Annotated in this window: 58 protein-coding genes and 2 riboswitches (2 of these 60 cut by a window edge); of the genes, 50 read left to right on the forward strand and 8 right to left on the reverse strand. The window is 50.2% G+C overall.

Features of this window, described 5'->3' with window-relative positions; translation table 11 throughout:
* Positions 1–473: the 3' portion of a response regulator transcription factor gene (locus tag DXD12_RS05525; protein ID WP_022359471.1), read on the forward strand. It extends 217 nt beyond the left edge of the window; the window shows 473 of its 690 coding nt (coding positions 218–690); its start codon lies beyond the left edge, outside the window; it ends in the stop codon at positions 471–473.
* Positions 474–668: 195 nt separating this feature from the next.
* Here DXD12_RS05525 and DXD12_RS05530 read toward each other — a convergent pair whose 3' ends face one another.
* Both DXD12_RS05530 and pflB read right to left on the reverse strand, forming a co-directional pair.
* The gene (locus DXD12_RS05530; RefSeq protein WP_118637760.1) at positions 669–1481 is read right to left on the reverse strand and encodes a radical SAM protein; all 813 of its coding nucleotides are present in this window, start codon (positions 1479–1481) and stop codon (positions 669–671) included.
* 2 nt (positions 1482–1483) lie between these two features.
* On the reverse strand, positions 1484–3787 hold the full coding sequence (pflB, locus tag DXD12_RS05535; RefSeq protein WP_347561367.1) for a formate C-acetyltransferase: 2304 nt from the start codon (positions 3785–3787) through the stop codon (positions 1484–1486).
* A gap of 83 nt (positions 3788–3870) precedes the next feature.
* Positions 3871–3950: riboswitch (ZMP/ZTP riboswitch) on the reverse strand.
* Between the two features lie 328 nt (positions 3951–4278).
* On the opposite strand from pflB, the gene DXD12_RS05540 reads away from it, so the two are divergent.
* Positions 4279–5877, forward strand: a complete 1599-nt coding sequence (locus tag DXD12_RS05540; protein ID WP_146143916.1) for a hypothetical protein — start codon at positions 4279–4281, stop codon at positions 5875–5877.
* A gap of 96 nt (positions 5878–5973) precedes the next feature.
* Here DXD12_RS05540 and DXD12_RS05545 read toward each other — a convergent pair whose 3' ends face one another.
* A complete protein-coding gene (locus DXD12_RS05545) occupies positions 5974–6786 on the reverse strand; it encodes an amidohydrolase family protein (protein ID WP_022359467.1) in 813 nt (270 codons plus the stop codon).
* A gap of 411 nt (positions 6787–7197) precedes the next feature.
* Between DXD12_RS05545 and DXD12_RS05550 the strand changes: the two genes are divergently transcribed.
* Positions 7198–8844 carry a DEAD/DEAH box helicase gene (locus tag DXD12_RS05550; protein ID WP_107000818.1) on the forward strand — a complete coding sequence of 549 codons (1647 nt, stop codon included), beginning with the start codon at positions 7198–7200 and terminating at the stop codon, positions 8842–8844.
* Between the two features lie 387 nt (positions 8845–9231).
* On the opposite strand, the gene DXD12_RS05560 is transcribed toward DXD12_RS05550, so the two are convergent.
* Both DXD12_RS05560 and lepB read right to left on the reverse strand, forming a co-directional pair.
* Positions 9232–10551 (reverse strand): aspartate kinase, encoded by a 1320-nt coding sequence (locus tag DXD12_RS05560; RefSeq protein ID WP_107000817.1) that lies wholly within the window; start codon positions 10549–10551, stop codon positions 9232–9234.
* 35 nt (positions 10552–10586) lie between these two features.
* Complete coding sequence (gene lepB, locus DXD12_RS05565; protein ID WP_227589452.1) at positions 10587–11099, reverse strand: signal peptidase I; 513 nt, start codon at positions 11097–11099, stop codon at positions 10587–10589.
* Between the two features lie 549 nt (positions 11100–11648).
* Between lepB and glgB the strand changes: the two genes are divergently transcribed.
* The 13 genes from glgB to DXD12_RS05630 all read left to right on the forward strand — a co-directional run bounded on the left by glgB (position 11649) and on the right by DXD12_RS05630 (position 26495).
* Complete coding sequence (gene glgB / locus DXD12_RS05570) at positions 11649–14171, forward strand: 1,4-alpha-glucan branching protein GlgB (protein ID WP_227589443.1); 2523 nt, start codon at positions 11649–11651, stop codon at positions 14169–14171.
* A gap of 21 nt (positions 14172–14192) precedes the next feature.
* Positions 14193–15083 carry a mechanosensitive ion channel family protein gene (locus DXD12_RS05575; protein ID WP_118469049.1) on the forward strand — a complete coding sequence of 297 codons (891 nt, stop codon included), beginning with the start codon at positions 14193–14195 and terminating at the stop codon, positions 15081–15083.
* A gap of 43 nt (positions 15084–15126) precedes the next feature.
* On the forward strand, positions 15127–15690 hold the full coding sequence (locus DXD12_RS05580) for an HD domain-containing protein (RefSeq protein ID WP_118637762.1): 564 nt from the start codon (positions 15127–15129) through the stop codon (positions 15688–15690).
* A 146-nt stretch (positions 15691–15836) separates the two neighbouring features.
* Positions 15837–16517, forward strand: a complete 681-nt coding sequence (gene cysE / locus DXD12_RS05585; protein ID WP_022359459.1) for a serine O-acetyltransferase — start codon at positions 15837–15839, stop codon at positions 16515–16517.
* A gap of 82 nt (positions 16518–16599) precedes the next feature.
* The gene (locus DXD12_RS05590; RefSeq protein WP_118637764.1) at positions 16600–18171 is read left to right on the forward strand and encodes an SPOCS domain-containing protein; all 1572 of its coding nucleotides are present in this window, start codon (positions 16600–16602) and stop codon (positions 18169–18171) included.
* Positions 18172–18638: 467 nt separating this feature from the next.
* Positions 18639–18911 (forward strand): GIY-YIG nuclease family protein, encoded by a 273-nt coding sequence (locus tag DXD12_RS05595; protein WP_022359457.1) that lies wholly within the window; start codon positions 18639–18641, stop codon positions 18909–18911.
* A 292-nt stretch (positions 18912–19203) separates the two neighbouring features.
* The gene (locus DXD12_RS05600) at positions 19204–20658 is read left to right on the forward strand and encodes a metallophosphoesterase (RefSeq protein WP_118637766.1); all 1455 of its coding nucleotides are present in this window, start codon (positions 19204–19206) and stop codon (positions 20656–20658) included.
* Positions 20659–20682: 24 nt separating this feature from the next.
* Entirely contained in the window at positions 20683–21180 is a 498-nt protein-coding gene (locus DXD12_RS05605) for an 8-oxo-dGTP diphosphatase (protein ID WP_107000811.1), read from the forward strand.
* A 378-nt stretch (positions 21181–21558) separates the two neighbouring features.
* On the forward strand, positions 21559–22575 hold the full coding sequence (locus tag DXD12_RS05610; RefSeq protein ID WP_022359453.1) for a LysR family transcriptional regulator: 1017 nt from the start codon (positions 21559–21561) through the stop codon (positions 22573–22575).
* Positions 22575–23072 (forward strand): pyridoxamine 5'-phosphate oxidase family protein, encoded by a 498-nt coding sequence (locus tag DXD12_RS05615; protein WP_107000809.1) that lies wholly within the window; start codon positions 22575–22577, stop codon positions 23070–23072. The genes DXD12_RS05610 and DXD12_RS05615 overlap by 1 nt, the downstream gene beginning before the upstream one ends.
* Positions 23069–24790, forward strand: a complete 1722-nt coding sequence (locus tag DXD12_RS05620; RefSeq protein WP_107000808.1) for a metallophosphoesterase — start codon at positions 23069–23071, stop codon at positions 24788–24790. Before DXD12_RS05615 ends, DXD12_RS05620 begins: the two co-directional genes overlap by 4 nt.
* Positions 24753–25631 (forward strand): radical SAM protein, encoded by an 879-nt coding sequence (locus DXD12_RS05625; protein WP_117796508.1) that lies wholly within the window; start codon positions 24753–24755, stop codon positions 25629–25631. The genes DXD12_RS05620 and DXD12_RS05625 overlap by 38 nt, the downstream gene beginning before the upstream one ends.
* Before the next feature lie 6 nt (positions 25632–25637).
* Complete coding sequence (locus DXD12_RS05630; protein WP_107000806.1) at positions 25638–26495, forward strand: EamA family transporter; 858 nt, start codon at positions 25638–25640, stop codon at positions 26493–26495.
* On the opposite strand, the gene DXD12_RS05635 is transcribed toward DXD12_RS05630, so the two are convergent.
* Positions 26492–27439, reverse strand: coding sequence for a DNA glycosylase (locus tag DXD12_RS05635; RefSeq protein ID WP_107000805.1), 948 nt, complete (start codon positions 27437–27439; stop codon positions 26492–26494). The two genes, DXD12_RS05630 and DXD12_RS05635, sit on opposite strands and share 4 nt — an antisense overlap.
* A gap of 334 nt (positions 27440–27773) precedes the next feature.
* On the opposite strand from DXD12_RS05635, the gene DXD12_RS05640 reads away from it, so the two are divergent.
* From DXD12_RS05640 to DXD12_RS05670, 7 genes are all read left to right on the forward strand, one after another.
* Positions 27774–28172 carry a zinc ribbon domain-containing protein gene (locus tag DXD12_RS05640; protein ID WP_118637768.1) on the forward strand — a complete coding sequence of 133 codons (399 nt, stop codon included), beginning with the start codon at positions 27774–27776 and terminating at the stop codon, positions 28170–28172.
* 120 nt (positions 28173–28292) lie between these two features.
* Entirely contained in the window at positions 28293–28682 is a 390-nt protein-coding gene (locus DXD12_RS05645) for a thioesterase family protein (protein WP_022360593.1), read from the forward strand.
* A 238-nt stretch (positions 28683–28920) separates the two neighbouring features.
* Complete coding sequence (locus DXD12_RS05650) at positions 28921–29637, forward strand: MBL fold metallo-hydrolase (protein ID WP_107000804.1); 717 nt, start codon at positions 28921–28923, stop codon at positions 29635–29637.
* Entirely contained in the window at positions 29634–30011 is a 378-nt protein-coding gene (locus DXD12_RS05655; protein WP_118637770.1) for a VOC family protein, read from the forward strand. The genes DXD12_RS05650 and DXD12_RS05655 overlap by 4 nt, the downstream gene beginning before the upstream one ends.
* Positions 30012–30100: 89 nt before the next feature.
* Complete coding sequence (locus DXD12_RS05660) at positions 30101–31411, forward strand: dihydroorotase (RefSeq protein ID WP_107000802.1); 1311 nt, start codon at positions 30101–30103, stop codon at positions 31409–31411.
* 14 nt (positions 31412–31425) lie between these two features.
* Positions 31426–32925 carry a 4-alpha-glucanotransferase gene (malQ, locus tag DXD12_RS05665; protein WP_118637772.1) on the forward strand — a complete coding sequence of 500 codons (1500 nt, stop codon included), beginning with the start codon at positions 31426–31428 and terminating at the stop codon, positions 32923–32925.
* Positions 32926–33067: 142 nt separating this feature from the next.
* Positions 33068–34705 carry an ATP-binding cassette domain-containing protein gene (locus DXD12_RS05670; RefSeq protein ID WP_022360588.1) on the forward strand — a complete coding sequence of 546 codons (1638 nt, stop codon included), beginning with the start codon at positions 33068–33070 and terminating at the stop codon, positions 34703–34705.
* Between the two features lie 173 nt (positions 34706–34878).
* On the opposite strand, the gene DXD12_RS05675 is transcribed toward DXD12_RS05670, so the two are convergent.
* Positions 34879–35241, reverse strand: a complete 363-nt coding sequence (locus tag DXD12_RS05675) for a helix-turn-helix transcriptional regulator (protein ID WP_022360587.1) — start codon at positions 35239–35241, stop codon at positions 34879–34881.
* A gap of 288 nt (positions 35242–35529) precedes the next feature.
* On the opposite strand from DXD12_RS05675, the gene DXD12_RS05680 reads away from it, so the two are divergent.
* From DXD12_RS05680 to DXD12_RS05715, 8 genes are all read left to right on the forward strand, one after another.
* Positions 35530–36456, forward strand: a complete 927-nt coding sequence (locus DXD12_RS05680; RefSeq protein WP_107001017.1) for a sugar phosphate nucleotidyltransferase — start codon at positions 35530–35532, stop codon at positions 36454–36456.
* A gap of 36 nt (positions 36457–36492) precedes the next feature.
* Complete coding sequence (locus DXD12_RS05685; protein ID WP_118469113.1) at positions 36493–37683, forward strand: dicarboxylate/amino acid:cation symporter; 1191 nt, start codon at positions 36493–36495, stop codon at positions 37681–37683.
* A 275-nt stretch (positions 37684–37958) separates the two neighbouring features.
* Positions 37959–38729: an exodeoxyribonuclease III gene (locus DXD12_RS05690; RefSeq protein ID WP_118637774.1), complete on the forward strand. Its 771-nt coding sequence runs from the start codon at positions 37959–37961 to the stop codon at positions 38727–38729.
* Positions 38726–40594, forward strand: a complete 1869-nt coding sequence (locus tag DXD12_RS05695; RefSeq protein ID WP_118538448.1) for an ABC-F family ATP-binding cassette domain-containing protein — start codon at positions 38726–38728, stop codon at positions 40592–40594. The genes DXD12_RS05690 and DXD12_RS05695 overlap by 4 nt, the downstream gene beginning before the upstream one ends.
* 189 nt (positions 40595–40783) lie before the next feature.
* The gene (locus DXD12_RS05700) at positions 40784–42805 is read left to right on the forward strand and encodes an alpha amylase C-terminal domain-containing protein (RefSeq protein WP_243105349.1); all 2022 of its coding nucleotides are present in this window, start codon (positions 40784–40786) and stop codon (positions 42803–42805) included.
* A gap of 28 nt (positions 42806–42833) precedes the next feature.
* On the forward strand, positions 42834–44015 hold the full coding sequence (locus DXD12_RS05705) for a S8 family peptidase (RefSeq protein WP_243105350.1): 1182 nt from the start codon (positions 42834–42836) through the stop codon (positions 44013–44015).
* A 271-nt stretch (positions 44016–44286) separates the two neighbouring features.
* Positions 44287–44404: riboswitch (FMN riboswitch) on the forward strand.
* Positions 44405–44584: 180 nt separating this feature from the next.
* Entirely contained in the window at positions 44585–45196 is a 612-nt protein-coding gene (locus tag DXD12_RS05710) for an ECF transporter S component (protein ID WP_117796500.1), read from the forward strand.
* A 183-nt stretch (positions 45197–45379) separates the two neighbouring features.
* Positions 45380–46174 (forward strand): creatininase family protein, encoded by a 795-nt coding sequence (locus DXD12_RS05715; RefSeq protein WP_107000797.1) that lies wholly within the window; start codon positions 45380–45382, stop codon positions 46172–46174.
* Between the two features lie 46 nt (positions 46175–46220).
* Here the strand turns inward: DXD12_RS05715 and DXD12_RS05720 are convergent, their stop codons facing one another.
* A complete protein-coding gene (locus DXD12_RS05720; RefSeq protein WP_118637776.1) occupies positions 46221–47087 on the reverse strand; it encodes a class I SAM-dependent methyltransferase in 867 nt (288 codons plus the stop codon).
* A 556-nt stretch (positions 47088–47643) separates the two neighbouring features.
* Here DXD12_RS05720 and DXD12_RS05725 point away from each other — a divergent pair.
* The 19 genes from DXD12_RS05725 to rplR form a co-directional block, all read left to right on the forward strand.
* Complete coding sequence (locus tag DXD12_RS05725) at positions 47644–49032, forward strand: hypothetical protein (RefSeq protein ID WP_022360577.1); 1389 nt, start codon at positions 47644–47646, stop codon at positions 49030–49032.
* Positions 49033–49455: 423 nt separating this feature from the next.
* Positions 49456–49773: a 30S ribosomal protein S10 gene (rpsJ, locus tag DXD12_RS05730; protein ID WP_022360576.1), complete on the forward strand. Its 318-nt coding sequence runs from the start codon at positions 49456–49458 to the stop codon at positions 49771–49773.
* 105 nt (positions 49774–49878) lie between these two features.
* Complete coding sequence (rplC, locus tag DXD12_RS05735) at positions 49879–50514, forward strand: 50S ribosomal protein L3 (RefSeq protein ID WP_022360575.1); 636 nt, start codon at positions 49879–49881, stop codon at positions 50512–50514.
* 29 nt (positions 50515–50543) lie between these two features.
* On the forward strand, positions 50544–51164 hold the full coding sequence (gene rplD / locus DXD12_RS05740) for a 50S ribosomal protein L4 (protein ID WP_022360574.1): 621 nt from the start codon (positions 50544–50546) through the stop codon (positions 51162–51164).
* Positions 51164–51463, forward strand: coding sequence for a 50S ribosomal protein L23 (gene rplW, locus DXD12_RS05745; RefSeq protein ID WP_022360573.1), 300 nt, complete (start codon positions 51164–51166; stop codon positions 51461–51463). The genes rplD and rplW overlap by 1 nt, the downstream gene beginning before the upstream one ends.
* Positions 51464–51554: 91 nt before the next feature.
* The gene (gene rplB, locus DXD12_RS05750) at positions 51555–52394 is read left to right on the forward strand and encodes a 50S ribosomal protein L2 (RefSeq protein WP_022360572.1); all 840 of its coding nucleotides are present in this window, start codon (positions 51555–51557) and stop codon (positions 52392–52394) included.
* 14 nt (positions 52395–52408) lie between these two features.
* Positions 52409–52690 (forward strand): 30S ribosomal protein S19, encoded by a 282-nt coding sequence (gene rpsS, locus DXD12_RS05755; protein WP_022360571.1) that lies wholly within the window; start codon positions 52409–52411, stop codon positions 52688–52690.
* Positions 52691–52716: 26 nt separating this feature from the next.
* A complete protein-coding gene (rplV, locus tag DXD12_RS05760) occupies positions 52717–53103 on the forward strand; it encodes a 50S ribosomal protein L22 (RefSeq protein WP_022360570.1) in 387 nt (128 codons plus the stop codon).
* A gap of 12 nt (positions 53104–53115) precedes the next feature.
* Positions 53116–53772: a 30S ribosomal protein S3 gene (gene rpsC, locus DXD12_RS05765; RefSeq protein WP_022360569.1), complete on the forward strand. Its 657-nt coding sequence runs from the start codon at positions 53116–53118 to the stop codon at positions 53770–53772.
* A complete protein-coding gene (rplP, locus tag DXD12_RS05770) occupies positions 53772–54209 on the forward strand; it encodes a 50S ribosomal protein L16 (RefSeq protein WP_022360568.1) in 438 nt (145 codons plus the stop codon). Before rpsC ends, rplP begins: the two co-directional genes overlap by 1 nt.
* A complete protein-coding gene (gene rpmC / locus DXD12_RS05775) occupies positions 54199–54399 on the forward strand; it encodes a 50S ribosomal protein L29 (RefSeq protein WP_022360567.1) in 201 nt (66 codons plus the stop codon). Before rplP ends, rpmC begins: the two co-directional genes overlap by 11 nt.
* A gap of 39 nt (positions 54400–54438) precedes the next feature.
* The gene (rpsQ, locus tag DXD12_RS05780; RefSeq protein ID WP_107000794.1) at positions 54439–54693 is read left to right on the forward strand and encodes a 30S ribosomal protein S17; all 255 of its coding nucleotides are present in this window, start codon (positions 54439–54441) and stop codon (positions 54691–54693) included.
* Between the two features lie 27 nt (positions 54694–54720).
* Complete coding sequence (rplN, locus tag DXD12_RS05785) at positions 54721–55089, forward strand: 50S ribosomal protein L14 (RefSeq protein ID WP_022360565.1); 369 nt, start codon at positions 54721–54723, stop codon at positions 55087–55089.
* A 12-nt stretch (positions 55090–55101) separates the two neighbouring features.
* On the forward strand, positions 55102–55407 hold the full coding sequence (gene rplX, locus DXD12_RS05790) for a 50S ribosomal protein L24 (RefSeq protein ID WP_022360564.1): 306 nt from the start codon (positions 55102–55104) through the stop codon (positions 55405–55407).
* Positions 55408–55430: 23 nt separating this feature from the next.
* Entirely contained in the window at positions 55431–55970 is a 540-nt protein-coding gene (rplE, locus tag DXD12_RS05795; protein ID WP_022360563.1) for a 50S ribosomal protein L5, read from the forward strand.
* A gap of 14 nt (positions 55971–55984) precedes the next feature.
* On the forward strand, positions 55985–56170 hold the full coding sequence (locus DXD12_RS05800) for a type Z 30S ribosomal protein S14 (RefSeq protein ID WP_022345134.1): 186 nt from the start codon (positions 55985–55987) through the stop codon (positions 56168–56170).
* Between the two features lie 201 nt (positions 56171–56371).
* The gene (gene rpsH, locus DXD12_RS05805; protein WP_022360562.1) at positions 56372–56773 is read left to right on the forward strand and encodes a 30S ribosomal protein S8; all 402 of its coding nucleotides are present in this window, start codon (positions 56372–56374) and stop codon (positions 56771–56773) included.
* Between the two features lie 99 nt (positions 56774–56872).
* A complete protein-coding gene (gene rplF / locus DXD12_RS05810; protein ID WP_022360561.1) occupies positions 56873–57415 on the forward strand; it encodes a 50S ribosomal protein L6 in 543 nt (180 codons plus the stop codon).
* Positions 57416–57432: 17 nt separating this feature from the next.
* On the forward strand, positions 57433–57671 hold the 5' portion of the coding sequence (rplR, locus tag DXD12_RS05815; RefSeq protein ID WP_022360560.1) for a 50S ribosomal protein L18. Its footprint extends 130 nt past the window's final position; only the first 239 of its 369 coding nucleotides appear in the window; it begins with the start codon at positions 57433–57435; its stop codon lies beyond the right edge, outside the window.

Consider the following 57671-nt stretch of genomic DNA (forward strand, 5'->3'; position numbering starts at 1 on the left):
CACCGATCATCATGGTATCTGCGAAAAAGGACGATATTGACAAGATCCGCGGTCTGGGACTGGGCGCGGACGATTATATCACGAAACCATTCAGTCCGAGCGAGATGGTGGCGCGTGTCAAGGCGCATCTGGCGCGTTATGAGCGCCTGATCGGCAGCGGTATGCCGGAAAATGAGATCATCGAGATCCGGGGACTCAAGATTGATAAGACTGCCCGCCGCGTTTACATCAACGGCGAGGAGAAGAACTTCACGACGAAGGAATTTGACCTGCTGACCTTTTTAGCACAGAACCCGAACCATGTATTTACCAAGGAAGAACTCTTCCGCGAGATCTGGGATATGGAGTCGTTGGGAGATATCGCGACGGTTACCGTGCATATTAAGAAGATCCGTGAGAAGATCGAGTTCAACACGGCGAAACCGCAGTATATTGAGACGATATGGGGCGTTGGATACCGGTTTAAAGTCTGATGACTGGATAAGCCACATAAAAACGACCCTTGGGAAACGCAAACAGGAGCGCTTTCCAAGGGCCGTTTTATATTTCATAGGAAATTGCGTCCTATGAAATATAAAATGCTCCGCGAGGATGCGCACTCGCACGAAGCAGAAACATGTCGCAAGCGACCGCGCGAGACGCCCGAATGTGCCAAGGCACATTCTTTTTCATCCCAACAGGATTTGGTTTGCCCGCTTCAGATCGTTCTCGTCCGGGATACGGATGCCGGACAGGGAATAGGGAATGCCAAGCGTTTCCCATTTATAGATGCCGAGTGTATGGTAGGGGAGAATTTCTACCTTTTCCACATTTGAAAGTGTGTCCAGAAATGCACGGATTCCATGCAGGTTGGCCGGATCATCGGTAATGCCGGGGACTAAAACATGCCGGACCCACATGGGCTTATGAATCTGGTCTAAAAACCGGGCAAAGGAAAGAATGGATTCGTTGGAGTGCCCAGTCAGAAGACGATGTTTTTCCAGATCGATGTGTTTCAGATCCAGAATAACAAGATCGGTGTGCTCTAAAAGCGTGGTCAGGCGGGAAAAGAAAGGTTCGGCGGTGGTAAATGGCTGTCCCGCGGTGTCCAGTGTGGTGTGAATGTGCTGTTCTTTGGCAAGCTGGAAAAATTCACATAAAAAGTCAGCTTGAAGGAGCGGTTCTCCGCCGCTGACGGTGATGCCGCCGCCCCCGCGCCAGTAACTCCGGTAGCGGAGTGCCTGGCGAAGAAGTGCTTCCGGGGTGATTTCCTGCGAACCGATGTGTTTAGATGGGCAAGAAACGCCTTTGGAAAGAGCGGATGTGCCGGAAGTGTGGGTGGAGGCGTCCGGGAGGGGAAGTCCCTTTGGCAGTACCCATGTATCCGGATTGTGGCAGTAGCGGCAGCGCATGAGACAGCCCTGCATGAATACCACGAAGCGGACACCGGGACCGTCTACGGAGCCGAAGGTATCGATGGAATGAATATAACCGGTATGCATCGTTACAGCACCTCGTGGCAGGTACGGGCGATCACGTCGAGCTGCTGTTCTCTGGTCAGATTGATAAATTTAACGGCATATCCGGAAACACGGATGGTGAAGTTGGCATATTCCGGTTTCTCCGGGTGTTCCATCGCGTCTTTCAGTTTTTCGATTCCAAAGACATTTACATTTAAATGATGCGCGCCCTGATCAAAATATCCGTCCAGGACGTGAACCAGGTTGTTTTTCCGTTCTGTCTCGGAGTGACCGAGCGCCCCCGGTGCAATCGTTTCCGTGTTGGAGATGCCGTCGAGCGCATATTCATATGGAAGCTTTGCGACCGAGTTTAAAGAAGCGAGCAGACCGTTCTGCTCTGCGCCGTAGGAAGGAGTTGCGCCCGGGGCAAACGGGGTGAATGCCGGCCGTCCGTCCGGAAGTGCACCGGTTGCCTTGCCATATACAACATTGGAGGTGATCGTGAGGATCGAGGTGGTTGCCTCGGAATTCCGGTAGGTGTGGTATTTTTTTACCTTATGTAAAAAGGTTTTTAACAGCCATACGGCAATCTCGTCGGCGCGGTCATCATCATTTCCGTAGCGTGGGAAATCGCCCTCTGTCTCAAACTTGCGGGCGATGCCGTATTCATCACGGATGACCTTCACTTTTGCATACCGGATCGCGGAGAGAGAATCGACCACGTGGGAGAAACCGGCGATTCCGGTGGCAAAGGTACGCCGGACATCCGTGTCGATCAACGCCATCTCAGCGGACTCATAGTAATATTTATCGTGCATATAGTGAATCAAATTGAGGATATTCACATAAATGCCCGCCAGCCAGTCCAGCATCTGATCGTATTTATGCATGACTTCCTGATAATCGAGGTATTCGGATGTGATCGGCGTATACGCCGGACCAACCTGCATCGGGCGTCCGTCTTTGGTAGTGTATTTCTCGTCTCTTCCTCCGTTGATGGCATAGAGAAGGCATTTGGCAAGATTGGCACGGGCGCCGAACAGCTGCATTTCCTTGCCTGTCTGGGTGGCGGAGACGCAGCAGCAGATGCTGTAGTCGTCCCCCCAGATCGGACGCATGACATCGTTGTTTTCATACTGGATCGAGGATGTGTTGATGGAGATTTTGGCAGCATATTTCTTAAATGCCTCTGGCAGGCGGGAAGAGTAAAGAACGGTCAGGTTTGGTTCCGGGGACGGTCCCATATTTTCCAGCGTATGTAAAAAGCGGAAATCGTTTTTCGTTACCATCGGACGCCCGTCTTGTCCTAGACCGGCAACCTCCAGCGTCGCCCAGACCGGATCGCCGGAGAAAAGTTGGTTGTAGGATGGGATCCGGGCAAATTTTACCATGCGGAATTTCATTGTCATATGGTCGATTAATTCCTGCGCCTCGGCTTCGGTCAGTGTTTGTTCTGTTAAATCCCGGTTGATGTAGATATCAAGGAAGGTGGAAACGCGTCCGACACTCATGGCGGCACCGTTCTGGGTCTTAACGGCAGCGAGGTAACCGAAGTAGAGCCACTGGACGGCTTCTTTGGCATTGGAAGCCGGACGGGAGATATCAAAACCATAGATGGCAGCCATCTCCTGAATGCCCTTTAGAGCGCGGATCTGCTCGGCGATCTCTTCCCGCTGGCGGATGATGTCATCAAACATGGCGCCATTTCCACAGCGTTCCAGATCCTTTTTCTTTTCCTGAATTAGGAAATCAATTCCGTACAGGGCGATCCGGCGGTAGTCGCCTACGATCCGGCCGCGTCCATAGGTATCCGGAAGCCCGGTGACGATATGGCAGTGGCGGGCGGTTTTCATTTCCGGGGTATATGCATCGAAGACGGCCTGGTTGTGGGTTTTATGGTATTCGGTAAAGATTTTATGAAATTTTGGATTGACATGGTAGCCGTAGGTTTCGGCGGCTTCCTCCGCCATCTTGATTCCGCCGAACGGCATAAAAGCCCGCTTGAGTGGTTTGTCGGTCTGAAGTCCGACGATGCGTTCCAGATCTTTAAGCTCCGGATCGATATATCCCGGACCATATGCAGTCAGGCTGGATACGATTTCAGTTTCGCATTCGATCACACCGCCCTTTTTGCGCTCTTCCTTCTGAAGCTTTTGAAGGTGTTCCCAGAGCAGATGAGTGGCACTGGTCGGGGCAGCGAGAAAGCTTTCATCGCCATCATATTGCGTATAGTTGTTCTGGATGAAATCGCGGACGTTCACTTCGTCGGTCCATTTGGAGCCCAGAAAACCTCTCCAGGCCGTTTGGAAGATAGGTGTGTTTTGGAATGTTTGATACATAGCAGACATGTGTTTCCCTCCTGGTTGAAAAATTTCGATCCCAGCAGAGACAGTGAGAGTGAAAAAAAGTAAAAAAATACCCACGGTCTGTGCTGTGACGCCCAGACGGTCGGCAATTTCCAGTCATACTTCATGTGGTTGATCCACTTATCCGTCAGTTGTATGACTGCTATGTTTAAGATATATCAGAACCGAAGAGGAATGTCAAGCTATATTTTGGGGAAGAGGTAGCAGTGAAGAGGTAACAGTTCAAGTCCGTAGCTGTTCACAGTAACAAAAAGAGTGCCGGAAAGAGTGGACATTTGGCAAATGACTTGATAAAATGAGTAAAGTTTTAGGGCAGATGGGAATGAAAAAGGGATAAAAAGTTGCTGGGCACGATGCTTGAACAGTAATGATGAAACCTGAATTTGACAGAAATGACAGAAGTGAGGAAGAAAATGCTGGAAAAATTTTGTGTCGGGCTGGTGCGGATTTTGTTGGGAGGAATTCTTTTTTTCATGACACTGCTCAGCGCGGTTGTGACCTGCCGGGTCTATGGAGGTTCTGAGATTGTACAGTATGGAAGGGACAGTCTGTTTCTGCACCTGTTTTTTGGTGCGGGTGTGATTGGACTGACGGTGTTTTACAGGCGGAGAAAGGAACGAAAGTGCCGGAAGAACCAGTGGCTTCTTTTAGCGGCTGCTGCCTATCTTTTTTGGATTCTCCTTGTCCCGTCCTGGGGCGGTTCTGACTCCCATCAGTGTATGGCGTCCGCGCAAGGACTTCTGCAGGGCGATTTCAGCGCCTGGGAGCCGGTGGCGTATTCATATGGGACAGCGGAAGGACCGCTTGGGTATGCGTACACTTACCCGTCTCAGAACGGGCTGATTCTCTATATGGCAGTGCTGGCATTTTTCTTTGGAGATGCGGCGTATGTAGTTTTCCAGATTTTAAATATCGGATTTTTTATTCTGGGAATCGTGAGCCTGCAGCGGATGACGGTCTGGGGAAACGAAAGGTGCAGCTTGCTTTTGTGGATGGCGTGCTGTCTGCCATTTTCTTTCTATATCCTCTTCGTGTACGGCACGATGCCAGGATTTGGACTTTCGTGTCTGGCGATGGAACGTCTGGTGCGGTATGTGGAAGAGGGGCGGGGAAGAGACTTCTGGATTGGCGCGGCAGCAGTAGCGGCGGCGGTGATCCTCAAGTCGAATTATGAGATTGTGCTGGTGGCGCTGTTTTTGTATCTGGCATCCTCGGGAGTCTTTCGAAGGAAAGCACGCCTGCTGGTGGCAGCGGTGCTTCTGATTACAGTGTATGTGATTGGAAACCGGGGGATTCAAACAGGAATTTCTTCTGTGACCGGACGCACGGTATCGGACGGTGCGCCGATGATTGCCTGGGTGCAGATGGGACTGGAGGAGAGCAAACGTGGACCGGGCTGGTACAATGGCTATCAGGTAAAACTCTTTCAGAAGGCAGATGGGGATGCGGATCTGGCGGCCGCATGGGCGCAGGCAGATTTGCGGAAAACGATTTCAGATATGGCAGAGGAACCGGCGAAAGCCGCTGATTTCTTTGTTCGGAAGATCGAGTCAATCTGGGCGGAACCGACCTTTCAGAGTCTCTGGATCCAGGAGGTGGGAAATACCTCCTGGGCGGAGGGAAGCCCGCCATGGGAGCTTTTCAAGGAAGAAGGGGGTCTGAACCGGCTCTATGTTTTTGCGGCGAATCTGGTGCAGACGTTTGTGTATGCGATGGCATGTGTATGGGTGATTGCCGGGATGAGTGCCAAAGGAAGCCGAAGTAAGCATGTCCTGATGAACCGAACATGGGAAAAGAGGATAGAAGCAGAAAAGGCAGAAAAAACTGTGAAAGCTGTGAAAAAACAGGGAATGGAAACGGTCTGGGAGAGGCAGGAACGTGGAGAAACGGACAGATGGGGGATGCTGCTTCCGGGAATCGTGTTTATTGGGGGATTCCTGTTCCATCTGGTCTGGGAGGCAAAGGGGCAGTATTCGGTGGTGTATTTTATGCTGCTGCTGCCGTATGCGTATCTGGGGATGGAAAGAGTGGCGGATGTATTTTTAGATGTGACAGGTGCCGGGAAAGAATGATGTTTTGAGATAAAAAAGATACTGGGAACAGCCTGAAATAAGCCGTTTTCAGTATCTTTTTTATGGTTTAAAAGAGCTATGATTTCTAAAAATCCATTAAAAATTGCAATGATAAATCCGCTCCGCCGCCTGATAGAACACAGTTTCCCAGTATTTTTCCGGAATCAGCCGTTTCGTAATTTCGATGTAATCTTCATAGTTGGCGAGCGGCCAGTCGGTGCCGAACATGAGCTTATCATAGTCGCGGATGTAGGCAAGCCAGGTTTTCAGGGTGCTGATATACCCGCTCTGCTCTTCCAGAAACTCCGGAATGTCAAATTTGCCCTCTAAAAGCCCAGAGAGGTCGGCGGCGACATTTTCATTTTTCTCGACAACGGCGGCGGCATCCATCAGCCACGGGTTGCCGAAGTGGCACATGACGAACTGGACATCCGGATGGCGGACGGCGGCTTCATCGAGGGTCAGCGGATGGCTGTATTTGATGAATGCTTTGGAACCGGCGGTCTGTCCGGTGTGGATGGCAACCGGCTTTTTATACGCCTTGGCGAGGTCGTAGATCGGTTCGAAGCGCTCGTCGGTAACGTAGATGGAATCATATCCCGGATAGAGTTTGATGCCGACGCAGGTATTCCGTTTTAAGTTTTCTTCGACAAGATCGCATGTCTTCTGAATCTTTTCCGGCGTCAGTTTTCGTGCTTCGACGCCGACGCAATAGCGCAGAAAATCCGGGTATGTGTGATTATCCGGGTGAACGCCGCGGTTTCCCATGACGATGCCGCCGACGATATTATATTTCTGAAAGCATTCCCGCAGATGCTCTTCATTATTGATATGACCGGCTTCGATGGCAATCTCATCGAAATGCGGGTAACCGGGACAAAAGTGCAAATGTGAATCAATGATTTTCATAATGATAACAGGCGCCTGTATCAAAAACCTTTTGGAAAAAGAACGGCGCTGTCCTCCTTTCTGCTGTGATGTATGTCTGGAAGTTTTGAGAAAATCCGGTGCAACAAAACTTCGGGTGTATATAAATAAGAAATGCAGTGACAGTCCGGCAGGTTCATAGAGCATGCAGCAACTGTATGAAATCAACTGTTAGTGTAGTCCCAAATGGGGTGGATGTCAAATTTTTCTCCATCTGTTTGACATCCACACTATGATCTGGTATAGTGATAGCTATGCGTATTGCAAAGGGGCAAACTGCCTCTTTCTTTTTTTGTAAATATTCCGGAAGAATGCAAAAAAGATAACTAATATGATATATGAAATGTATCTCCGGAATGTGCAGACCGTTAATCAGACAATGAAAGGAATAGAATGGAAACAATCAGATTTGAAGATTTAGAGTTAGATGCAAAGATCATGCGTGCGATCACCGATATGGGGTTCGAGGCGGCTTCTCCGATTCAGGGACAGGCGATTCCGCTGGAACTGCAGGGACTGGATATCATCGGACAGGCACAGACCGGTACCGGTAAGACGGCTGCGTTTGGTATTCCGCTGTTACAGAAGATCGATCCGAAGAATAAGAAGCCGCAGGCGATCATTCTCTGCCCGACCCGTGAACTTGCCATCCAGGTATCTGAGGAGATCCGCCGCCTGGCAAAATACATGCACGGTGTCAAGGTTCTGCCGATCTACGGCGGACAGGAGATCGGACGTCAGATCCGTTCCCTCAAGGATGGTGTGCAGGTTATCATCGGTACGCCGGGGCGTGTGATGGATCACATGCGCCGCAAAACCGTCAAGATGGATCAGATCCACACGGTTGTCCTCGACGAGGCGGACGAGATGCTGAACATGGGCTTTTTAGAGGATATGGAAACCATCTTAAGCGCACTGCCGGAGGAGAGACAGACGCTGATGTTCTCAGCGACGATGCCGCAGGCGATTCAGCGGATCGCGACGAACTTCCAGAAAGATCCGCAGATTGTGCGCGTGGTCAAGAAAGAGCTGACCGTTCCGAAGGTAACCCAGTATTATTATGAAGTAAAACCGAAGAATAAGCTGGAGGTTATGTGCCGTCTGCTGGATCTCTATGATCCGAAGCTCTCAGTGGTATTTTGCAACACGAAAAAGCAGGTCGATGAGCTGGTACAGGGCTTACAGGGACGCGGTTATTTTGCAGAAGGACTTCACGGCGATCTGAAACAGGAGCAGCGTGACCGTGTCATGCGTGCATTCCGTACCGGACGGACGGACATTCTGGTGGCAACGGATGTGGCAGCCCGCGGTATCGACGTCGATGATGTTGAGGCGGTATTCAACTATGATGTACCGCAGGATGACGAGTATTATGTACATCGCATCGGACGTACCGGCCGTGCCGGACGCGAGGGCAAGGCGTTTAACCTCGTAGTCGGCAAAGAGGTTTACAAGCTGCGCGAGATCCAGCGCTACTGCAAGACCCGCATCATTCCGCAGGCGATTCCGTCTCTGGACGATGTGACCTCCATCAAGGCAGATAAGATTCTCGACCAGGTGGGCGAGGTGCTGCAGGACAGCGATCTGAGCAAGGTGATCGATATTGTAGAAAAACGTGTGCTGGAAGAGGACTACACGACGCTCGATCTGGCAGCAGCGCTGCTCAAAATGATGATGGGCGAAGAGGGCGAGGAGCTCTTAGAGGAGAACCGCCCGCTGCGTGAGCTGGAGGATCTCGAGGATGAGAGCCGCCGCAGCCGTGGTGGAAGAAACGGCAGAGGAAGCCGTGGCAGAAATGAGGACGTAGCGCGTCTCTTCATCAACATCGGAAAGAACCAGGGCATCCGTCCGGGCGATATCCTCGGTGCGATCGCCGGAGAATCCGGCATGCCGGGACGTATGGTCGGAAGTATTGATATGTTCGATAATTACACATTCGTCGAGGTGCCGAGAGAGCATGCGGACGTTGTACTGCAGGCGATGCGCGGTGCGAAGATCAAGGGCAAGAACGTGCATATGGAGAAGGCGAACCGGAAGTAAAGAGCATATTGAAATTATATTTGGCATATGCTATAATGCCATTAGGCGAAAAGACAAAAGTGTTCAAAGTGGCACAAAAACAAATCCCTCAGGTGCGGGCACACCTGAGGGATTTTATTCCATTTGGGCGAGGTGGCTTAAGCCTCTGGCTGACTACCTAACGATGTCCGTCCAACCACTTGCATATGTAATAGGCGATTACACTTGCCACGACGGACACAAGAAAAGACAGAAATATATTCAAAATGGCACACCCCCTTTCTGCACCTGTCTAGGGGTGGTAGCTGTATTAGTATATCATAAAGATAAAATTATAAAAAGTCATCTTTGAGATGTTTTGTTTGTCTCAAAGATGACTTTTTATCTTAATAACTTTAAAATTTGCTCTTACAGCTCCGCCGTAATAAAAATATCATAAATCGCTTTCACAGCCGCCTCGAAATCTGCGTTCTTCACGCCGATGATGATGTTGAGTTCACTGGAACCCTGGTCGATCATCTTGACGTTGATGCGGGCGTGTGCCAGAGCGGAGAAGATGCGTCCGGCAGTGCCGCGGGTGGACTTCATGCCGCGTCCTACGACGGCGATGAGTGCTAAATCGGACTCAAGCTCGATGGAATCCGGCTGTACCGCGCGGTGGATGTTGGAGATAACGAACTGCTCATGCTGTTCGAATTCGGACTGGTGTACGAAGATGGTCATCGTGTCGATTCCGGACGGCATATGCTCGAAGGAAATACCGCAGTCCTCGAAGACACCCAGAACTTTTCTCCCAAACCCAATTTCGGAGTTCATCATCGCTTTCTCGATGGTAACAGAGCAGAAACCAGTCTTTCCGGCGATACCGGTGATGGTGTATTTCGGCTTCCGGCAGGTATTCTCGACGATGAGTGTACCCGGATCCTCCGGCTTGTTGGTGTTGCGGATGTTGATCGGGATGCCCTCGCGGCGTACCGGGAAGATGGCATCCTCATGAAGGACGCTGGCACCCATGTAAGCCAGTTCACGCAGTTCTTTGTAGGTGATGGTCTCGATCGGAACCGGATTTTCCACGATGCGCGGGTCGGTTACCAGGAAACCGGATACATCGGTCCAGTTCTCGTAGAGGTCTGCGTGAATCGCGCGGGCTACGATGGAGCCAGTGATATCCGAACCACCGCGGGAGAAGGTGTGTATCGTGCCGTCCGGATTGGACCCGTAGAAGCCTGGGATGACGGCGCGCTCAGTGTGCGCGAGGCGTTCGGACAGCTCTTCATTGGTTTTCTCGGACAGGAATGTACCATTCTCGTCAAAGAAGATTACCTCGGCTGCATCGATGAACTCATAGCCCAGGTAATGGGACATGATGATACCGTTTAAATACTCACCGCGGGAAGCTGCGTAATCGCTGCCTTTTTTTGCGATAAAGTTTTCCTCGATGGTCTTGAACTCATAATCGAGGTTTAAATTCAACTCCAGACCGTCGATGATCTGCTCATAGCGCTCTTTGATGGCGGAGAGAAGCTTGCCGTAGCTTGCGCCGGTGGAAGCTGCCTCGTAGCAGGCATAGAGCATATCGGTTACTTTGGTGTCATTTTTGTTGCGTTTGCCCGGAGCAGACGGTACAACGTAGCGTCTGGATTTATCAGCACGGATAATATCTCCGACTTTTTTGAACTGTTTTGCGCTGGCGAGGGAACTTCCGCCAAACTTTACTACTTTCTTCATGATGTTCTTTGTTCCTTCCTAAAGTAAATATTGGGTTAATTCAGTTTCTGGATCTTCGGAAAATACTGGAACAGTACCTTGGCAACCAGTTTGTCGCGCTTGACGTATTTGTGCGTCCAGCGGCGGGCGTCGTTGGAATAGTTCCGGTTGTCGCCCAGCATGAAATAGCAGCCATCCGGCACTTCGTAGTGCTGCGGTTCCTCCGGTTCCATCGGTTCATGCAGATACGGTTCGTCGAGCGGTGTATCGGAACCATTTAAGTATACCTTGCCGTCTACGATGTCGATCGTGTCGCCCGGCATACCAATGATACGTTTGACATAGTACGTTTTGATGCCTTTCGCTTCATCATCCGGATAAATGAAAATGGCGATGTCACCCCGCTGCGGATCTCCGAATTTGTAGCTTAACCGTGAGCCGATGACGCGGTCGCCAGCCATGATGGTCGTTTCCATCGAGCTGGTCGGGACTTCGCTGTTGGCGATGATGAAATGGTTGACGCAGAATGCGATAATAGCGGCGGCAACCAGAACCTGAATCCAGCTTATGACCTCGTCCTTGAGATTGAAGCCTTCCTTGCGGCTCTTGCCCTTCTTGGATTTTGCGGCATTTCCGGTACCTGAAGCGTTGTTGTTCTCTTCGGGCGTATCTTCCAAATCGTGTTCCGAAGAGTTCTGGCCTGGCTGGTTGATGCCGATTTTTCCGGCGCGGAGTTCATCGAGCATCTCATCCAGTTCCTGATCGGAACGCCCGGAGAAATTGCTTCGGGACGAAATATGGTCTCTATCTTGATCTTCCATATATATCTCCTCTCTCTGCTGTTGCTGTCTGTGTGACGTTATCTTATGGCACTTTCAGTTCCAAAGGTGTCTGCTACGGCAGTAACGTTTGTGCAACGCATGAGCAGTAATAGGCTACTGTAAATGGTAACCTTCTGACATAATAGTGTATATGAGATGCCTTGATTTATCAAGTTTTTTCACGAAATTTCGGGAAAATTCATAAATGTTTTGAAGTGTATGATTGTATTATTGGGCGCGGGATGCTAAAATGAAGCTAAAACCAAAAACCACAAAGGAACGCAAGGGGGCGTATGTATGGATAAAACATTATACGATCTGATGGACTGGGCTGGAATTGAAGAAATTGTCTATTCGGAAGCGGCAAACCCGCACCGGATGCTGGGAGCCCATATGACGCCGGAGGGAATGCTGGTACAGGCGTTTATTCCGACGGCGCGCGATATTACGGTCAAACTTTCGGCAACCGGCAAGCAGTACCAGATGGAGATGGCGGACGAGACTGGCTTTTTTGCGGCGCTGATTCCGCGCAAGACTCTGGCGGATTATACCCTCCTTGTGTTTTATGATAATGGTACGTTAAGCGAGATACACGATCCGTATTCCTTTGCACCGCAGTTTACGGAATCGGATTTGAAGAAATTCGAGGCGGGCGTCCACTACAGCATTTATAATAAGATGGGCGCGCATCCGATGACGGTCAAAGGTGTGAGCGGCGTCTATTTTGCAGTCTGGGCGCCGGAAGCGATGCGCGTGAGTGTCGTCGGTGATTTCAACCTGTGGGATGGCAGACGCAGCCAGATGCGGCGGTTGGGAGATTCGGGCGTGTTTGAGATTTTTATCCCGGAGCTAAAAAAGGGCGCTGTTTATAAATATGAAATTAAGTTCAAGAACGGCGACCCGGCGCTGAAGGCGGATCCGTATGCGAACTATGCGGAACTTAGACCGAACACGGCATCCATCGTCTGGGATCTGGACGAATATAAATGGAACGATCAGGACTGGATGAAGAAACGGGCGGCGCTCGACACGAAGACGGCGCCGATGTCGATCTATGAGGTGCATCTCGGTTCCTGGATGCGAAAACCGACCGAGGTGGATAAGAGAGGACGCGAGATTGTCGGATCAGAGTTTTACAATTACCGTGAGATCGCGGTCAAGCTGGCGGAATATGTGAAGGAAATGGGGTATACCCATGTGGAACTTCTGCCGGTCATGGAACATCCGCTGGATGCTTCGTGGGGCTATCAGGTGACGGGATATTACGCACCGACCAGCCGCTTCGGCACACCGGATGATTTCATGTATTTTATGGATTACCTGCACGGACAGGGGATTGGCGTTATCCTTGACTGGGTTCCGGCACATTTCCCACGTGATGCATGGGGCATGGCGCAGTTTGACGGAAGCTGCCTCTATGAGCACAAGGATCCGAGACAGGGGGCGCATCCGCACTGGGGTACGCTGATCTACAACTACGGCAGACCGGGGGTTTCAAACTTCCTGATTGCGAATGCGATGTTCTGGGCGGACCGCTATCACGCGGACGGCATCCGGTTTGATGCGGTGGCGTCGATGCTGTATCTGGATTATGGCAAGAATCCGGGTGAATGGATTGCCAATATGTACGGCGGTCATGAGAATCTGGAGGCGGTCGAGTTCTTAAAGCATCTGAACTCTGTCTTCAGGGGACGCAAGGACGGCGCGATTCTGATTGCCGAGGAATCGACGGCATGGCCGAAGGTTACCGGTGACGTGAAGAACGGCGGTCTTGGCTTTGATTATAAATGGAACATGGGCTGGATGAACGATTTTCTGGGCTATATGGAGCAGGATCCATATTTCCGGTGCCACCACTACAATGAACTGACCTTCAGCATGATTTACGCCTACAGTGAAAATTTCGTCCTCGTTTTCTCACATGACGAGGTGGTTCACGGAAAAGGTTCCCTGGTCAATAAGATGCCGGGACAGACGTTTGAGGACAAGTTTGCGAACCTGCGGGCGGCATACGGTTTTATGATGGGACATCCGGGCAAGAAACTCCTCTTCATGGGACAGGATTTCGCCCAGATGGATGAGTGGAATGAGAATGCATCGATCGAGTGGGAGCTGCTGCAGTATCCGATCCACAGCCAGATGAAGGAGTATGTGAAGGAGTTAAATCACTTTTATACCAGCCATCCGGCACTCTATCAGAAAGATTATCAGACGGAAGGCTTCGAGTGGATCAACTGCATGGATGCAGCGGACAATATCATTGCATTTCTCCGGCGCGGCGCGGATGAGACACTGCTCTTTGTCTGCAACTTTGCCCCGCAGCTGCATGAGAAGCTGACGGTCGGCGTACCGTTTAAGGGAAAATACAAAGAGATTTTCAACAGCGATGCGGAGAAGTTCGGCGGAAGCGGAAAGGTCAATCCGCGTATGAAGTCCTCGAAGGCAGAGGAATGTGATGGAAAGGAAAATTCCATCACGATCCAGCTGGCGCCGCTTGGCATCAGCGTCTTCAACTGCACGCCGACGGAGCCGGAGAAGAAAGAAAAACCGGCGAAGGCGAAAAAGACGACCCACAGCACTAAGAGTGTAAAAGAAAAGGCTGAAACCGATCTCCAGAGCATGATGGCGGATGCAGCGGCGGCATTCAATGGAAAAGCCGGGGGGACAGCTGCTGCGGCAGCAGAACGCCTGGCGGGTATTTCAGATAAGCTGGCAGAGGCGAAGGCGGGGCTTTCCTCCAAGATTATCAGTCTGTCCTCGATTGCGAGACGACAGGCGGGATTGGAAGAAGGTCTGGATAAAAAGGTGGGAAAAGAGTAAGTACAGGAAGGAATGAAATAGATGGCAACAGCGGCAGAGCTGACAGGCGAGGAGATCGCGGCGGTAGCAGAGTCACTATCGGATCCGGCAAATTTGAACGTGGATACGATGGCTGCGATCATGCACCGGATTGGCCCGGGGCTTATGGCATTGGGACAGAAGGTACTGGTGGCGCTCATCATTTTCCTGATTGGACGTAAGGTCATTTCGATGATCGAGAAGATGCTGTCCCGCTCGATGGAGCATGCCGGTATGGATGTGGGTGTGACTCGTTTCCTGCGGGCGCTGACCCAGTTTGTGATGAATGTCTTCCTGCTTTTTATGATTGCAGGGCAGCTTGGCATGGACAGCGCCTCGATTGTGGCGGTTCTTGGCGCGGCAGGTCTTGCGCTGAGTTTGGCGCTCCAGCAGAGTCTTGGAAACTTTGCGGGCGGACTCTTGATTTTAATTATGAAACCGTTCCGGGTGGGGGATTATATCATTTCCCCGTCCGGGGAGGGAAGGGTTTCGATGGTCGGGCTGGTTTACACGACTATCCTGACAACCGATAATAAAGCAATTACCATCCCGAATGGCACCCTTTCAAACTCAACCGTGACCAACGTGACGGCGATGGACAAGCGGATGCTGGAACTCAAGGTCGGTATCGCCTATGAGGCAGATATCCGGACGGCAAAGGCAGTGTTAGAGCGCGTTTACAGGGAACATCCGATGGTGAAGAAGGACGAGGACATCAAGGTATTTGTGGACAGCCTGGGCGACAGCAGCGTGGTGCTTGGTATCCGGGGCTGGGTAGAGACGTCCGATTACTGGCAGACGAGATGGGACATTCTGGAACGGATCAAGCTGTCATTTGACGAGGCGGGCATCGAAATTCCATACAACAAGATGGATGTACATTTGAAACAGTAGCAATCGTTTAAACAGTATAAGCAATATAGACAGAGGAACAACCATGATTGACAGAGCGGCAAAATTCGCAGAACAGGCGCATAAGGGCGCACATCGGAAGGGAACCAGAATTCCGTATATCGTTCATCCGCTGGAGACGGCGCTGATTGCGTCGATGCTGACGAACGATGAGGAGATACTGGCAGCGGCACTTCTGCATGATACGATCGAGGACACGGGTGTGACCTACGAGGATTTGAAACAGGAGTTTGGCACCCGGGTTGCAGATCTGGTCTTGGCGGAGAGCGAGGATAAGTCCAAAACCTGGATTGAGCGCAAGGGGCACACGCTGGAACATTTGAAAACAGCGAGTCCGGCGGAGAAGATCCTGACGATGGCGGACAAGCTGAGCAATATCCGCAGCATGGCGCGTGACTATCTGTTGGTCGGGGAGGAGCTCTGGCAGCGGTTTAATATGAAGGACAGAGAGAAACAGGCGTGGTATTACACGTCGATGATAGACCTTTTAAAGGACTTGAATGAGACACCGGAATATCAGGAATATGTGCGTCTCTGCGGCAAGGTATTTGGCGGGATCGCAGGGTGTTGTAGTTTACAAAAAATATGAACGGCAGCATAAAAACAACATAGGATGACAATGAGAAACTGCAGCAGCCAATCAGAAAGAATGGCTGTCGGAGAAGAGAAGGACGATAGGTTCTGGGATTTTGCGGAAACGGAAAGGTCATTCAGTTCAGTAAAAGGGTAAGAGACATGATTTTAAAAGATATTTGGATGGATGTAAAAGCGGTTCAGGAGCGAGATCCGGCTGCGAGAAATGCATTGGAGGTACTACTTTTATATCAGGGCGTACATGCCCTGATCTGGCACCGGGTGGCGCACTGGTTTTATGAGCACCATATGTTTTTCATTGCGCGCCTGATTTCACAGGTGGCACGTTTCTTTACATTGATTGAGATTCATCCGGGTGCACAGCTCGGACACGGTATTCTGATTGACCACGGCTGCGGCGTTGTCATCGGTGAGACGGCGGTGGTCGGCGACAACTGTACGATTTATCAGGGTGTGACGCTGGGCGGTGTCGGAACACAGAAGGGTAAACGTCATCCGACGCTGGGAAATAATGTGACGGTCGGTTCCGGCGCAAAGATTCTCGGTTCTTTCGAGGTCGGTGATAACTGTTCCGTAGCGGCAAATGCGGTTCTGCTCCGCCCGCTCGAGGAAAATACCACGGCTGTCGGCATTCCGGCGCGTCCGGTCAAGAAGGACGGCGTGGCGCTGCCGAAGAAGCAGAAGATGATCATCGGCGAGGACGATCAGCGTATTTTAGAGCAGATCGACGCGCTCCGGAAAGAGCTTCAGGAACTTAGAGAAGAGTCGGCAAACCTGCGGAAGGAACTGGAGGCAGTGCGGGCAGGACAGGAGAAAGCCTGACACAAAATTATTCATAACGCCCCTTTCGGCTGCATAAATTTCTTTGAGAGAAATGCGTGCGGTTTGGAAAGGGGCGTTTTTTATGATAGAGCTGATCAAAAAAGAGATACATATGAACCGGCAGAGGGGGACGGCGGTGTCGCAGCTGACGCTGGATGATGATTTTATTGTGCCGGATGCGCTGGATGATGCGGTGCAGATACTGCTGTCAGACGGGGAGGTTCAGATAGAGAATTCACGGATTCAGGGAGAAAAGGTGCTGATCCGGGGAAAGCTTGTGTTCCGGGTGCTGTACCGCCGGGAGTCGGGCGGGCTGCAGGCGATGGGCGGGGAGATCCCATTTGAGGAAACGGTCAATGTGCCGGAGCTTTCGGAGCGCGACTATACGCAGATCGCATGGAATATCGAAGATTTGAATATTACCTTGATTCATTCGCGCAAGCTGAGCGCCAAAGCGGTGCTGACGCTCACGGTGCGGGCGGAAAGCCGGGTCGATGCGCAGGCTGCCGCGGACGTCGAGACGGATGATGTGGGGCTGCAAGTCCTGAAGAGAAGCGTTCCGGCAGCGACGCTTGCAGTGCGGCGCAAAGATATCTACCGGGTCCGGGAGGAAGTAAGCGTATCGGCAAATAAGCCGAATATTGAGACGATTCTCTGGCAGGAGATGCGTCTTCGGGATGTTTCGGTGCGCCCGTTGGATGGAAAACTGCACCTGGACGGTGAATTGTCGGTGTTCCTGATTTACAGCGGCGAGGGCGAGCACACGCCGGTTCAGTGGTTGGAGGAGAGTATTCCGTTTTCCGGTGAGGTGGAACTCTCGGAGGCGGTGGAGGAGATGATCCCGGCGGTCGGGGTCCGGATTCTTCATGCAGAGGCGGGCAAAAAGCCGGACAGCGATGGGGAGATGCGCGAAGTGGAAGTGGAGGCGGTGCTGGAGCTGGACATCCGCCTTTATAAAGAAGAATCAGTGGAACTTTTAAGCGATCTCTATTCGACCGGCTGCGAGGTCGTGAGCGAGCAGGGGGAGGTGTGCTTTGACCGGCTTTTGACGCGCAACAGCTGCAAAATGCGGGTGGGGGGAAGCGTTTCTTTTCAGAAACCGGAGCGAATTCTGCAGATTTGCCACAGCAGTGGGATTGTCCGGCTGGATGAGAGCCGCCCGTCAGAAAACGGTCTGGCGATCGAGGGAGTGCTGGAAGTCAGTCTCCTGTATCTGACGGATGATGACGCGGCGCCGGTCGGGGCAATTTCTGAGGTTCTTCCATTTTCCGGCACGGTCGAGGCGGAGGGGATCCGGGAAGACTGCGTCTGGCAGTTGAATCTGGGGCTGGAACAGCTCGGCGCGGTGATGCTGGGCGGCGGTGAGGCGGAGGTCAAGGCGCAGCTCACGGTGGAACTGCTTGTATTCCAGCCGATGCAGGAAGAGGTGGTTACATCCGTGCAGACACAGCCGTTCGATTTAAAGCGCTGGGAGCAGCAGCCAGGGATTGTGGGTTATATTGTGCAGCCGGGGGATTCTCTGTGGAAAATTGCAAAAAAATTCCACACGACGGTGGATCAGGTGCGGGAAATGAATGAAATCGACGGGGAGGAAGCCGGAGCAGGGGCGCGGCTGCTTCTGATCAAAGAGGTAACGGCGGGTAACTGTTCATAGGTAGGAATTTTAGAGAGAAAAAATCGTTTCTGTTCACGGGTGGGCACTTTTGGGACCGAAAGTGCCGTAAGAAAACGTGGTGGCAGCAGGAATTTGCCGTATTGAAATTCGAAGCCACGGCAAATTCCGTTACTGGACACGTATGCGTGTACAGTAACAAAAAATCCAGCCGGAATGGTTGCATTTGGGGGAAAACTTTATATACTATTATTGTAACGGTTCAATATCTTCACAGTTACAAGCAAAAATCCATGCAGATTTGACTTTGACAAAGGATTTTCGCCTTGTAAGCCAGGAAAACGCATCCGGCCGGTGCTTGATGATAGATCCGGGGAAGGAGTTTCCCGAACCGGGCGGTGCCCGTGCATTGCAAGGCGCGGCGCCGTTTACATAGGGCGTCCGGATGCGTTTTCCTGTGTACTGAGAAATTTTTGTCGGGAGTGCGAACCATAAAGGCAGGATGAGGCATGAATTATACATATCTTTTGCGCTGCGCGGACGGAACCTTGTACTGCGGGTGGACGAACCATCTGGCAGCGCGGGTGGCGGCACACAATGCCGGGAAAGGTGCAAAATACACGAAAACCCGCCGTCCGGTAGTGCTGGCATACTATGAAGAATATGCGACGCGCAGCGAGGCGATGCGCCGGGAGGCAGCGATCAAGAAACTGACCAAAAAGGAAAAAGAGGCGATGGCAGCGCTGGGACGGACGGAGCTTCCGGTGGATGACGAGACGTAGATATATCGCGCCGGGGCAGATTATGTACGAAGAATTGGTACAAACAATAGCGGTAAAGGCAAGAAACAGCAGTAGAAATTGGTAACTGTTCAGTAGGTCTGCACATTTACTGTGCTGACCGTACGAAAACATGGGCCAGCAGGCAAAAATCCCATTGCCGTAGGCAATTTTTAATGGATTTTTGCGCGTGACTGTGAAGGTACTGAACAGTTACAGAAATTGAAAGATAGAGAGAAAACAGGAGCGGATAGGTACAGTGAGAAAAAGTAGAAGAAACAAAGGATGTATAGTGATGGCAACAGTCCTTCTGGCAGCGCTGCTTGGCGGCTGTTCGTTTCTATCGAAGGAGGCAGACGCGACGGAGGTTTCCAGCAAGGCGGAAACGGAAAGTCCGGGTGCCACACAGGAGTCGGAGACTGAGACAGCTGAGACAGAGGAGACACAGGAGAGCCATGAGGCTGCCGAAGACGAAGAAAGCGGGGAAGAGGAAACCGAGGACCATTTCGTGGAAAAGAAGATCGTGGTGGCAACGGATATGCACTATTTTGCCGAGAAACTGGCAGGAAACCGCTGTGATTCCTTTGTCGGAATGGCGAGGGGCGGAGACGGGCGCGTGCTGGAGTACGGCTGGGAGGTCATGGACGCCTTTCTCGATGATATGAAGAAGGAAGATCCAGACCTCCTGATTCTGAGCGGAGATCTGACGCTGGACGGAGAGAAAGCGAGCCATGAGGAACTGGCAGAACTTCTGGAAGGACTCAGCGAGGCGGGAATTGAGGTCGCGGTTATACCGGGAAACCACGATATCAATAACCCGGATGCCCGCCGCTATACGGCGGATGGAGTGGAAAAGGTGGAGTCCATCACAGCGGACGAGTTCCGGGATATCTATGCTGATTTTGGCTATGTAGCGGCGGACAGCCGGGATCCGGCATCGCTGAGTTATCTTTATAAGATAGACAGTGCAAACTGGGTGCTGATGCTGGATTCCTGTCAGTATGAACCGAAAAATGAGGTCGGCGGCATGATCCGCCGGGAAACGTATGAGTGGATGGAGCCGATTCTGGAAGAGGCGGAGCGGGAAGGCGCCCGCGTGATATCCGTCAGCCATCATAACCTGCTGGATGAGAGCGGAGTGAGCCGGACCTTTTATGACAACTGTACGATCGAGCACAACGAGGAACTGGTGCGGATGCTGTCGGATCATGGCGTGCGCCTGCACTTGAGCGGACATCTGCATATCCAGCATTATAAGGAAGACGAGGACACGGGCATCTATGAGGTTGTGACGGGTTCCATGGTGATGGCTCCGTGCCATTACGGGATTGTCCGCATCTGGAACGACGGGACCTACCAGTATGATGCGAAACCTGTCGATGTGGACGGCTGGGCGATACGCCACTCGTACCACAACCGAGATCTGGCAGATTTTACGGCTTATTCGGAGTCGATCCTGCGTCGGGCGGCAATCCGCGATGCAATTCGGGATCTGAATCGCCATATCGAGGATCGCCATGCATTTTTTACGGACGAGAAGAAACAGGAAATGGCTTCGTACTACGCGGATCTGTGCGTGAATTATTATGAAGGACGGATGTATCAGATCGAGGAAGCCGCAAAGGAAAATCCGGTGCTGGAAGATTGGAACAAGATCGGCTATGTCAGCGAACTGAGCGATTTTCTGCAGAATATCCTGGAGGACGAGGCGAAGGACTACGGGCATCTGAAGATTCCGAGCGTACATTAAATAAAAATGGAGGTACCAAGAGGCATGGGAGAGACAAAAAAACAGCGTTCGCCGCTGACAACGCTCTGCTACATTGAAAAAGACGATTCATATCTGATGCTGCACCGCATCAAGAAGAAACAGGATGTGAATGAAGGAAAATGGATTGGCGTCGGCGGACATTTTGAGGAGAATGAAAGCCCGGAGAACTGCCTGCTGCGCGAAGTGAAGGAGGAGACAGGGCTGACTCTGACTTCCTGGCGCTTCCGCGGAATCGTGACGTTTATCGCGAAAGGCTGGCCGACGGAATATATGTGCCTGTACACGGCGGATGGATTTGAGGGAACGCTTCGCGAATGTGACGAGGGCGAGCTTGCCTGGGTGGCGAAAAAGGATGTATCGGCTCTGCGGCTCTGGGACGGCGATCGGATCTTTTTGAAGCTTCTGATTGAAAGGGATACGTTTTTTTCATTGAAATTGTCATATGATGGGGACGAGCTGATAGAAACTGAGCTGGACGGGGTAAAAATTACATACAAATAAGCACGCAACTGCGGGTTGGTTGGGGAACGAGGGTTCTGCAGTGCGTGCTCATGAGGAATAATCAATATATGGGAACCGATTTTGGGGAAAATCGGGGTGGTTGGCTATGCCAGAAAGATAAGAAGATGAATTATTTTCTCTTGTTCCTTATCTTTAACTTGATTATATATCATTCATCGTATATAATCAAATATAAATAAGAAGATAATTATTATAAATTTTTTGTTATAGAATCACAAGTGGACAAAAGTGCCGGAAACCCTGTAGATAAAGGGGAAAGAATGGAACAGAATGAGAATGTTCACGGGCGGGAAGTTTCGGGATGAAATATCCCGCAGGATGCAGCGATGAGAAAAAGCAGGGTACATAGGAGGAAACATGTTCGACGGAAAAGAGTATGTATACGCGGTCTACGAGGAAAAGAGTTTTTCGAAGGCGGCGCAGAAACTGTATATTACGCAGCCGGCGTTAAGCACGGCGATCAAGAAGGTGGAGAAAAAGATAGGAACTCCGATTTTTGACCGGAGCACCTCTCCGATCGGACTGACGCCGGGCGGTGAAGTTTATATCGACGCGATCGAAAAGCTGTTTGCGCTGGAACAGAACACGCTCAATCAACTGAATAACTTAAATGGGCTTCTGGCGGGCAAGCTGTCGGTTGGCGGAACGATCTTTTTTACCTCGTTTGTACTTCCGGGCGTGTTGAGCGAGTTTTCCCATCGGTATCCGCAGATCAAGATTGATCTGCAGGAGGGCACGACCACACAGCTGACCGATAAGCTGGTTGCCGAGGAACTGGATCTTCTGATCGATAACTCGGAACTGGATGACAAAAATTATGAAAAGTATTATTATAGCACGGAGAGAATTATTCTGGCTGTTCCGAAGAGTTTTCCGATCAATGAGGAGCTGACCCAGTATCAGCTTACCGCGGAAGATATCCGGGCAGGACGCCACAGTCAGGCGGAGTTCCCGGTACTGCCGCTGCCGCTCTTAAAGAGTACTCCGTTTATCTTCGTCAAAGAGGAAAACAGTATTTACAAGCGCAGCATGAAGATGTGCAGCCGCCAGAATTATTCGCCGAATATTATCATGAAACCGGACCAGGTTGTCTCTGCGTTCAACATGGCAGGACGGGGCGTGGGCGCGACCTTCATCCCGGATGGCCTGATCGTCAATCTTCCATATGAAGTGCCGCTGTGCTTTTACAAGATGAATGAAGAGCTGGCGGTCCGTTACGTTTATTTGTACAAGAAGAGAAATAAATACCTCACGAAGGCGATGGAGGAGTTTATCCGCGTGGCAGTCGGCGACGAGGCGTTCCAGAAGGTACGGGAGCAACGGGAGAAAGAGAATCAGGAGAAGAAAGGTTCGGATAAGAAGGGGGATAAATAATGCGAAGAGGAGAACGTGCGATTGAGTCGAAAGACGGGCAGAAAGCCATTTTGGAACACTGCCGGGTGTGTAGTCTCGCTTTTTCCGGGGATGAATACCCGTATGTGATCCCGTTAAATTATGGTTTTGTGTGGAACGAAGACCAGGAGATGCCGGTGCTGTATTTCCACGGCGCTCCGGTGGGAACGAAGATTGAGCATATGGAGCGCGACAACCGGGTGGCATTCTGTGTGCAGAATGAAAAAGAGATAAAGATTCTGGAACCGGCATGCAGAAGCACGATGATTTATGAGAGTGTCTGCGGGACTGGACGGTTATCCCGTGTGGCTGCTCCTGGGGAGAAAGGAGAGGCACTGACAAGGATCATGCAGCAGTATGACCCGGAGGGCGGACCGTATGAGTTTGCTCCGGAGGTAGCGGCGAGAACCACCGTCCTCTGCCTGCGTGTGGAAACTCTGACAGGTAAGAGCAATGCGCCGAAACCGGAGCAGCCATGAAACAGTTAAGACAGATGTCGATTCTGGTGCGGGGGGCACAGCTTCTGCTGCTGGTCCTCGCACTTTTTCTGGTTGTATGGCTGGTGCCGGATGCAGGGAAAAAGCATGCATCCGGGACGGAAGCTTCGGAAGCTGAGACAGATGGCGGCGATGTGGCGGAGAATGAAAAAAATAGAGCCGCCGGGAATCTGGAGGAGGATGAATCATCCGCCGGGGAAGTGATACAGGATGATGCAGATGAGAACGCTTCGGATGGAGAAACGGCTTTAAAGCGCCGGACTTCCCGGAAACAGCTGTATAAAAGAAAAAAAGAGCCCCAGAAGGCACAGGAAGAGACAGTTTATATGCCGCCGACCATCTGGCTGGCGACGGATCTTCACTATCAGTCCCCGCAGATGACAGATTTCCAGTCGGCGTTTGATACCTATACGATGGGAAATGATGGGACGATCGTGCCGTATCTGGATGAGATTACGGAGGCATTTCTGGAGGAGGTGCGGACGGCGCATCCATCGGCACTGGTTTTGAGCGGAGATCTCTCCCAGAATGGTGAGAAAGCAAACCATGAAGCGCTTGCAGAGAAGCTAGAGCGGGTGCAGGCAGCGGGAATTCCGGTGCTGGTGATTCCGGGCAACCATGATATTAACCACCCGTGGGCGGCAACGTATTTTGATGATCAGGTATCCCCGGCAGAGGGAACAAGTTCGGAAGAGTTTTACCAGATTTACCATAAGTTTGGCTATGATCAGGCGGTGTCCCGGGCTTCGGATTCGCTGAGTTATGTTTACCGCCTGGATGAAAAATATTGGCTGATGATGCTGGACAGCTGCATGTGTGAACCGGTCCATGAGACGGGCGGAAAGCTAAGCGAAGAGACGGTTGCGTGGATGAAAACACAGCTGGAGGAGGCGAAAAAACAGGGTGTGACGGTCATTCCGGTTTCACACCACAATCTGCTGGATGAGAGTACACTCTATCCGGAGGAATGCACGATTGAAAATACGAAAGAAGTGACCGCGCTTCTGGAAGCATATGGAGTTCCGGTGTATTTGAGCGGGCATCTGCATTTGCAGAGAATCAAGAAGCATACGTCAAATCTGAATACACCGGGCGGATATGGAATCCGGGAGATAGTGACTTCTCCGCTTCCGATGGCGCCGTGCCAGTACAGTATCCTAAACTGGCAGACGGATGGCAGTCTGTCCTACCATACAAAAAAGGTAGACATAGCAGGCTGGGCGCAGCGCTACGGGGAAGAAGACGAGAATCTTCTCAATTTTGATGCTTATGCGGATCAGTTTCTGGTAGATGTGATTTCGAAACAGGCGTTTAAGGCGCTGCAGTCGGCATCAAAGGATATCAAAGAAGAGATGGCAAGGCTCTATGCCGATATGAACCGTGATTATTGTTCGGGCACGAAGATTGATGTGGCAAAGATCAGAAAAAGCGAGGCATATCAGTACTGGATCCGTTATAGCGGCAATGATTTCTGGCTGGCAAGGCTGCAGGCGATCCTGCACGATGCCCGGACGGACAACACGGTGCTGGAGCTGAAAGCGGGTGTGGATTTCCCGCTGCCGGGGGAGACGATAGAAAACCCGGAGAATGCAGAAAAAGAGGAAACTGTCGGAGCAGATGCGGGCAGTCCGGCAGAGGAGATACAGAAAAAGGAGGAATCATATGGACTACGAGGGAATTGTATACAGACCGCCGAGTGAGGCGCGCAGCCTGATCATTCAGGTGACGATCGGATGTGCACACAACACCTGCGGCTTTTGCAATATGTATAAAGAAAAGAAGTTCCGGATCCGGAGCCTGGCGGAGATTCTGGCAGATTTGACGGAGGTTTCGCACAATCCGTATGCGCCGTATATCGAGAAGGTATTTTTGGCGGACGGCGATGCGCTGGTTATGAAAACAGAGGATCTTCTGGTAATTCTGGATGCGATCCACCGCCTGTATCCGGGCGTGAAGCGGGTGGCTTCCTACGGAACGGCACAGGATATTTTGCGGAAATCGGAAGAAGAGCTGATCCGCCTGCGCGAGGCGGGACTCGGAATCGTCTATGTGGGCGCGGAATCCGGCGACAATGAGATTTTAAAATATATCAATAAAGGCGTGACGGCGGAACAGACCATTGAGGCAGGGCAGAAGCTGAAACGCTGCGGCATCGCGACCTCAGTGACGCTGATTTCGGGGCTTGGCGGACGCAGCAAGGTGGAAGAACATGCCCTGTCCTGTGCGAAGCTCATCACGGCGATGAACCCGGAGTACGCATCCTTCCTGACGCTGCGCCTGTACGAGGGCACGCCGATGTATGCAGATGTCGTGGAAGGGCGGTTCCAGCGGATAACTCCGGATGAAATTGTGGATGAAATGGAAATTTTCCTGAAAAATGTGGATTCTCCGGGCACTGTATTCCGGACGAACCATGCGTCGAACTACGTGATTCTGGCGGGAACCTTAAACGGGGATATCCCGGCCATGCTTAAAAAACTGGAGGAGGCAAAGAGAACGCATCATTACCGGAAATTCCGGGAGACTGGCGATCTCTTATAAGTAGGTATGATTTATCTGATTTTTGCGATTCTTTTCAGCGCGTCCCTGGCGCTGGCGCTGCGGATCAGTGAGACGTTCAGCGATAACCGATATGGGATTTTGGTTGGAAATTATGTGACCTGCCTGGTGGTGGCATTTATTCTGCTTCCAGATAAAAATATCTTTGCGGCAGGCAGCCGGACGGCGGTTCTCACGGGAATCGTGAATGGATTTTTGTTTACAGGAAATCTGGTTCTGATGCAGAAATGCATCCGTGAAAATGGGGCAGTTCTGTCGTCGGCATTTGCGAAGCTTGGTATCGTGATTCCGGTCACGGCGAGTATCCTGTTTTTAGGTGAGATCCCGACGCTGTTCCAGCTGGTGGGAATTGTGCTGGTTATTGTGGCGATCTGGGTCATCAACAGCGAGGGGGACCGCGGCTGCGGACGCAGACGGAGGATGGGTTCGGCGGGACTTCTGCTCGTTTTATTTGTCGTCAGCGGTATGGCAGACGGGATGTCCAAGGTAACGGAGAGGATCGGCGAGAGACGGTTTGATGCGCTGTTTCTGTTCTATACGTTCCTGACCGCACTGGTTCTGACTGTGGTTCTGGCATTTCTCGAGCAGCAGAGAACCCGCCGCAAGATTGGAAAGATGGACTTTTTGAGTGGTGTGGCAGTCGGATTTCCAAACTATTTTTCAACCTCGCTGCTGCTGGCGAGTGTGTCGAGACTGCCGGCGTTTATCGTGTATCCGAGCTTTAGTGTCGGCACGATCCTGGTGGTCAGCTTTGTGAGCGTGCTGGTGCTCGGGGATCCAATCAGCCGGAGACAGATTGGGGGATGCGGGATTATTTTGGTGGCATTGGCGCTGCTGAATCTTTAGAATTTTCCGTTTCGGATGCTGCGCTCATAATAAAAGATATACTGTTGCATTACCCCTGCGTATCCTTTATAGCTTCCAAAAAAATCCTGGATAATAGTAGTGTACAGGCGGCTTTTTGGAAGGCGGCGGTAGCGGATGGGATGTTTGGGAAGGTATTCTTTGGTCAGGATCTGTTCGATCCAGGTATCGACGGGGAAGGCGTCGATGTGGTGGAGTCCGAAGAGGCAGACGCAGTTGGCGACCTTGGGACCGATGCCATAGAGGCTGGTAAGTGCGGTCATGGCTTCGTCCGGCGGCAGGGCTGCGAGGGATTCTAAGGATACGGTTCCGGCGAGGACATCCTGGATGAGGCGGTGGATGTATTTGGCGCGGTAGCCGAGTTTTAAGGCTAATAGGTCGTCCAGGCTGGCAGATGCCAGTTCTTCGGGCGAGGGAAAAGAATAGTAGGTGCGGATAGAACCGTCGGACAGGGCGGCGGTTCTCTTCGCACCGTATTTTTTTGCCAGGGTCTCGACGGCTTCGCGGATCTTTGGGATGGTTTTCTGCTGGGAGATCAGGAAGGTGATCATCATTTCCCAGAGATCCTGACGGAGAATCCGGATGCCGGAACCGGCGTCTGCCGCCGCCGCGAGGTAGGCATCGTCTGCGCGGATGGAGGCGATGAAAGAGCCGTAATCGGTGCCGAGATCGAAGTATTGTTTCCAAAAAGGAAGCGCTTCGTCCGGGCAGTCGAAGAAGAAACCGTCCGGCGTCTCGGAAATTTCCAGATAGTGCGTCCCGCTGATGAGTGACCAGATCCCCGGTTTTTCCGGAACCGGAAGCATACGGAAACATTGACCGGAGGCGGCGATCTGTGCGAGGTTCAGGTTCAGGCAGGAGATGATGTGGGAGTTGGGAAAATTGTGCTTTTCGATTGCAGGCAGGTTTGTTGTATGTGTGTTCATGGCAGGGCATCCTCTTTTTTTTAAATATTTTTTGCTTATATCAATGGAATATCAAGTTATAAAACCTTGAATCATAAAGTATCAAATCATGTAATTCTTATGAGACGTATCATAGCATAGAAGACCTTTGACTGCAAACGGTTACCTTTTATCAGAAAGAGAATTGCATCAGAATTGCATCAGAGCGTAAAAAAATCTTGCGAAAGACGCGCTACTTAGGTATGATGTATATATGTGCGCACTCGCGCGAAGAGGAATCATGTCGCAAGCAACCGCGCTCGGCGCGAGAATGTGCCAGAGCACATGCTTTGTTCTATGGCAGGAGGGGAGACGGATGTTTTTTATCGGTGGCACCAGTTCCGGCGTGAAGCCGCTGGAGTACCTGAAAACAGTGATCTGCGGGCGCTGCGGCGCTTATGGGCGGTATCAGGTGTACATGACCTATATGTATTTTAGTTTCTTTTTTATCCCGATTTTTAAATGGAACCGGCGCTTTTTCGTAGAAATGTCGTGCTGCGGTGCGGTCTATGAGCTGGATCCGGAGGTAGGAAAGAGGCTGCTTCGGGGCGAGGAGGTCGAGATCACGGAAAGCGATCTGACACTTCGGCAGGATGGAAATGGAAATCCGTGGACGGGAAGTGATGCATCACACCGTCATAAGGTCTGTCCGTCCTGTGGATTTGAGACGGATGAGGATTTTTCGTACTGTCCAAAGTGCGGCAAACCGCTGTAAGGCGGGGAAATACAGACGGATACCGCTAAAAGAGTGATGGCGGCTGTGGAAGCACGGGACGGTTACAAAAATTTGATACAGCGCAGATTTTGGCGCAAAAAAGAAAGAGAGGCAGACAATATGTTAGAAGCTGGTATCAAGGGAAGACAGGAAGTTATGGTTACGGATGAAAATTCCGCAGCAGCAGTGGGAAGCGGTCTGTTACCGGTGTTTGCAACTCCGGCGATGGTTGCACTGATGGAGAAAACCGCGTGGATGAGCGTGGCTCCGTACTTAAACGACGGTGAGGGAACCGTTGGTACAAAGCTGGAAATTGCCCATAATGCAGCGACCCCGGTCGGCATGCAGGTTTGGTGTGAGAGTGAGCTGGTAGAAGTAGACGGCAGACGTCTCGTATTTAAGGTAGAGGCATTTGACGCGAAAGGTTCCATCGGCGGCGGCACACATGAGCGTTTCATCATCAAAAATGAGAAATTCTTAGCAAAAGCACAGAGCAAGAAAGAAAACTAAAGGTTGCGAAGAGAGCACAGCCGGCTGAAAGCGCTGCGAGTATCGTATGCGGGATACTTTTGGCTGGCTGTTGTTTCGTGTAATAGGAAATTCCTTGAAATTTCTTATTACACAAAAAGGCACTAACGTGCCAATGATGCGCACTCGCGCGAAGCAGAAACATGTCGCAAGCGACCGCGCTCGGCGCGAGAATGTGCCAAGGCACATTCTTTTTCATTATAGAAGGGAATTAATTCGTTTGAAAATCACATATATTCATCACAGCTCGTTTTCAGTTGAGCTTGAAAATGCCGTGATTCTGTTTGATTATTTTAAGGGAACTCTCCCGGAGTTCCCGGCAGGGAAGCCCCTCTTTATCTTTGCGAGCCATTTCCATGCCGATCATTATGCTCCGGTAATCTTTCAGCTGGGAGAGAAACGGGAAAATGTTTTTTATATTCTCTCAAAAGAGATTGGGAAAAAGATACCAGAGGAATATCGTAAACGATATAAAGACAGGATACGGCTGGTAAAGGCAGGAGAAAGATTTTGCCTGAATATTTCTGAAGAAAGCCTTATCGTCGAGACGTTCCATTCCACCGACGAAGGCGTCGCCTTCTGGCTCTCCTGCGAAGGAAAGGAGATTTATCACGCCGGTGACTTAAATAACTGGTGGTGGGAAGGCGAAGATATGGCATGGAACCGGAATATGGCGGCTTCTTATAAACAGGAGATGAAAAAGCTTTCCGGGCGCACGGCGGATCTGGCATTTATCCCGGTCGATCCGAGGCAGGAGCAGTGGTTTTATCTGGGCGCTGCCGGTTTTATGGAGCAGGCGGACGCAAAATGGATTTTCCCGATGCATTTCTGGGAAGATTATACGATTATACCAAAATTAATCGAACATCCATCCAGTGAAGGCTGGCGGGATCGGATTGTAGAGATTCACAAGGAAGGAGAGGAGTTTATTCGATGAAATTTACATTTGCACACAACAATTTCAATGTCATCGATCTGGACAAGTCACTGAAATTTTATGAGGAAGCACTGGGACTTAAGGAGGTATGCCGCAAGGAGGCGGCAGACGGAAGCTTTATCCTTGTTTATCTGGGCGACGCCACGACCAGCTACCAGCTGGAGCTGACCTGGCTGCGCGACTGGGAGAAGGACTCCTACAACCTGGGCGACAATGAGTTCCATCTGGCATTTGAGACGGAAGACATGGAGGCGGCACATGCCAAACATAAGGAAATGGGATGCATCTGTTTTGAAAATCCGGCGATGGGTATTTATTTCATTAACGATCCGGATGGATACTGGCTGGAGATCGTGCCGGCGAAGAGGAGTTAAGGGCTGAGTTTGTCTGAAAAAATGTTTTGACGTGATTGTGAAGGTACTGAACAGTTACGTTTTAACATATGAGTTAAAAAGGGGTTAGAATGGTAAAAATAATTAAAAACGGAAGAGTCATCGATCCGGAGAGCAGATTCGACGGAAGGGCAGATTTGTGGATTGAAAATGGAAAAATCCAGAAAATCGTGAAAAAAGATACAAAATCAGAATCAGATGAGGCATCTGACGCACCGTTCATCCCGGCGGATGCCGAGGTGCTGGATGCAGAAGGGCTGATCGTCGCGCCGGGACTGGTGGACGTCCACGTGCATTTCCGCGATCCGGGTCTGACCTACAAGGAGGACATCGAGACGGGCGCGGCGGCTGCGAAGGCGGGCGGCTTTACGACGGTGGTCTGTATGGCAAACACGAAACCGGTTGCCGATACGCCGGAGATTGTCCGGTATATTCTGGAAAAGGGTGCGAAAACGGGAATCCACGTGGAAACCTGCGCGGCAGTCTCGAAGGGATTTCAAGGAAAAGAACTGACCGATATGGAGTCCCTCAAAGAGGCGGGTGCGATCGGATTTACGGATGACGGAATCCCGCTGATGAGCGAAAAATTGGTCAAAGAGGCGATGGAGACGGCGAAACGTCTCAATGTGCCGCTCAGCTTCCATGAGGAGGATCCGGCATTTATTTTCAACAACGGCATCAACCGCGGTCCGGTGTCCGAGCAGCTGGGAATCGGTGGTTCCCCGGCGCTGGCGGAGGATTCGATGGTGGCGCGCGACTGCATGATCGCGCTTCACACGGGCGCAGATGTGGATATCCAGCACATCAGTTCCCGTAATGCGGTGCAGATGGTCGGGCTGGCGAAAAAGCTGGGCGCGCATGTCTGGGCGGAGGTGACACCGCATCATTTTACACTGGACGAGACGGCGGTTCTGGAGTACGGAACACTGGCGAAAATGAATCCGCCGCTGCGGAGTGCTGCGGATCGCGAGGCGTTGATTGAAGCAATCAAGGACGGCACGATTGATATGATTGCGACGGATCATGCACCGCACAGCGCCGAGGAGAAGGAAAAACCGCTGACCGAGGCACCGAGCGGCATCATCGGGCTGGAAACCTCCCTGCCATTGGCGGTTACCAGGCTGGTAAAAGCTGGTCACATTGATTATCTGACTCTGTTTGAGAAAATGTGCCTGAATCCGGCGAAGCTGTACCGGATGAAGGAGGCGGGACGCATCCGCGAGGGCGGCGCGGCGGATCTGGTTCTTTTTGACGACCAGACACCATATACCGTAGAAAAATTCCATTCCAAGGCGTCTAACTCCCCGTTTGTGGGAGTGAAGCTCTATGGAAAGGTTCACTATACCATCTGCAGCGGTGAGACAGTATATCGGGCAGAATAGGAGGAAACGAAGCGATGAAGACAATGTTAAAACGCGGCGCAGGCGTACTGATGCCGATTTTCAGCCTGCCGTCGCCGTATGGAATCGGTACGTTCGGACGGGCGGCGTATGAGTTTATTGATCAGTTAAAACGCGGACGCCAGACGTACTGGCAGGTGCTTCCGATGGGACCGACCTGCTACGGGGACAGCCCGTACCAGTCCTACTCTGCATTTGCGGGAAATCCGTATTTTATTGATCTGGATACGCTGAAAGACGAGAAACTTCTGACCCAGGATGAGATAGACGCCTGCTGGTGGTGCGACAAGCAGGATCAGGTCAAATATGACGCGCTGTATTATTACCGTTTTCCGCTTCTGCGCAAGGCGTATGAGCGGAGCAGCCATAAGGAAAGTGAGGAATATCAGGCATTTCTGGAAGAAAATGAAGAATGGCTGGACGACTATGCGCTCTACATGGCAGTCAAGGGTAAATATGAAGGAAAAGGTTGGATGGACTGGGACGAGGACATCCGGTTCCGCCGTCCGGAGGCGCTTTCGGCATGCCGCGAAGAGCTGGCAGAAGAAATAAATTACTGGAAGTTCTTACAGTTTAAGTTTTTTGAACAGTGGAAAAAATTAAAACAGTATGCAAAAGAAAAAGAACTTCAGATCGTCGGCGATATTCCGATTTACGTGGCGCTCGACAGCGCGGATGTCTGGAGCCACCCGGAGCTGTTCCAGCTCGACGAGGAAAATCTGACGCCGCTCAAGGTATCGGGTGTGCCGCCGGATGCATTTTCAGAGGATGGACAGCTCTGGGGCAACCCGCTTTACGACTGGGAGAAAATGGAACAAACCGATTTCGCTTGGTGGCGAAGCCGGATGAAAGCGTCCGCGAAGCTCTACGATGCGGTGCGGATCGACCATTTCATCGGCGTGGTGCAGTATTATGCAATCCCGTATGGCGCTGTGACTGCGAAAGACGGCGAGTGGGAGAAAGGTCCGGGCAAAAAGCTGACCGACGCACTTGACGAGGCGGCAGGCGAGACGAAGATCATCGCGGAGGATCTGGGTGTCTTCTGTCAGGAGGTCAAGGATCTGCTGGCAGAGACGGGCTATCCGGGCATGAAGATCATTGAGTTTGCGTTCAGTGGCGACCGTTTCAACGAGCATCTGCCGCACTGCTATGACCCGAACTCCGTAGTCTACGGTGGAACGCACGACAATGAGACGCTGGCGGGGTATTTCAAACCGGAAAAACGTCAGTGGTGGGAACTTCAGTACATTGCCGATTACCTCGGTGCAGCACACCAGAGTGAGGTGGTAGACCGCGTGTTCCGCGCGGCATACGGTTCAGTCGCGAGCGTTGCCATTTTCCAGATGCAGGATGTGTTGAAGCTCGATAACTGGGCGCGCATGAATACGCCGGGAACCCTCGGGGAAAACTGGCGCTGGCGTCTGGTTCCGGGGCAGTTTACGGATGAGCGGGCAGATTATTTGTCCTGGCTGGTGGATACGTTCGGAAGATTTTAGTTTTTGTCGGATGGGAATAAAAACCCGTAAAATGCTTGCAAATTCGGGAAAAACCTGTAAAATATACATGGATTGCACCCGCCCGGGGCAAAGATGCACCTGGGGAGTATGAACGATTTGAACAGTATGAAAGGAAATTGCCATGATTAGTACAAGCAATGTAACACTGCGAGTAGGAAAGAAGGCGTTATTTGAGGACGTAAGCATTAAATTTATCGAGGGAAACTGCTACGGACTCATCGGTGCCAACGGTGCCGGAAAGTCTACCTTTTTACGAATCCTGTCCGGACAGCTGGAACCGACCAATGGTGAGGTTATCATCACACCGGGACAGAGACTTTCATTCTTACAGCAGGATCACTTTAAATATGACGCATATCCGGTACTTGATACCGTTATTATGGGAAATGCGAGACTCTACGAGATCATGAAAGAGAAGGAAGCCATCTACATGAAGGAAGACTTCTCCGAGGAGGACGGCGTCAAGGCTGCCGAGCTGGAGGGCGAGTTCGCCACGATGAACGGCTGGGAGGCAGAGTCCGACGCGGCGAACCTTTTAAATGGTCTGGGAATCGAGACGGATCTCCACTACAAACAGATGGCAGATCTGACAGGTGCCCAGAAGGTCAAAGTTCTTCTGGCACAGGCACTGTTCGGAAACCCGGACATCCTGCTTCTCGACGAGCCGACAAACCACTTGGATCTCGATGCGATCGCATGGCTCGAGGAGTTCTTGATCAACTTTGAGAATACGGTTATCGTGGTATCTCATGACCGTTACTTCTTAAATAAAGTCTGCACCCAGATCGCAGATATCGACTATGGCAAGATTCAGCTCTATGCCGGAAACTACGATTTCTGGTACGAGTCCAGCCAGCTGATGATCAAGCAGATGAAGGAAGCCAACAAGAAGAAGGAAGAGAAGATCAAGGAGCTGCAGGAGTTCATCCAGCGATTTTCTGCCAATGCTTCCAAGTCTAAGCAGGCAACCTCCAGAAAACGTGCTCTGGAGAAGATTGAGTTAGATGAGATCAAACCGTCCAGCCGTAAGTACCCGTATATCGACTTCCGTCCGGAACGTGAGATCGGTAATGAGGTATTAAGCGTAGAGAACCTGTCTAAGACTATCGATGGTGTGAAGGTTCTTGATAATATTTCCTTCATTCTCGGACGCGAGGACAAGGTAGCATTTGTAGGACCGAACGAGCAGGCAAAGACCGTTCTCTTCAAGATTCTTTCCGGCGAGATGGAGCCGGATGAGGGATCCTATAAATGGGGTCTGACCACCAGTCAGGCATATTTCCCGAAGGACAATTCGAAAGAGTTCGATAACGACGACACGATCGTAGACTGGCTGACCCAGTACTCTCCGGTTAAGGATGTGACCTATGTCCGCGGATTCTTAGGACGTATGCTGTTTGCCGGTGAGGACGGCGTGAAGAAGGTCCGCGTCCTTTCTGGTGGTGAGAAGGTGCGCTGCATGCTTTCTAAGATGATGATCTCCGGTTCCAATGTCCTGATTCTGGACGAGCCGACCGACCATCTGGATATGGAGTCCATTACCGCTCTGAACAACGGTATGATCAAGTTCCCGGGCGTGCTGTTATTCTCCTCCCGTGACCACCAGATCGTTGAGACGACCGCAAACCGTATCATGGAAATCGTAAACGGCAAGCTGATCGATAAGATTACTACTTACGATGAGTATCTGGCAAACGATGAGATGGCGAGAAAACGTCAGGTATTTACTGTTACGGATAGTGAGGAAGAGGACGACTAAGAGCTGGAATCAAAGTGATTTAGGATAATAAGCGAGAATCCTCGGTTATTCAATTGCCGAGATGAAAGCACAAAAGTCTGAAAGATAAAAGACAGCCCCAGACGCTGCATGTGAGCGATGCCTGGAGCTGTCTTTTGCACATCTATGGTGTCAATGTCCCGTTTTTGGCGTGATCAATCCTTCTTATGGCGTGATTCCAGATAAACCAGGTAATTGATGTATTCGATCAACTGCTTTTTCGTGGAAGTCTGGAATGATGAGATACGCCCATTGACCTCTCCATAGGTGACATTTTTAAGAAATGGTTTCGCCATTTCGGGCGGATTCTTCGGGTAGGAGGTTCGACCGAGAATATAATCGGCGCTGACCTGGTAATAATCCGCCAGTTTTATCAGATGCCGAAGAGGCAGATCCGTCCGGTTTGTTTCATAGCGGGAATAGATTTGCTGAGTTGTACCCAGCAGACTGGAAATTTCCGCCTGCGTTTTTCCTTTGTCCTCCCGTAAATCACGGAGCCGGTCACCAGCAGCAATCATTTAAAGCACCTCCCGCATACATCAAATATTTGTGAAAACAATCTATCATACAAGTATGCGCAGAACTAAAAGATACAATTAACTGGTGTAGAAACAGTAAAAAATACATTTATAAAAATGTAAACAAAAAAAGAATATCCGCTCTATGGAATAAAACGGCAGCCGGGTTTTTGTTTTACTGTTTACAGTCTGCCCGAATTGGTTTAAAATAAAAGGAAATAGGCAATTCTGCTTTGAATGAAAACGGGCAGAATTGTGGATAAGAAACAGAAAGCGAGGACAATTTTCATGAGTCAGAAGCCAGTTCTGGTGATCATGGCGGCTGGTATGGGCAGCCGGTACGGCGGCTTGAAGCAGATTGATCCGGTCGATCGGGAAGGAGATCTGATCATCGATTTTTCGATCTTCGACGCAGTCGAGGCTGGATTCGAAAAGGTCGTATTTATTATCAAGAAATCGATTGAGAAAGAGTTTAAGGAACATATCGGAAACCGCATGGAAAAGCACGTGCAGGTGGAGTATGTGTATCAGGAAAATGACCGCCTTCCGGATGGATTTGAGGTTCCAGAGGGACGCGTCAAACCGTGGGGAACCGGTCATGCGATTCTCTGCTGCAGCGAGGTGATCGACGGACCGTTTGCGGTGATCAACGCGGATGATTACTATGGAAAATCGGCATTCAAGGCGATCTATGATCGTCTGGCATCCTGCGGTGATGATGACAAATATCAGTATGCGATGGTTGCCTATCATCTCTACAACACATTGACGGAAAATGGGCATGTGGCGCGCGGCGTCTGTACGGTGGATGCGGATGGACATCTGGCAGATATCCACGAGAGAACGCGCATCGAGAAGCACGGCGATCAGGCGGAATATACCGAGGATGACGGCGCAACCTGGGAGCAGCTGGGGGAGGATACGCTTGTATCGATGAACCTCTGGGGCTTTACCTCCAGCATCTTAAAGGAGTTAAAGGCGCGTTTTGTTCCATTTTTGGAGAAAAACCTGTCGGTAAATCCACTCAAATGTGAGTATTTCCTACCGTTTGTGGTGGATGAACTTCTGAAAGAGGGGAAAGCCGAGGTGACCGTGTTAAAGAGCGTGGACCGCTGGTACGGCGTGACCTACAAGGAAGATAAGAAGATGGTGACAGATGCGATCCAGGGGATGAAGGACGGCGGTCTGTATCCGAAAAAACTTTGGGAAGAGTAAGAATGAAGAGATAGGTATTAGGAAGGAAAAATGGGTATGAGCAAGTTGATGAAAAGCCTGCCGTTTCGGCTGGTGCTGGGTGTAGCGATCGGTATTATTGCCGGTCTTATAGCAAATGAAAGTTTTATGAATCTCGTTGTGACGCTGAATTATATTTTTGGGCAGATTATATCGTTCTGTGTACCGCTGATCGTCATTGGCTTTATTGCCCCGTCGATCACGAAGCTTGGAAAGAATGCCTCCAGATTGCTCGGAGTAGCGCTGATTCTGGCGTATACATCGTCTCTTGGCGCGGCGCTGTTTTCGATGGCAGCCGGATATACGCTGATTCCGCATATGTCGATTCAGTCGGCAGTCGATGGACTGCGCAGTCTGCCGGAGGTTGTCTTTAAATTGGACATTCCGCCGATCATGGGCGTTATGAGTGCGCTGGTATTTTCCGTTATGATGGGTCTGGCAGCGACCTGGACCAAGGCAGTGACAGTAACGAAACTTTTAGACGAGTTCCAGAAGATCGTTCTGGAGATTGTACAGAAGATTGTCATTCCGATTCTTCCGGTTTACATCGCATTTACGTTCTGTTCTCTGGCCTATGAGGGAACCATCACAAAACAGGCTCCGATCTTCATTTCGGTTATCCTGATTGTTATGGCAGGCCACTATATCTGGATGGCTCTGCTGTATACACTGGCTGGTATTTACTCTGGCCGTGACCCGAGAGGCGTTATCAAGCATTATGGTCCGGCATATCTGACGGCAGTCGGTACGATGTCTTCTGCGGCGACCCTGGCAGTGGCGCTCAGCTGTGCCAAAAAGGCAGAGCCGCTTCGTGACGATATGGTTGATTTCGGTATTCCGCTGTTTGCGAATATCCATCTGTGCGGTTCGGTTCTGACCGAGGTATTCTTTGTCATGACGGTATCCAAGATTTTGTACGGCGCCCTCCCGGATATGATGACGATGGTTCTGTTCTGTGTTCTTTTAGGTGTATTTGCCGTAGGTGCACCGGGTGTTCCGGGCGGTACGGTTATGGCATCCCTGGGACTGATCACCGGTGTCCTCGGTTTCGATGCGACTGGAACGGCGCTGATGTTGACGATCTTTGCGCTTCAGGACAGTTTTGGTACTGCCTGCAACGTAACGGGTGATGGTGCGCTGACCCTGATGCTGACGGGATATGTGGAGAAACATGGGATTAAACATCAGGATTTACACGTAGATTTATAAAAATGAGAGAGGTGGGGCAGGCAGCAGCCGCCCCGAAACAGGTCTGTGAATGCGCCGCTGGCTCTTCGCACTATCGTTGTTCGATTGCTTTCACTACACTTGTTCGTCTGTGTCGGACTTGCGTCCGCCCCATTCAGACAAGCGTGTTCAAGATGCGTACAACTGATAGGCGAAAGCCTGCTCTGCATCCACAGACCAGTTTCGGAGCGTCTGCCACCTGCCTGCTGTCTTTTTATGTATCGGAAAAACCTTATTTGATAAAAAGGAGAGATAGAATGAAAAAAATGATTTCCTGGAACGTAAACGGCTTGCGGGCGTGTGTGGGGAAGGGATTTCTGGATGTATTCCATGAGCTGGATGCGGATATTTTCTGTATTCAGGAGAGCAAGCTGCAGGAAGGGCAGATTGATCTGGAGCTTCCGGGGTATTATCAGTATTGGAGCTATGCGGAGAAGAAGGGGTATTCGGGAACAGCGTTGTTTTCGAAGGAGGAGCCGCTTAGCGTGTGCTACGGTCTTGGCATTGAGAAGCACGATCATGAAGGGCGCGTCATTACGGCGGAGTACCCGGATTATTATGTGGTGACCTGCTATACGCCGAACTCCCAGAATGAGTTGGCGAGACTTCCGTACCGGATGCAGTGGGAGGATGATTTCCGCCAGTTTTTGAAGAAGCTGGAGGAGAAAAAGCCGGTCATTTTCTGTGGGGATCTGAATGTGGCACACACGGAGATTGACCTGAAAAATCCAAAGACGAACCGGAAAAATGCCGGATTTACGGATGAGGAGAGAAGCAAGTTTACGGAGCTTCTGGACTCTGGATATATCGACACGTACCGCTATTTTTACCCGGATAAAGAGGGCGTTTATTCCTGGTGGTCGTACCGGTTTAAGGCGCGCGAGAAGAATGCTGGGTGGCGGATTGATTATTTCTGTGTTTCCAAGAGATTGAAGGACCGGCTGGCGGGCACACAGATTCATACGGAGATACTGGGTTCGGATCACTGCCCGGTAGAATTACAGATAAAGGATCGGGATGAGGCATGAATTTACTGACAGCAGAACATCTGAAAAAATCATATACGGAACGGCTGCTTTTTGATGACGTGGCATTTTCCATCGGTGAAGGTGATAAGATTGGTCTCATCGGCATCAACGGAACCGGAAAATCTACTCTTCTAAAGATTGTAGCCGGTCTGGAAGAGCCGGATGAGGGTACGGTAGTAAAGGGACGAAATCTCTATATCCGTTATCTGCCTCAGAATCCGGAGTTTGAAGCGGGACGGACCGTCTTAGACTGCGTGATCCGGGAAAATATGGCGCATGAGCACGCCTGGGATCTCGAGGGCGATGCGAAATCCATGCTGAATAAGCTTGGAATCACCGATTATAGTGCCAAGGTGGAGACACTTTCGGGCGGACAGAGAAAGCGCGTTGCCCTCGCAGCGGTGCTGTTATCGACGGCGGATCTGTTGATTTTAGACGAGCCGACGAACCATCTGGACAGTGCGATGGCGGACTGGCTGGAAGAGTACCTGAAAAAATTCCGCGGCGCGCTTCTGATGATCACGCACGACCGGTATTTCCTTGATAACGTGACGAACCGCATCGTCGAACTGGACAAGGGAAAGCTGTACAGTTATCAGTCCGGCTATGAGGGCTATCTGGAATTAAAGGCAGAGCGCGAGGCGATGGCGGTGAGCTCGGAGCAGAAACGCCAGAATATCCTGCGGACGGAGCTGGCGTGGATCCGACGCGGCGCACAGGCACGCAGCACGAAGCAGAAAGGGCGTATTCAGCGCTTCGAGGCGTTGAGTGCGGTGGAAGCGCCGAAAGTAGATGGAAATGTGGAGATGAGCTCGATTTCCAGCCGTCTCGGACGAACCACGGTCGAGGCACACCATCTTCATAAGGCGTATGGTGACCGCCTCCTGATCGATGATTTTTCCTATATCTTCTTGAAGGATGACCGCATCGGCATCATCGGACCGAACGGCAGCGGCAAATCGACGCTGATGAAGATGATTACCGGCTGGGTGAAACCGGATTCGGGCGAGGCGATCATCGGCCAGACCGTAAAAATGGGTTATTTTTCACAGGAAAACGAAGATATGGATCAGTCGATGCGCGTGATCGACTACATTAAAAATGTGGCAGAGTACGTGCGGACGGCGGACGGGCTGGTATCGGCATCCCAGATGTTGGAACGGTTCCTGTTCCCGTCCCATATGCAGTACACGCTGATTGGCAAGTTATCGGGCGGCGAGCGGCGCAGACTCTATCTGCTCCATATCCTGATGGGCGCGCCAAACGTCCTTCTGCTCGACGAGCCGACCAACGACCTGGATATCGGCACGCTGACGATTCTGGAGGATTATCTTGATCATTTCCAGGGGATCGTGATTACGGTATCGCATGACCGGTATTTCCTTGACCGCGTAGTGCGCCGGATCTTCGCCTTTGAGGGCGGCGGCGCGATCCGTCAGTATGAGGGCGGCTATACCGACTATCAGGCAGCCTGTGGGGAACGCATAGCGGCAGAGATGGAGGAATCCGGTCAGGAACACGGCAGAGGCCAGAAGACCGGAGGCGCTTCTGGTGCGGGAACGTCAGATGCAGCGGAGACGGCAAAGGATAAAAACCGCGGTCGCCAGCGCGAGAAAAAGCTCAAATTCAGCTATATGGAGCAGAAAGAGTGGGAGACGATCGAGGATGATATCGCGGCGCTGGAAGAGGCAATCGCGGATCTGGAGCAGCAGATGCAGGACTCTGCCCGCGATTATACGGCTCTGAACGGCATCATAAAGGAAAAAGAGGAAAAAGAAGCTCTTTTGGAAGAAAAGATGGACCGCTGGATGTATCTGAACGATCTGGCGGAAAAAATAGAAGCGCAGGCAGCTGCTCACAAGTAGGCACTTTTGGAACCGAAAGTGCCGTATGAAAACGTGGAGGTGGCGGATTTTGCCGATTTGGAATGCGAAGCATCGGCAAAATCCTGTTACAGTCTGCATATGTGTGGACTGTAACAGGCGCAGGCGGCTGCTCACAAATAGGCACTTTTGGAACCGAAAGTGCCGTATGAAAACGTGGAGGGGATACAGGTGAAAGCAGAAAAAATCGTGAGACAGAAGATAAGAACCCCTGATTTTACACCGGGAATCAAGCGGACAGAGACGGGAATGCACTTGTGCGTTGAGGCACCGGGGACATTCTGCCATCTGGCAATTTATGAGACAGGTAAAAAACAGGGTGTCCGGATCCCATTTTCCCCGGAAGAACGGGTGGGGGATCTCTGGATGATGGAGCTTGCGGGCGATGATTTTTCGGGACTGGAATACACGATCGAGACCGAGCAGGGGGAGCTGCCGGATCCGTGCGGGCGCATCTATACAGGACATGAGCGCTGGGGCGATTTAAAAGCGGCGCTCCGTCCGGTGCGCTGCCGTTTCCCGGAAGAAACGTATGACTGGGAAATGGATCAGCCGCTGAAACATCCGTATGATGAGACGATCCTGTACCGGCTGCATGTGCGCGGATTTACCCGTCATACTTCTTCCGGCACCGGGGAGCGGGGAACGTTCCGTGCGCTGACGGAGAAAATTCCCTATTTAAAGGAATTGGGTATCACAGCAGTTGAATTAATGATGCCGAATGAATTTCAGGAAGTGATGATGGAGGATGGGGCAGACGGGAATCCGTATGCGACTGGGACACCGACCGGACGGCTCAATTACTGGGGCTATGGGGCGGGATACCTGTTTGCGCCGAAAGCTTCGTACACATCCGGGAAAGAGAAAGAACCGGAGCGGGAATTTAAGGATCTGGTGAAAGAATTTCATAAAAATGATATTGAAGTGCTGGTTGAGCTTTATTTTACCGGCGAGGAGAGCGCGGCACTGGCGCAGGAGGCGGTTCGTTTCTGGGTTTACGAGTATCATGTGGATGGCGTGCACCTGTCCGGGTTTGCGCCGGCCGAACTGCTGGCGTCGGATCCGCTGTTAGCTGATACGAAGCTATTAGCTGGTTCCTGGGATAGCGTGCGTGTGCCAAAAACGGCAGCGGCACCGAAGCTGCGGGAGCGCCGCTGGCATCTGGGCGAGTACAATGAAGGATTTTTGATCGATATGCGCCGGGTATTAAAGGGCGATGAGGATCAGGTCGGCCGTCTCATTTACCAGACACGCCGGAATCCGGACGCGTATGGCGTGATCAACTATATGGCGGCGACAAATGGCTTTACGATGATGGATATGGTTTCCTGTGAGCAGAAGCACAACGAAGCGAACGGGGAGAATAACCGGGACGGAAGCGATTATAATTATACGTGGAACTGTGGCGTCGAGGGCACGACGCGGAAAAAGAAGATTGTGCAGATGCGGAAAAAACAGCTCCGCAACGCATTTTTGCTGCTCTTTCTGAGCCAGGGAACGCCGATGTTTTTAGCGGGCGATGAGTTCGGCAATTCCCAGAACGGCAACAATAATGCTTACTGTCAGGACAATGAGATTTCCTGGCTCAACTGGCATCAGCTGGAGACAAACCGGGATATTTACGAATTTGTAAAATATATGATAGCGTTCCGCAAAGCGCATCCAGTGTTCCATCTGCCGGTGGAGCCGAAAAATATTGATTACCTCGTCTGCGGACACCCGGATGTTTCCTACCACGGCGTCAAAACATGGTGCCCGGAGTTTGAAAACTTCCGCCGCCAGCTCGGCATTCTCTACTGCGGCGAGTACGGGCGAAGAGCGGACGGCACCAGCGATGACTATTTCTTTGTCGCCTACAATATGCACTGGGAGCCGCATGAATTTGATCTTCCGAAACTTCCGAAGGGAATGCAGTGGACTCTGTGCATCAACACAGACGACGCAGACAATAACGGAATCTGTCCGCCAGAAAGCCTGGAGGTAGGGCAGGAGCCGCAGGAAGAGCTTCGCCAGTATATGGTTCCGCCGCGGAGTATTCTGGTATTTCGCGGCTTTAAGCCAATTTCCGGTCCGGCATCCGAAAAGGATGGCAAAAAAGCTGGGAAAGTGGTAAAATCGGTAAAACGGCAGAATGTCAGAAAAGAACCGGCAAAGGAAGCGGAGACTGTGGTTGCGGCAGCGCGCGAACTGTAAGAACGGAATTGAAAGAGGATAAAGCAAGTTGAAAAAGAAACTTTTTAGAGGGCTGGCAGCCGCCCTGTGTGCTGCCATGATGGCGGGGAGCGCGGCGCTTCCGGCATATGCGGCGGGTCCGTCACGGGAGTCGGTTCCCTATGCGGATTCCTATGCCTCCTATCAGTGGGCTTTTTTAAATACAGGTGAACTGCGTCTGGTGCCGAGCCATACGGCGGTGGTGGATGCGGCGATTGGGGCGATTACCGGCAGCCCGGCGCTCTCAGCAGATGGAACGGTCCGTTCTCTGGAAGGAATCGATATGAATATTGTCCCGGCATGGAAGAAATATGACGCGAAAAGTGGAAAACGTCAGGTGATTGTGGCGCTGATTGATACAGGGGTTGACATAACTCACCCGGAGCTTAGCGGTTCGATCTGGACGAATACGGGGGAAATTCCGGGCGATGGCATTGACAATGACGGAAATGGTTATATCGATGACGTTTACGGCTGGAATTTCTATGATAATAATGCCCAGGTATTTACCGGGGCGGATGACAATCATGGTACCCACTCGGCGGGCACGATCGCGGCGGCGAGAAATGGAGTCGGAACGGTTGGAATCTGCGATCCGGCGTATGTGAAGATCATGGTGATCAAGACGCTTGGAACATCGTCCGGTGTCGGAACCGTCAGCAACGTGGTTAAGGCGATCCGGTATGCGCAGGCGAACGGCGCGTCGATCTGCAATCTGAGCTTTGGCACGATGAAATATAGCGAGGAGCTGTATCAGGCGATCAAGGATTCGGGGATGCTGTTTATTGTGGCGGCTGGAAACGGTGACGCCTCCGGCAATGGCTACAGCATCGATGAGCAGCCGATGTACCCGGCAAGCTTTGAACTGGACAATATCATTTCCGTGGCAAACCTGCGCTTTGACGGTCAGCTCGACCGTGCGTCCAATTACGGGGTGAGAAGCGTGGATCTGGCAGCGCCGGGCAATTATATCCTGAGCACGATCACGGGCAATGACTATGCCTACATGAGCGGCACATCGATGGCGGCGCCGATGGTGACCGGAACGGCGGCGATGCTGTACTCCTGCGATGCGTCCCTGTCGCTTATGGATGTGAGAAACCGTATTCTGCAGTCGGCGCGACCGATTGAGAGTCTGTCCGGCAAGGTGGCAACCGGCGGTATGCTGGATGCCGGGGCGGCAATGCCGTAGATGGGAAGTTACTGTTCGCAGGTAGGCACTTTTGGAACCGAAAGTGCCGTAAGAAAACGTGGTGGCAGCAGGAATTTGCCGTATTTAAATGCGAAGCCACGGCAAATTCCGTTACTGGGCACGTATGCGTGAACAGTAACGATGGGAAAAATGAAAAGAAAGATTGTTAAAAAAATATTGAAATTCTTGTTTGTATATGATACTATGAACGGGTGAGATAATTGCCCCGCAGATTCATATGTTTATATGTATGAAGACGGAGTAATTACCATGATTTCTTCGGGGCAGGGCGAAATTCCCTACCGGCGGTATAGTCCGCGAACCGCGATGGCGGCCGATTCGGTGAGATTCCGAAACCGACAGTATAGTCTGGATGAGAGAAGAGGCAGGAGTCAGAGAGTGTACCGCTTGAGCGTAAGCAGGCTGGTGTACATCGGCTAAGTTGTGATTTATCATCCCAGGTCCCGAACGACCGGGATTTTTTTAGTTTTACAAATGCAGCTAGTCCGGCACTTGATTCATATTCCTCCTTCGGAGAAATGAGTTTTAAAACCGAAAGGAGATTTAAGATGAAGACAGGAAAATGGAGTATTCAAAAATTGATTTATACGGCGATGCTGGCAGCGGTTGCTGGCGTGCTGATGTCATTGGAATTTTCGGTTCCGATGATGCCGCCGTTTTATAAGGTGGATTTCAGTGATGTACCGTCTGTGATTGCCGTGTTTCTGATGGGACCGGTATCCGGTATCTGTGTAGAAGTCATCAAGCTGTTAATCAAGCTGATTACTGTCGGAACTAACACGATGTACGTCGGTGAGCTGGCCAACCTGATTGCGGCGTTCCTGTTCGTATGGCCGCTGTGGTTCCTCTATCAGAAGCTGGGCGCTAACCGTAAGGCAGCTGTAGAAGCACTTCTGATCAGTATCGTGATCCGCACCGCGTGTGCATGCTTTATCAATGCGAACATTACGCTTCCGTTATATGCGAAAGCGATGAGCCTGCCGCTGGATGAAGTGATCCGCATGGTAGCGTCGGTCAACCCGGCGATCAAAGACCTGAATGGATTTATCATCCTGGCGACGATCCCATTCAATGTATTGAAAGTGGGACTCAACTATATCGTTGGACAGCTTTTGTTTGTACGCCTGCGTGCGGCGAAGATTGTGCCGAAAGCAGTATAAAATGAAATAAGAGGAATGGTTTGACGGATTTGGCTGTTTGCTGTGAAACGGCAGAACCATTTCATAGAAAGGATTGTCGGGAAACCGCTGGGAAAGCTGCCTGGGGGAAGAATCCCGGACAATCCTTTTTTGTTTGATGGAACGTGCAAAGACATATCTGTTTTTATAAGAGGAGGAGATACTATGATACGTAACTATAGAGATTTGACAAGATGGGAAATGGAGCAGGTGGACCGTGAGAACACGATTGTCCTGATTCCGCTCGGGGCTCTGGAACAGCACGGCAATCAGGCACCACTGGGAACGGATGATATTATCGCGGAGGCGATGAGTCAGGAGATCAAAAAGGCACTGGAGGCAGAGGGGGAAGAAGACTTCCCGATGCTGCTGTTTCCGGTGATTCCGGTGGGCTTAAGTACAGAGCATAAGAATTTCTGCGGTTCGGTCACAGTCCGGCCGGACACTTACTATCATCTCTTATATGATATATGCGTCAGCCTGGCGCATCATGGTTTTAAGAAGCTGGCTTTTTTGGTATGCCATGGTGGGAATGCGCCGATTGCGCAGGTTTTAAGCCGGGAACTTCGGAGTGAGCTGGGGATTGCACCGTTTATCCTTTCATCGGGGGCATTTGGTCATCCGGATGTAAAAGCAACGATTTCAAAGGGGAATATCTGGGATTTCCACGGTGGAGAGATGGAGACATCGATGGTAATGGCGGTCGATGAGAGTCTTGTGAAGCTGGAACTTTCGGAAGCGGGAGAGCCGACGGCGTTTGAGAAGACCCGCGCCCTGAAGCCATACGGTCCGGTTTCGATCGGCTGGGTGTCGGAGGATTGGAAAACAAAAGACGGATCGCCGATTGGAATTGGAGGAGATCCGTCTGGTGCAAGCGCCGAGAAGGGGCGAATTATATTAGAGACGAGTGCGCGGGAACTGGTCCCGGGGCTGTTAGATATCCGGGATTGGAATGAATAGGAATCAAACTTAAAAATGGGGTGTCTATGTCATCCGAATACCAGTGTTATTTACCAGATTCCCAGCGTCCGGATGCACCGCATGGTAATACCAGTCCGGTGCGGGTAACCGGAAGTCCTAGCTCGTCCGATTTCACTGTGCCGCCGTGGGTGGAGGCAACTTCGGTTGAGAGCATATAGGTCAGGACGGACGGCGCCAGCCCGGTGGTGTAGGAGTTGATGAGGAAGAAGAGCGGGTTGTCCGATAACAGTTTCGTACAGAGCTGCACGAACGGGTAAATCGAAGTTTCGATCTTCCAGATCTCGCCTTTCGGTCCGCGGCCGTAGGACGGCGGGTCCATGATGATTCCGTCGTAATGGTTGCCGCGGCGGATCTCACGCTCAACAAATTTCACACAGTCATCGACGATCCAGCGGATGGATGCATTTTCCAGCCCGGAGGAACGGGAGTTTTCCTTCGCCCAGGCTACCATGCCCTTGGAGGCGTCCACATGGGTCACGCTGGCGCCGGCTGCGGCTGCCGCCAGGGTAGCGCCGCCTGTGTAGGCAAAGAGGTTTAAAACCTTGATTGGGCGTCCGGCATTGCGGATGCGGTCACCGAACCAGTCCCAGTTTGCCGCCTGCTCCGGGAAGAGACCTGTGTGCTTGAAGCTGAACGGTTTTAAGTTAAAGGTCAGTTCTTTGTAATGGATCGACCACTGCTCCGGCAGGTCGAAAAATTCCCATTCGCCGCCGCCCTTGGAGCTTCTGTGGTAGTGTCCGTTCATCTTTTTCCAGCCGCGGTGTGTCTTGGGGGTGTTCCAGATAACCTGCGGGTCCGGGCGAACCAGAAGATAGTCGCCCCACCGCTCCAGTTTCTCTCCTTCGGAGCAGTCAATCACTTCATAATCGTTCCATCCATCTGCAATCCACATAAAATTTTATCCTTTCAAAAAAATGAGGCGCAAACCCCGGAAAAGGGTATCTGCCGCCTTTATAATCGGTGTTATCCATAAGCCATTTCCATCCAAATGGCATAAATGGTTACTGTTCCCGGGTAGGCACTTTTGGAACCGAAAGTGCCGTAAGAAAACGTGGTAACAGCAGGAATTTGCCGTATTTAAATGCGAAGCCACGGCAAATTCCGTTACTGGGCACGATGCGTGCACAGTAACCATAAACGCAGTCTGTCTGACCGGAAAAACGGTTCAGTTGAAATGCATACCTAATTATATCGGTCATTGATTGGCGTGTCAAACCTTTTGAACGGCTTCCTGCCAAAAAAAAGTAAATAAATTGAAAGATAAATCTCCTTGAAGATTCCTATATCTCCTGTTAAAATGTATATTAGGTAAAAGATAGATTGCACGTATCTGGAACAAAACAAGGCGTTATAAGCATCTGATGCAGTCTCCACACGACGGGAAGTGTGCGAATGCGCAGCAGGTGGGAGAATAGACGTTATCAATCGTGAACTGGGAGGGCTTGTATATGAAGAAACAGAAACTGGCAGTCTGCGTCCTTTCCGCAGCGCTGATGATAGGGGCGGCGACCCTGACATCTTACGCGGCAGAAGGCTGGCAGCAGTCTGGAAACAGCTGGATATATGTGGACAACAATGGCAACAAGGTGACGAATACCTGGAAGAAGGGCGCAGACAATCTTTGGCGCTATCTCGATTCCCAGGGCAACATCGCGTCGAACTGCTGGGTGGACGACGAATACTTTGTCGAGAGTACCGGCATCATGGCGACTGACAAGTGGCTGAAACTGCCGAAGCGCAATCCGGCATGGAACGAGACTTCCGCTACGACGGTCTGGTACTATTTCTCCACCAGCGGAAAGATGGTATCCGACGGCTGGTCCAAGATCGGAGGCAAGTACTATTACTTCGACGGTGATGGAGCGATGCAGACGGGCTGGGTGGATGATGACACCTACTACACGAATGCAGATGGTGTCATGCAGATCGGCTGGGCATATCTGGAAGATCCGGATGATACCAAAAAGGACGATGATGAAGTGAAACCCGGCGACGACGATGAGGATCATCATTGGTACTACTTTCAGAGTTCAGGAAAGAAATATGTGCCTTCTTTAGGCGGTGCTAAATATAAACAGTATAAGATTGACGGAACCTACTACTGCTTCGACGAAAACGGAGCGATGCAGACCGGCTGGGTCGATATGGGAAATTCCTCTGGATTTGCAAATTACCGTTATTATCAGAGCAACGGTCAGGTACAGACTGGCTGGCTCTCCACGACTCCGCCGGAGGATGATGATTACAATCTGGATCTCGGCAGCGATGTACAGTGGTATTATTTTTCAAGCAACGGCGAGCCGAAGGTGGGTCCGAAGATTTCTGACGCTTCGACGAGCAACCTGGTCCGCATCAACAATATTACCTACTTATTTAATGAGAAGGGCAACCCGGTCTATGGTCTGAGACGTCTGGAGGTAGGAACGAGCGGTCAGTATGCCTGCTATTTCTTCGGCGCGGACAAGGCGACCAGCTCAGTCGTAAAAGGCAAGGGAAATGTAGTAGAGGGCGACGGAACGACCGGACAGTTCTATTTCACTGACAGCGGCAACAAGGCTGGACGCGGCTATTCAGGTGTGGAGGATGGATTCCTGTACTACATGGGTAAGCTTCAGAAGGCAGACAGCGGTACCAAGTATGAAGTCATTGAAGTCAATGACAAAAACTATCTGGTAACGACGAGCGGCAAGGTAGTGAAATCCAGCACCGTGAAGGATGCGAACGGCACAAAGTTTAAGACAAGCTCTGCGGGTGTTGTCACAGAGGTGGACGGCACAAGCGACGATGGCAGCGATGAGGCTAGAACCCCGGTGGAACCGACGTATTGGGAGGATTAATTAAAAAAGCTGGGAGTCTTCTCGACGGAGATAAAATTTCTGCATGGAAATATATTCCTGTGGATAAACAGGAGTTTCTTCTATATAAAAGGTGTAATTACCCACCGGAAGAAGAAACTCCTGTTTTTTCTTGGAAAATATAGATTTTTTCTTAAAAAAACACTTGCATTTCCCGGAAAGCTGTGTTATTATAACGAAGCTGTGGCATGATAGCGATGAAACGAGAGGTTGCTGCTTATGATAAGCAGGTTATTCCGCGGAGCGAATGTCAAGTTAGGAAACTGGCGACAAGTCACTGTACAAGAATAGAGTATCCTGAAGACAAATGACGGATTTGGTGTGTGGACTGCGAGGACACACACGGGTATGTGTACAGTCACCGCTTGTCGTGCTTAATAGTACGAAAAGGAGGCGACTTTTTTTATGGCAAGTCAAGTAATGAGAATCACACTGAAAGCTTATGATCATCAGCTGGTAGATACATCCGCTGCAAAAATCATTGAGACTGTAAAGAAAAACGGATCAAAGGTGAGTGGGCCGGTGCCGCTGCCAACTAAGAAAGAGGTAGTAACCATTCTGCGAGCAGTTCATAAGTACAAAGATTCCAGAGAGCAGTTCGAGCAGAGAACTCATAAGAGACTCATCGATATCATTGCTCCGAGCCAGAAGACAGTTGATGCACTGCAGAGACTGGAAATGCCGGCTGGCGTGTCCATCAACGTAAAGATGAAAAACAAATAATTAAGAATCCTATACTAGTTTAGATAGAGACATCTGGACAGTTCTAGGATGAACGCGGGAGTTTGACGAACGCGTTCCGCTGTAGAAAAACAGGAGGTCAGATTAATGAAGAAAGCGATTTTAGCTACCAAAGTCGGAATGACTCAAATCTTCAACGAAGACGGAGTTTTAACTCCAGTAACCGTTCTTCAGGCTGGACCGTGTGTTGTTACACAGGTTAAGACAGAAGAGAACGATGGCTACAAAGCAGTACAGGTTGGTTTTGTAGACAAGAGAGAAAAACTTGTGACAAAGCCGGTTAAGGGTCATTTTGACAAGGCAGGCGTTGCTTACAAGAGATATGTAAGAGAGTTCCGCTTAGAGAATGCTGAAGAGTATTCTGTAAAAGACGAAATCAAGGCAGACATCTTCGCAGCAGGCGATAAAATTGATGCAACTGCTATTTCCAAAGGTAAAGGTTTCCAGGGTGCCATCAAGAGACACGGCCAGCACAGAGGACCGATGGCTCACGGTTCCAAGTTCCATCGTCATCAGGGTTCCAACGGTTCTGCAACCACACCGGGACGCGTATTTAAGGGCAAAGGAATGCCGGGTCACATGGGCAGCGTAAAAGTAACTGTTCAGAACCTGGAGGTTGTTAAGGTTGATACTGAGAACAACTTACTCCTTGTTAAAGGCTCTGTACCGGGACCGAAGAAATCCTTAGTAACAATCAAAGAGACAGTAAAGGTCGCTAGATAAGGCTTTTACGGGAAAGGAGGAACATACAGATGGCAAACGTATCTGTTTTCAATTTAGAAGGCAACGAAGTTGGCACATTAGAACTGAATGATGCTGTATTCGGTGTAGAAGTAAATGAACATCTGGTTCACATGGCAGTTGTAGCACAGCTTGCTAACAAACGTCAGGGAACTCAGAAAGCAAAAACCCGTTCCGAAGTTTCCGGCGGTGGTAAGAAACCGTGGAGACAGAAAGGTACCGGACATGCAAGACAGGGTTCAACAAGAGCTCCGCAGTGGACGGGCGGCGGCGTAGTATTCGCTCCGACACCACGTGATTATACAATCCGTTTAAATAAGAAAGAGAAGAGAGCTGCTCTTAAATCTGCTCTGACAAGCCGTGTAAACGAGAACAAGTTCATCGTAGTTGAGGCTATGAACTTCGACGAGATCAAGACAAAGAAATTTGTTGAGGTTATGAACAACCTGAAAGTAAACAAAGCTTTAGTTGTTCTGGATGAGGCTTGTGACAAGGCTGTATTATCCGCTAGAAACGTGGCAGACGTTAAGACTGCTTCCGTAAGCACCATCAACGTTTACGATATCCTGAAATACAACACAGTAGTAGCAACCAAGGCTGCTGTAGCTTCTATCGAGGAGGTATATGCATAATGGCAAACGTACAGTACTATGACGTAATCCTCAAACCGGTTGTAACTGAGAAGAGTATGAATGCTATGACAGACAAGAAATACACCTTCCTGGTACACACCGAGGCAAACAAAACTATGATCAAAGAAGCCGTTGAGAAGATGTTCCCGGGCACCAAAGTTAAGAGTGTCAACACCATGAACATGGACGGCAAGACAAAGAGAAGAGGCATGACCTTCGGTAAGACAGCTGCAACAAAGAAAGCTATCGTTCAGCTGACCGAGGACAGCAAAGAGATCGAGATCTTCGCTGGTTTATAATTCATCCTCAATAGACAATTATACGACGAACACTATGTCGTGAAAAACATGAAGAAACGCCAGGAGGCGTTGAACGAAAGGAGTCAAAGTCATGGGAATTAAATCTTACAGCCCATATACACCTTCCAGAAGACATATGACCGGCTCTGATTTCTCTGAGATTACAAAATCCACACCGGAGAAATCCTTAGTAGTTTCTTTAAAGAAGAACGCAGGTCGTAACAACCAGGGTAAAATCACCGTTCGTCACAGAGGCGGCGGTTCCAGAAGAAAATATAGAATCATCGACTTCAAGAGAAATGCAAAAGACGGTATCGCAGCAACCGTACTTGGTATCGAGTACGATCCGAACCGTACAGCAAACATCGCTCTGATCTGCTACGCAGACGGCGAGAAAGCTTATATCCTTGCTCCGGCTGGTTTACAGGTTGGACAGAAGGTTATGAGCGGTGCAGAGGCTGAGGCAAAAGTTGGTAACTGCTTACCGCTTTCTGAAATCCCGGTTGGTGCACAGATTCACAACATCGAGCTTCTTCCGGGCAAGGGTGGTCAGCTGGTTCGTTCCGCTGGTAACTCTGCTCAGTTAATGGCTAAAGAAGGCAAATATGCAACCCTTAGATTACCGTCCGGAGAGATGAGAATGGTTCCGATCAGCTGCCGCGCTACTATCGGTGTAGTTGGCAACGGCGACCACAACCTGATCAATATCGGTAAGGCTGGTAGAAAACGTCACATGGGTATTCGTCCGACTGTCCGCGGTTCTGTTATGAACCCGAATGACCATCCGCATGGTGGTGGTGAGGGCAAGACCAGTATCGGTCGTCCAGGTCCTTGCACACCTTGGGGCAAACCGGCACTCGGCCTGAAGACCAGAAAGAAAAACAAACAGTCTAATAAGTTAATCGTAAGAAGAAGAAACGGTAAACAGTAATAGGAGGTATACTAATGGGTCGTTCATTAAAAAAAGGACCATTTGCAGATGCTCATCTTTTAAAGAAAGTAGATGAGATGAACGCAGCAGGACAGAAACAGGTTATCAAAACCTGGTCCCGCCGTTCCACAATCTTCCCGCAGATGGTTGGACATACAATCGCAGTTCACGATGGTAGAAAACATGTTCCGGTATACGTGACAGAGGACATGGTTGGACATAAACTCGGTGAGTTCGTAGCCACTAGAACTTACAGAGGCCACGGAAAAGACGAGAAGAAAGCAGGACGTAAGTAAGTTACGCTTGAAAGGAGGTTTCACCAATGGCTAAAGGACATAGATCCCAGATTAAAAGAGAAAGAAATGCTAATAAGGATACGAGACCGTCGGCTAAGCTGTCTTACGCCAGAGTATCCGTTCAGAAAGCATGCTTCGTATTAGATGCCATCAGAGGCAAAGATGTGAAGACAGCGCTTGGTATTGTAACATACAATCCTAGATATGCTTCTACTTTAATTAAAAAATTACTCGAGTCTGCTGTTGCTAACGCAGAGAACAACAACCAGATGAATCCGGAGAACCTGTACGTTGCAGAATGCTTCGCTAACAAGGGACCGACAATGAAGAGAGTAAAACCGAGAGCACAGGGCCGCGCTTACAGAATCGAAAAGAGAATGAGCCACATCACAATCGTGCTTGATGAGAAATAAGAGGAGGCAATTATGGGACAGAAAGTTAATCCGCACGGCTTAAGAGTCGGTGTTATTAAAGACTGGGATTCCAGATGGTATGCGGAAGCTGATTTTGCAGATAACCTGGTAGAGGATCACAAAATCAGAACCTTCCTTAAGAAGAAATTATACAGCGCCGGTGTTTCCAAAATCGAAATCGAGCGCGCTTCTGATAAAGTAAAAATCATTCTTTACACTGCTAAACCGGGCGTTGTTATCGGTAAGGGCGGCGCAGAGATCGAGAAGACAAAAGCTCAGGTTCAGAAATTAACTGACAAGAAAGTTTTTGTAGACATCAAAGAAGTTAAGAGACCAGACAGAGACGCTCAGCTCGTTGCAGAGAACATCGCTCAGCAGCTTGAGAACCGTATTTCCTTCCGTCGTGCGATGAAGTCCGCTATGGGCAGAACCATGAAGGCTGGAGCTAAGGGTATCAAGGCTTCCGTATCCGGACGTCTTGGCGGTGCTGATATGGCTCGTACAGAGTTCTACAGCGAGGGCACTATCCCGCTTCAGACATTAAGAGCAGATATTGACTACGGTTTCGCTGAGGCAAACACAACATACGGCAAGACCGGTGTTAAGGTTTGGATCTACAAAGGCGAGGTACTTCCTGCGAAAGGAAATAAGGAAGGGAGCGATAAATAATGTTAATGCCGAAAAGAGTAAAGCGTCGTAAACAGTTCCGTGGTACCATGGCCGGCAAGGCGCTTAGAGGAAATGTAATCAACTACGGTGAGTACGGTTTAGTCGCTACAGAACCGTGCTGGATCAAATCCAACCAGATCGAGGCAGCCCGTGTTGCCATGACCCGTTACATCAAACGTGGTGGTAAAGTTTGGATTAAGATTTTCCCGGATAAACCAGTAACTGCTAAACCGGCTGAGACTCGTATGGGTTCCGGTAAAGGCGCACTTGAGTACTGGGTAGCAGTAGTAAAACCAGGCCGCGTAATGTTCGAGATCGCGGGTGTACCAGAGGAGACAGCGAGAGAAGCGCTTCGTCTTGCTATGCACAAACTTCCGTGCAAGTGCAAGATTGCTTCTAAAGCAGATTTAGAAGGCGGTGATAACAGTGAAAATTAATAAGTATGTAGAAGATTTAAAAGCTAAGACATCTGCAGAATTAAACGAAGAATTAGTAGCTGCTAAGAAGGAACTCTTCAACTTAAGATTCCAGAACGCTACCAACCAGCTGGATAATACAAGCAGAATTAAAGAAGTTCGCAGAAACATCGCTCGTATTCAGACTGTTATTACAGAGAAAGCGAACTAATTATCATAGATTCCTAAAATAGGAAAGGAGATATCTACCGTGGAAAGAAATCTTAGAAAAACACGTACCGGTAAGGTAGTAAGCAACAAGATGGACAAAACAATCGTAGTTGCTATCGAAAACCACGTAAAACATCCTTTAATCGGTAAGATTGTTAAGAGAACTTATAAATTAAAAGCACACGACGAGAACAACGAGTGCGGTATCGGTGATACTGTAAAGGTAATGGAAACAAGACCGTTATCCAAGGATAAGAGATGGAGACTCGTCGAAATTATCGAGAAAGCGAGATAATTTCTAAATCAGAAAGGAGTATTGGGCATGATTCAGCAGGAGACCAGATTAAAGGTTGCCGACAATACCGGTGCGAAAGAATTACTCTGTATCCGCGTTATGGGCGGCTCTACTAGAAGATATGCAAATATTGGCGATGTAATCGTTGCCAGCGTTAAAGATGCAACACCAGGCGGTGTTGTAAAGAAAGGCGATGTAGTGAAGGCCGTTGTTGTACGTACCGTTAAGGGCGCACGCCGTAAAGATGGTTCCTACATCAAATTTGATGAGAACGCAGCCGTTATCATCAAAGACGACAAGAACCCGAGAGGAACCCGTATTTTTGGGCCGGTTGCCAGAGAGCTTCGTGAGAAACAGTTTATGAAGATTGTTTCCCTGGCTCCGGAAGTACTGTAGGAGGTGTCAGCTGTGCATAAAATTAAAAAAGGCGACCTGGTAAAGGTTATCACAGGTAAAGACAAAGACAAAACCGGAAAAGTTCTTTCCGTTAATGTAAAGAAGAATACAGTCCTGGTTGAGGGATGCAACATGGTAACAAAGCATACCAAACCGTCTGCAGCTAATCAGCAGGGCGGCATCATCCATCAGGAAGGCGCGCTTGACATTTCCAACGTTATGCTGGTAGTGGATGGCAAGGCTACGAGAGTTGGCTTCAAAGTAGAAGACGGCAAGAAAGTCCGTGTTGCTAAGGCAACCGGTAAAGTAATTGACTAATACAGAGAGGAGGAACGTTAAAATTGGCTAGATTAAAAGAAATGTATCAGAGCGAAATCGTAGACGCTATGATCAAAAAATTCGGATATAAAAATATCATGGAAGTGCCGAAGCTGGACAAGATTGTTATCAACATGGGCGTTGGCGAGGCAAAAGAAAATGCTAAAGTTCTGGACTCTGCTGTAAGAGATATGGAAATCATCACTGGCCAGAAGGCAGTTCTTACAAAAGCGAAAAAATCAGTCGCTAACTTCAAACTTAGAGAGGGTATGGCTATCGGCTGTAAAGTTACCCTGCGTGGCGAGAAGATGTATGAGTTCGCTGATCGTCTGATCAACCTGGCTCTTCCGCGAGTAAGAGACTTCCGCGGTGTAAATCCGAACGCATTTGACGGCAGAGGCAACTACGCTCTGGGTATCAAAGAGCAGCTTATCTTCCCGGAGATCGAGTACGATAAAGTAGATAAGGTAAGAGGTATGGATATCATCTTCGTTACCACTGCTAAGACCGACGAAGAAGCACGTGAGCTGTTAACTCAGTTCAACATGCCATTTGCTAAATAATAGGAGGATTTATCATGGCTAAAACTTCAATGAAGATTAAACAGCAGCGTCCGGCAAAATTCTCCACCAGAGAATATAACCGCTGCAGAATCTGCGGTCGTCCGCATGCATATTTAAGAAAATACGGCATCTGCAGAGTTTGCTTCCGTGAATTAGCTTACAAGGGCGAAATTCCGGGCGTAAAGAAAGCAAGCTGGTAGGCATTGAGCACTTGATGAGGTAGTTTCGAATCTAGTGCGAAAGCCCGTCCCGAGACTTAGTGAGTCAGAGTCGAAGACGATAGACGAGCTTAGTCGAGTGGACGATGCCTATATTATAGAGGACACATCCTAGTGTTCCCAAAACCCACCGAAACCCACTTACAGTAAGTGGTAGTCAAATTATAAGGAGGCACACTCAAAATGACAATGAGCGATCCGATTGCAGATATGCTTACAAGAATCCGTAATGCTAACACTGCAAAACATGATACAGTAGATGTTCCGTCTTCCAAGATGAAATTAGCAATCGCTGACATCCTGGTAAAGGAAGGTTTCATCAAGAAATATGACGTTGTTGAGGACGGCAATTTCAAGACTATCCGTATTACCTTAAAGTACGGTAAAGACAAAAACGAGAAAATCATCTCCGGCATCAAGAGAATTTCCAAACCGGGTCTGCGTATCTACGCAAACAAGGAAGATATGCCGAAGGTACTGGGCGGTTTAGGTGTAGCTATCATCTCCACCAACCAGGGCGTTATCACTGACAAGCAGGCAAGAGAACTCGGCGTAGGCGGAGAAGTTCTTGCATTTGTTTGGTAAGCCGAAAGCATCATCATCGGTTTAGACAAGGTATAGATACAACTGAAAACAGAGAAGCCGCTCAGGCTTCTCCGAAAATCTAAGTAGGAGGTAAAAGGCATGTCACGTATCGGAAGAATGCCAGTTGCGATTCCGGCGGGCGTAACCGTAACAATCGCAGAGAACAATTTAGTGACTGTAAAAGGTCCGAAGGGAACTCTTGAGAGAGAACTCCCGGTTGAGATGAACATCAAAGAAGAGGATGGTCATATCGTAGTTACCAGACCGAACGACTTAAAGAAAATGAAATCTTTACACGGTCTGACAAGAACCTTAATTAACAACATGATTCATGGTGTAACAGAAGGCTATGAGAAAGTGCTGGAAGTTAACGGTGTTGGTTACAGAGCAGCGAAGCAGGGCAAGAAACTGGTTCTCAGCCTTGGTTACTCCCATCCGGTAGAGATGGAAGATCCGGAAGGCATTGAGACTGTTCTGGAAGGACAGAACAAGATCACTGTTAAAGGTATCAGCAAAGAAAAAGTTGGCCAGTATGCAGCTGAGATTCGGGATAAGAGAAGACCTGAGCCGTACAAGGGCAAAGGTATTAAGTATGCCGATGAGGTTATCAGACGTAAAGTTGGTAAGACTGGTAAGAAATAATTAAGGAGAGTGTGAAGATGGTTAGCAAACAGTCAAGAAGCGAAATTCGCGTTAAAAAACACGTTAGATTACGCAACCGTTTTTCTGGCACAGCCGAGAGACCGCGTTTAGCAGTGTTTAGAAGTAATAATCATATGTATGCTCAGATCATTGATGATACAGTTGGAAAAACTTTAGTAGCAGCTTCCACTGCCGAGAAGGAAGTTAAAGCTGAACTGGAGAAGACGAACGATGTTGCAGCAGCAGCTCACGTTGG

The organism is Clostridium sp. TF11-13AC, from assembly GCF_003481065.1.
Classification (GTDB): domain Bacteria; phylum Bacillota; class Clostridia; order Lachnospirales; family Lachnospiraceae; genus Otoolea; species Otoolea fessa.

Coding starts and splice junctions, on each gene's coding strand:
- DXD12_RS05685 (WP_118469113.1), top strand. CDS start 36,493: ATGAGCAAGTTGATGAAAAGCCTGCCGTTTCGGCTGGTGCTGGGTGTA.
- DXD12_RS05695 (WP_118538448.1), top strand. CDS start 38,726: ATGAATTTACTGACAGCAGAACATCTGAAAAAATCATATACGGAACGG.
- glgB (WP_227589443.1), top strand. CDS start 11,649: ATGGATAAAACATTATACGATCTGATGGACTGGGCTGGAATTGAAGAA.
- DXD12_RS05600 (WP_118637766.1), top strand. CDS start 19,204: ATGGCAACAGTCCTTCTGGCAGCGCTGCTTGGCGGCTGTTCGTTTCTA.
- rpsS (WP_022360571.1), top strand. CDS start 52,409: ATGGGTCGTTCATTAAAAAAAGGACCATTTGCAGATGCTCATCTTTTA.
- rplW (WP_022360573.1), top strand. CDS start 51,164: ATGGCAAACGTACAGTACTATGACGTAATCCTCAAACCGGTTGTAACT.
- DXD12_RS05560 (WP_107000817.1), bottom strand. CDS start 10,551: ATGAAGAAAGTAGTAAAGTTTGGCGGAAGTTCCCTCGCCAGCGCAAAA.
- DXD12_RS05620 (WP_107000808.1), top strand. CDS start 23,069: ATGAAACAGTTAAGACAGATGTCGATTCTGGTGCGGGGGGCACAGCTT.
- malQ (WP_118637772.1), top strand. CDS start 31,426: ATGAAGACAATGTTAAAACGCGGCGCAGGCGTACTGATGCCGATTTTC.
- DXD12_RS05715 (WP_107000797.1), top strand. CDS start 45,380: ATGATACGTAACTATAGAGATTTGACAAGATGGGAAATGGAGCAGGTG.
- rplD (WP_022360574.1), top strand. CDS start 50,544: ATGGCAAACGTATCTGTTTTCAATTTAGAAGGCAACGAAGTTGGCACA.
- pflB (WP_347561367.1), bottom strand. CDS start 3,787: ATGTCTGCTATGTATCAAACATTCCAAAACACACCTATCTTCCAAACG.
- rplB (WP_022360572.1), top strand. CDS start 51,555: ATGGGAATTAAATCTTACAGCCCATATACACCTTCCAGAAGACATATG.
- DXD12_RS05595 (WP_022359457.1), top strand. CDS start 18,639: ATGAATTATACATATCTTTTGCGCTGCGCGGACGGAACCTTGTACTGC.
- rplV (WP_022360570.1), top strand. CDS start 52,717: ATGGCTAAAGGACATAGATCCCAGATTAAAAGAGAAAGAAATGCTAAT.
- DXD12_RS05630 (WP_107000806.1), top strand. CDS start 25,638: ATGATTTATCTGATTTTTGCGATTCTTTTCAGCGCGTCCCTGGCGCTG.
- DXD12_RS05575 (WP_118469049.1), top strand. CDS start 14,193: ATGGCAACAGCGGCAGAGCTGACAGGCGAGGAGATCGCGGCGGTAGCA.
- DXD12_RS05660 (WP_107000802.1), top strand. CDS start 30,101: ATGGTAAAAATAATTAAAAACGGAAGAGTCATCGATCCGGAGAGCAGA.
- DXD12_RS05530 (WP_118637760.1), bottom strand. CDS start 1,481: ATGCATACCGGTTATATTCATTCCATCGATACCTTCGGCTCCGTAGAC.
- DXD12_RS05655 (WP_118637770.1), top strand. CDS start 29,634: ATGAAATTTACATTTGCACACAACAATTTCAATGTCATCGATCTGGAC.
- DXD12_RS05590 (WP_118637764.1), top strand. CDS start 16,600: ATGATAGAGCTGATCAAAAAAGAGATACATATGAACCGGCAGAGGGGG.
- DXD12_RS05550 (WP_107000818.1), top strand. CDS start 7,198: ATGGAAACAATCAGATTTGAAGATTTAGAGTTAGATGCAAAGATCATG.
- rplN (WP_022360565.1), top strand. CDS start 54,721: ATGATTCAGCAGGAGACCAGATTAAAGGTTGCCGACAATACCGGTGCG.
- DXD12_RS05675 (WP_022360587.1), bottom strand. CDS start 35,241: ATGATTGCTGCTGGTGACCGGCTCCGTGATTTACGGGAGGACAAAGGA.
- DXD12_RS05645 (WP_022360593.1), top strand. CDS start 28,293: ATGTTAGAAGCTGGTATCAAGGGAAGACAGGAAGTTATGGTTACGGAT.
- DXD12_RS05605 (WP_107000811.1), top strand. CDS start 20,683: ATGGGAGAGACAAAAAAACAGCGTTCGCCGCTGACAACGCTCTGCTAC.
- DXD12_RS05540 (WP_146143916.1), top strand. CDS start 4,279: ATGACACTGCTCAGCGCGGTTGTGACCTGCCGGGTCTATGGAGGTTCT.
- DXD12_RS05800 (WP_022345134.1), top strand. CDS start 55,985: ATGGCTAAAACTTCAATGAAGATTAAACAGCAGCGTCCGGCAAAATTC.
- DXD12_RS05545 (WP_022359467.1), bottom strand. CDS start 6,786: ATGAAAATCATTGATTCACATTTGCACTTTTGTCCCGGTTACCCGCAT.
- DXD12_RS05725 (WP_022360577.1), top strand. CDS start 47,644: ATGAAGAAACAGAAACTGGCAGTCTGCGTCCTTTCCGCAGCGCTGATG.
- DXD12_RS05635 (WP_107000805.1), bottom strand. CDS start 27,439: ATGAACACACATACAACAAACCTGCCTGCAATCGAAAAGCACAATTTT.
- rplP (WP_022360568.1), top strand. CDS start 53,772: ATGTTAATGCCGAAAAGAGTAAAGCGTCGTAAACAGTTCCGTGGTACC.
- DXD12_RS05680 (WP_107001017.1), top strand. CDS start 35,530: ATGAGTCAGAAGCCAGTTCTGGTGATCATGGCGGCTGGTATGGGCAGC.
- DXD12_RS05720 (WP_118637776.1), bottom strand. CDS start 47,087: ATGTGGATTGCAGATGGATGGAACGATTATGAAGTGATTGACTGCTCC.
- cysE (WP_022359459.1), top strand. CDS start 15,837: ATGATTTTAAAAGATATTTGGATGGATGTAAAAGCGGTTCAGGAGCGA.
- DXD12_RS05615 (WP_107000809.1), top strand. CDS start 22,575: ATGCGAAGAGGAGAACGTGCGATTGAGTCGAAAGACGGGCAGAAAGCC.
- rpsH (WP_022360562.1), top strand. CDS start 56,372: ATGACAATGAGCGATCCGATTGCAGATATGCTTACAAGAATCCGTAAT.
- DXD12_RS05625 (WP_117796508.1), top strand. CDS start 24,753: ATGGACTACGAGGGAATTGTATACAGACCGCCGAGTGAGGCGCGCAGC.
- DXD12_RS05610 (WP_022359453.1), top strand. CDS start 21,559: ATGTTCGACGGAAAAGAGTATGTATACGCGGTCTACGAGGAAAAGAGT.
- rpsC (WP_022360569.1), top strand. CDS start 53,116: ATGGGACAGAAAGTTAATCCGCACGGCTTAAGAGTCGGTGTTATTAAA.
- DXD12_RS05690 (WP_118637774.1), top strand. CDS start 37,959: ATGAAAAAAATGATTTCCTGGAACGTAAACGGCTTGCGGGCGTGTGTG.
- DXD12_RS05710 (WP_117796500.1), top strand. CDS start 44,585: ATGAAGACAGGAAAATGGAGTATTCAAAAATTGATTTATACGGCGATG.
- DXD12_RS05640 (WP_118637768.1), top strand. CDS start 27,774: ATGTTTTTTATCGGTGGCACCAGTTCCGGCGTGAAGCCGCTGGAGTAC.
- rpsJ (WP_022360576.1), top strand. CDS start 49,456: ATGGCAAGTCAAGTAATGAGAATCACACTGAAAGCTTATGATCATCAG.
- DXD12_RS05580 (WP_118637762.1), top strand. CDS start 15,127: ATGATTGACAGAGCGGCAAAATTCGCAGAACAGGCGCATAAGGGCGCA.
- rplC (WP_022360575.1), top strand. CDS start 49,879: ATGAAGAAAGCGATTTTAGCTACCAAAGTCGGAATGACTCAAATCTTC.
- DXD12_RS05670 (WP_022360588.1), top strand. CDS start 33,068: ATGATTAGTACAAGCAATGTAACACTGCGAGTAGGAAAGAAGGCGTTA.
- rplF (WP_022360561.1), top strand. CDS start 56,873: ATGTCACGTATCGGAAGAATGCCAGTTGCGATTCCGGCGGGCGTAACC.